The sequence below is a fragment of the Micromonospora citrea genome, assembly GCF_049629545.1.
GTDB lineage: Bacteria > Actinomycetota > Actinomycetes > Mycobacteriales > Micromonosporaceae > Micromonospora > Micromonospora citrea_A.
Window position 1 is genome coordinate 173,014 of record NZ_JBNADX010000006.1, and the last position, 57,671, is coordinate 230,684.

4 protein-coding genes (2 of these 4 only partly in view) are annotated in these 57,671 nt (G+C 76.3%); all 4 read right to left on the reverse strand.

The features are described from left to right. A protein-coding gene (locus tag ACPFP2_RS09845; protein ID WP_424088220.1) for a type I polyketide synthase crosses the window boundary here: on the reverse strand, window positions 1-7,856 show its 5' portion. 3,379 nt of this gene lie to the left of the window's left edge; only the first 7,856 of its 11,235 coding nucleotides appear in the window; its start codon is at window positions 7,854-7,856; its stop codon lies off the left edge, out of view. Between the two features lie 47 nt (window positions 7,857-7,903). Beyond that, a complete protein-coding gene (locus ACPFP2_RS09850) occupies window positions 7,904-22,831 on the reverse strand; it encodes a type I polyketide synthase (protein WP_424088222.1) in 14,928 nt (4,975 codons plus the stop codon). A gap of 43 nt (window positions 22,832-22,874) precedes the next feature. Continuing rightward, on the reverse strand, window positions 22,875-33,020 hold the full coding sequence (locus ACPFP2_RS09855; RefSeq protein WP_424088224.1) for a type I polyketide synthase: 10,146 nt from the start codon (window positions 33,018-33,020) through the stop codon (window positions 22,875-22,877). Between the two features lie 395 nt (window positions 33,021-33,415). Beyond that, window positions 33,416-57,671: the 3' portion of a type I polyketide synthase gene (locus tag ACPFP2_RS09860; protein WP_424088226.1), read on the reverse strand. The gene runs 5,417 nt beyond the window's last position; only the last 24,256 of its 29,673 coding nucleotides appear in the window; the start codon falls outside the window, past its right edge — the gene reads right to left on this strand; the stop codon is at window positions 33,416-33,418.

Sequence of the window (57,671 nt, forward strand, 5' to 3'; positions counted from 1 at the left end):
TCGACCTCGACGGCGTCGGCCGGCGGCCACTCCCCCGGTACGACCAGCGGGGCGGGCAGGTGCGGCAGCAGCAGCCCTTCGGCGTGGCGGGTCCAGGTGTCGCCGTCGGCCTCGGGACGGGAGTGCACGGTGACGGGCCGCTCGCCGGTGTCGCTGGGCGCGCCGACGCGTACCTGCACCTGCACGGCCCCGCCCGGCGGCAGGACGAGCGGGGTGATCAGGGTGAGGTCGCCGAGCTGGCCGGCGTCGACCTCGTCGCCGGCCCGGACCACCATGTCGACCAGGCCGGTCCCGGGGACGATCACCGCCCCGCCGACCGCGTGGTCGGCGAGCCACGGGTGGGTACGCGCCGACAGCCGCCCGGTGAGCACCACCGTCTGGTCGTCGGCGACCGGGATGGCGGCGCTGAGCAGCGGATGCCCGGCGTCCTGGAGGCCGGCGGAGCCGACGTCCCCGCCCCGGTGCGCGGAGGGCCGCAGCCAGTAGCTGCCCCGGTCGAAGGCGTAGGTGGGCAGGTCGACGGTCGGGGTGCGGGTGAGGATCTTGGTGAGGTCGACGGGTAGGCCGATGGTGTGGGCGGTGGCCAGGTTGGTCAGCAGCCGGGTCGCGTCGTCGTCACCTCGGCGCAGGCTGCCCAGGGTGTGCCCGGTGGTGTCGGTGTCGTCCAGGATCGCGGTGACCGGCATGGTCAGCACCGGGTGCGGGCTGATCTCGACGAACGTGGTGTGTCCGGCGGCGATCGCCACCCTCACGGCCGCGTCGAACTGCACGGTGCGGCGCAGGTTGTCGTACCAGTAGTCGGCCGTCATCGTGACCGGGTCCACCCACTCCCCCGTCAGGGTGGAGACCAGGCGGGTGTGCCCGGCCTGCGGGCGCACGTCGGCGAGGTCGGCGCGCAGTTGTTCGGCGACCTCCTGCACGGCCACCGAGTGCGAGGCGTAGTCGACCGGGATCAGGCGGGCGCGGATGCCGTCGGCCTGACAGGCGTCAACCAGATCCGCCACCGGCTGCGGCGGACCCGACACGACCACCGTCGACGGACCGTTGACGGCCGCGATCCCGACGCCGTCGAACGCCGACAGACGCTCGGTGACCGCGTCGGCGGGCAGGTCGATCGAGGCCATCGTGCCGGTACCCCGCAGCACCGCCAGGGCCCGGGACCGCAACGCCACCGTCTTCGCCGCATCCTCCAGGCTCAGGATCCCGGCGACACACGCGGCACCGATCTCCCCCTGCGAGTGCCCGATCACCGCCTGCGCAGTGACGCCCACCTGCTGCCACACCGCAGCCAAGGCGATGCCGACGGCCCACAGCACCGGCTGCACCACCTCGACCCGCTCCAACCACGACTCGTCATCACCGGTCAACACCGAGACGAGATCCACATCCAGGTACGGCGCAAGCGCCTGCTGACACTCGGCCAACCGCGCGTCGAACACCGGCACCCGACCGACCAGACCGGCCGCCATCCGCGCCGACTGCGCGCCCTGACCCGGGAACACGAACACCGGACCGGCGCCGTGGCTCGACGCCACGCCGGTCACCACGTTGCCCGCCGGGGAGCCGGCGGCGAGGGCGTCCAGACCGGCGAGCAGCTCCTCGACGCTCGACCCGAGCACCACCGCCCGCTGGTCGAACGTCGAACGGGTGGTGACCAGGGACCACGCCACCGCAGCCGGATCAAGCTCGTCCTGCTCCCGCACGTGCCGCGCGAGACGGGCGGCCTGACCGGCGAGCGCGGCCCTCGACCGCGCCGACACCGGCCACACCGACACCGCCGCGTCGACCAACCCGGGGGCGGACGCGACGACGATCGGGTCGGCGGACTCGGCGGCCTCCTCGATGATCACGTGGGCGTTGGTGCCGGACATGCCGAACGAGGACACCGCCGCCCGGCGCCGCCGGTCCACCGCCGGCCAGGGTCGCGCCTCGGTGGCCAGCTCCACGGCCCCGGCGGTCCAGTCGATGTGGTGCGACGGCGCGTCGACGTGCAGGGTCGCCGGCACGAGGCCGTGCCGCATCGCCTGCACCATCTTGATGACCCCGGCCACTCCGGCGGCGGCCTGGGTGTGCCCGATGTTCGACTTGACCGACCCGAGCAGCAGCGGCGCGGCGTCGCCCCGGTCCTGCCCGTACGTGGCCAGCAACGCCTGCGCCTCGATCGGATCACCCAACGTCGTGCCGGTGCCGTGCGCCTCGACCACGTCCACGTCCACCGTGGACAACCGGGCCGAGGCCAGGGCCTGCCGGATCACCCGCTGCTGCGACGGACCGTTCGGGGCGGTCAGCCCGTTGGACGCACCGTCGGAGTTGACCGCGCTGCCGCGCACGATCGCGAGGACCGGGTGTCCGTTGCGGCGGGCGTCGGCGAGGCGCTCGACGAGGAGCACGCCGACACCCTCGCCCCAGCCGGTGCCGTCGGCGGCGGCGGCGAAGGGCTTGCAGCGGCCGTCGGCGGCGAGGGCGCGCTGGCGGGAGAACTCGGCGAACGTGCCGGGGGTGGCCATCACCGTGACGCCGCCGGCCAGGGCCAGGTCGCACTCGCCCCGCCGCAGCGCCTGCACCGCCAGGTGCAACGCCACGAGCGACGACGAACACGCCGTGTCCACCGACACCGCCGGCCCCTCCAACCCCAACGCGTACGCCACCCGACCGGACACGACACTCGCGGCGTTCCCCGTACCGGCGAATCCCTCCACCTCGTCGGCGGCGACCATCAACAGGGCCCCATAGTCCTGGCCGTTGGTGCCGACGAACACCCCTGTTCGTGAACCCCGCAACCCCGTCGGGTCAACCCCTGCCCGCTCCACCGCCTCCCACGAGGTCTCCAGCAGCAGCCGCTGCTGCGGGTCCATGGCGGTGGCCTCGCGCGGGGAGATGCCGAAGAACCCGGGGTCGAAGTCGGGGGCCCGGTGCAGGAATCCGCCCTGGTCGGCGTAGCTGGTGCCGGGGTGGTCGGGGTCGGGGTCGAAGAGGCGGTCGAGGTCCCAGCCCCGGTTGGTGGGGAACTCGCCGACGGCGTCGGTCCCGTCGGCGACGAGCCGCCACAGCTGCTCGGGATCGTCGATGCCGCCGGGATAGCGGCAGGACATGGCGACGATGGCGACGGGCTCGTCGTGCTCCACGGTGGACACGACGGCGGCCGGGGTGTCCCCGGTGGCCTCGCCGAACAGTGCGGTGAGCAGGAAGCGGGCCAGCACGACCGGGCTGGGGTGGTCGAAGACGAGGGTGGTGGGCAGGGCCCGCCCGGTGGCGGCGACGAGCCGGTTGCGCAGTTCCACGGCGGTCAGCGAGTCGAAGCCGAGGTCCCGGAACGCGGTGCCGGCTCCGACGGCGGCGGCCCCGCCGTCGTGGCCGAGCACGTCGGCGGCGAGTTCCCGGATCAGCTCGGTGACGTGCTCCTCCCGCCGGGCCGGGGTCAGCCCGGTCAGCCGGCGGCGCAGGGTCGCGGCGGGTCCCTCGTCACCGTCGTCGGCGGGCACGCCGCCGTCGAGGGCGGCCTTCGCCTCGGGTACGCCCTCCAGCAGCGGCCGCCGCCGGGCGGAGGCGTACGCGGGGGCGAACCGGCTCCAGTCGACGTCGGCGACGGTGAGGGTGACGTCGTCGTGGTCGAGGGCCTGCCGCAGCGCGTCCATGGCCACGGTGGGGTCCATCGCGGGCACGCCCCGGCGACGCAGCTGCCGGTCGGAGTCCGCGCCGTGCATGCCGCCGTCGGCCCAGGGGCCCCAGGCGACGGCGGTGCCGGCCCGCCCGTCGGCGCGGCGCTGCTGCACGAGCGCGTCCAGGTACGCGTTGCCGGCGGCGTACCCGACCTGGCCGGCGCTGCCCCAGGTGGCGGCGATGGACGAATAGACGACGAAGGCGTCCAGCTCCCGGTCGGCGAGCAGGTCGTGCAGGTGGGCGGCGCCGGCGGTCTTGCCGGCGGTCACCTCGGCCAGTTCGGCGGGGGTGACCTGCGCCAGCGGGGTGGTCTGCGCGACACCGGCGGTGTGCACGACGACGCGCACGGGCGGGCCGTCGGCCTCGACCCGGTCGAGCAGGGCGGCGAGCGCGGCCCGGTCGGCGATGTCGCAGGCGGCGACGGTGACCCGGGCGCCGAGGCCGGTCAGCTCGGCCTCCAGCTCGGCCGCGCCGGGGGCGTCGGGGCCGCGCCGGCTGACCAGCACGACGTGGGCGGCCCCGGCGGCGGCGAGCCAGCGGGCGGCGCGGGCGCCGAGACCGCCGGTGCCGCCGGTGACCAGGGCGGTCCCGGTGGGCGTGAAGCGGCGTACCGGGGGGCGGTCGCCGAGGCCGGCGCGGACCAGGCGGCGGACGAAGACGCCGGCCCCGCGTACCGCGAACTGGTCCTCGCCGCCGGTGGCGGTGAGGATCGCGGCGAGCCGGCCGGCGGCGCGGGCGTCGGGGTGGGTGGGCAGGTCGACGAGCCCGCCCCAGCGGTGCGGGGCCTCGACGCCGACCACCCGGCCGAGGCCCCAGTGCGCGGCCTGCGCGGGGTCGGCGAGCCGGTCGTAGGTGGCGGCGGCGACCGCGCCCCGGGTGACCAGCCACAGGGGCGCGACGAGGTCCGCGTCGCCGGCGGCCTGGGCGAGGGCGAGGGCGGCGGTGAGGCCGGGCAGCGCGGTGGTGCCGGCGGCGGGCGGCTCCCAGGCGAGCAGGGAGACGATCCCGGCGGTGTCCGTCCCGGTGAGGACGGCGGCGAGGGCGGCCCGGTCGACGTCGGGGGCGACGGGCAGCGCCGTCACGTCGGCGCCCGCGTCGGTGAGGGCGGCGTGCACGGCGCGGACGGCAGGGTCGTCGTCGAGGCCGGCGGGGACGGCGAGCAGCCAGGCGCCGGTGAGGCGGCCGGCGGCGGGTTCCGCCGTGACCTGCCACTCGGCCCGGTACCGCCAGCCGTCGAGGAGGGAGTGCGCCTGCCGCTGCCGGCGCCAGTCGGCGAGGACGGGCAGCAGGGTACGCAGCGACTCGGCGGCGGCCTCGTCGTCGACGGCGAGGGTGTCGCGCAGCGCGTCGAGGTCGGCGCGTTCGACGGCCTCCCAGAACCGCCGGTCGAGCAGGCCCGGGGCGGCGGCGGTGGCGGCCGGGTCGGCGGGGGCCTCGGCGGGCACCCAGTAGTGCTGCCGCTCGAACGGGTAGGTGGGCAGGTCGACGAGGCGGCCGGGCCGCTCGGCGAAGAGGTCCGCCCAGCGTACCGGGGTGCCGGCGACGTGCAGGTGGGCGAGCGCGGCGAGCAGGACGCGGCGTTCGGGGCGGTCACGGCGCAGCACCGGCACCACGACGGCGGGGGCGACGTCGGGGGCGGAGCCGACGGTGGCCAGCGTCTCCTCGGTGGGGGCGGCGAGGACCGCGTCGGGGCCGACCTCGACGAACGTGCCGACGCCGTGGGCGCGCAGGGTGCGTACGCCATCGGCGAAGCGGACGGCCTCGCGGACGTGCCGCACCCAGTAGTCGGGCGTGCGGATCTCGTCGGGATCGGCGAGCGCACCGGTCAGGTTGGACACCAGGGGCAGGGTGGGCGCGCGCAGGTCGAGGCCGGCGGCGACGGCGGCGAACTCGGCGAGCATCGGCTCCATCAGCGGGCTGTGGAAGGCGTGGCTGACCCGCAGCCGGCGGACCTTGACCCCCCGCCCGGTCCAGAGTTCGGCCAGCTCGTCGACACCGGCGGCGGCACCGGAGACGACCACGGAGGTGGGCCCGTTGACGGCGGCGACGGCGACCCGGTCGGTGAGCCCGGCCAGCGACGCGGCCACGTCGGCCTCCGTCGCGGCGACCGCGAGCATCGCCCCGCCGGCGGGCAGCGCCTGCATGAGCCGGCCCCGGGCGGCGACGAGCGCGCAGGCGTCGTCGAGGGTGAGCACGCCGGCCACGTGGGCGGCGGTGATTTCGCCGATGGAGTGCCCGGCGACGAGGTCGGGGGTGATCTGCCAGGAGTCGAGGAGCCGGTGCAGGGCGACCTCGACGGCGAAGAGACCGGCCTGGGTGAACACGGTCTGGTCCAGCAGCGCCGCGTCGTCGGTGCCGGCCTCGGCGAAGAGCACCGTCCGCAGCGGTTTCGGCAGCCGGTGGTCGAGGTGGGCGCAGACCTCGTCGAGGGCCTGCGCGAAGACGGGGTACGCGGCGGACAGCTCGCGCCCCATCCCGGCGCGCTGCGCGCCCTGCCCGGAGTACAGGAACGCGACGGCGCCCCGGTCGGCGGCGACGCCGGTGACCAGACCGGCGGCGGGCCGGTCGTCGGCGAGGGCGGTCAGGGCGGCCAGCGCGCCGTCGCGGTCGTCGGCGAGCACGACGGCGCGGTGCTCCAGCGGCGACCGGGAGATCGCGGAGGTCCACGCGACGTCGGCGGGACGCAGGCCGGGGTCGGCGGCGAGGTGGGCGGACCACCGCTCGGCCTGGCGGCGCAGCGCAGCCCGGGTGCGGCCGGTGAGCAGCACCGGCACGGGCGCGGGCAGGTCCGGCCGGTCGACCTCGGCGGGGACCGGCTCGGGCTGTTCGAGGACGAGGTGGGTGTTGGTGCCGCTCATCCCGAACGAGGAGACGGCGGCGCGGCGCGGGCGGTCCACGGCGGGCCACGGGGTGGGCTCGGTGACCAGGGTGACCGCGCCGGCCGTCCAGTCCACGTGCGGGGTGGGCGCGTCGACGTGCAGGGTGGCGGGCACGGTGCCGTGCCGCATCGCCATGACCATCTTGATGATCCCGGCGATGCCGGCGGCGGCCTGGCTGTGGCCGATGTTGGACTTGATCGACCCGAGCAGCAGCGGCGCGGCGTCCCCCCGGTCCTGCCCGTACGTGGCCAGCAGCGCCTGCGCCTCGATCGGGTCGCCCAGCGTGGTGCCGGTGCCGTGCGCCTCGACCACGTCGACCAGGTCGGGGGTGAGCTTCGCGCCGGCCAGCGCCTGCCGGATCACCCGTTGCTGGGCGGGGCCGTTGGGGGCGGTGAGGCCGTTGGAGGCGCCGTCCTGGTTGACGGCGGAGCTGCGGATGATCCCGAGGACGGGGTGGCCGTTGCGGCGGGCGTCGCTGAGCCGTTCGAGCAGCAGCATGCCGACGCCCTCGGACCAGCCGGTGCCGTCCGCGGCGGCGGCGAACGACTTGCACCGGCCGTCGGCGGCGAGGCCGCGCTGCCGGGAGAACTCGACGAACGGGCCGGGGGTGGCCAGCACGGTGGCCCCGCCGGCCAGGGCGAGGGAGCACTCGCGCTGGCGCAGCGCCTGGCAGGCGAGGTGCACGGCGACCGACGACGACGAGCAGGCGGTGTCCACGGTGACCGTGGGCCCTTCGAGGCCGAAGGTGTAGGCGAGCCGGCCCGAGACCACGCTGGCGGCGGTGCCGGTGAGGACGTAGCCCTCGACGCCGGGAGCGCGGTGCAGCACGGCGGCGTAGTCCTGCCCGGAGGTGCCGACGAAGACGCCGGAGCGGCTGCCGCGCAGCGACAGCGGGGCGATCCCGGCGCGCTCGAACGCCTCCCAGGTGACCTCCAGCAGCAGCCGCTGCTGTGGGTCCATGGCCAGGGCCTCGCGGGGCGAGATGCCGAACAGGGCGGCGTCGAAGTGCCCGGCGTCGTAGAGGAACCCGCCGGCGGCGGTGTACGAGGTGCCGGGGTTGTCGGGGTCGGGGTGGTGCAGCCGGTCGAGGTCCCAGCCCCGGTCGGTGGGGAACTCGCCGACGGCGTCCCCGCCGGCCGACACGAACGACCACAGGTCCTCGGGTGAGGCGATGCCGCCCGGGTAGCGGCAGCTCATCGCGACGATGGCGACCGGCTCGGACTCCTCGGCGGTGACCTCGCGCAGCCGTTGGCGGGTCTGGTGCAGCTCGGCGATGACCCGCGTCAGGTACTCGCGCAGCCTCTCTTCGTCCGCCATGGTTGATCTCGCTCCCTCGTTCTCCACCGGTACGTGACGCGCGTGACTCAGGAAAGCCCGAGGTCCCTGTCCACAAGGTCGAAAAGTTCCTGGTTGCTGGCCACCCGCAGTCGGTCGGCGACCTCGGTAGCCTCCTCGGGCCGCTCGGCGTCACCCCGCTCGGCGGCGCCGAGGCGTTCCAGCAGCCGGTGCAGCCGCATGGTGACCCGCACCCGGCCCAGGTCGTCCTGCTCGCGCCGGACGAGGGCGGCCTCCAACTGGTCCAGTTCCTCGACCGTCGGCAGGGTCTGCACCGACGCCTCGCTGACCAGTTCGGCGCGCAGGTGCTCGGCGAGGGCCTGCGGGGTCGGGTAGTCGAACACCACCGAGCTGGCCGGGTGCAGGCCGGTCGCCGTCGCCAGCCGGCCGCGCAGCTCCACGGCGGTCAGCGAGTCGAAGCCGAGGTCGCGGAACGGCCGGTCGGCCTCCAGGGCGTACGGGCTGTCGTGGCCGATCACCTCCGCGGCGGCGGTGCGGACCAGGTCGACCAGGAGCCGGTTCTGCTCGGCGGCGGTGAGGTCGGCCAACCGCTTGCGCAGGCCGGTGCGGACCTCGTCGCCGCCGTCGGCGGCCGGGTCGGGGCCGGTGCGCAGCGCTGCCACCTCGGGCAGGTCGCTGATCAGCGGGCGCGGCCGGGCGGAGGCGAAGACCGGGGCGAAGCGGGCCCAGTCGACGTCGGCGACGGTGAGCACCGTGCCGTCGCCCGCCACGGCGGCGCGCAGCGCGGCCATCGCGGGCTCCCGGTCCAGCAGGGAGACGCCGCGCCGGCTCATCGCCACCGCGTGCTCGTCGCTGACCATGCCGCCGCCGGCCCACGGTCCCCAGTTGACCGAGACCACCCGGGCCCGGCCGGCGGGCCGGGACTGCGCCCACGCGTCGAGGAAGGCGTTGCCGGCGGCGTACGCGCCGTGGTCGCCGACGCCCCACGCGGCGGCGATGGAGGAGAAGTAGACGACCAGCTCCAGCGCGTCCGGGTCGAGGAACTCGTCGAGGTGGCGGGCCCCGGCGGTCTTGCCGGCGACCACGTCGGCGAGTTCGTCGGTGTCGACCACGCTCACCGGGTTGAGCCGGCCGACGCCGGCGGCGTGCACGACGGCCCGCACGGTCTCGCCGTCGCGGCGCAGCCCGTCGACGAGGGCGGCGACGGCATCCCGATCGGCCAGGTCGCAGGCGACGACACGGGCCTGCGCGCCGAGGTCGGCGAGTTCGGCCAGGGTGGCGGCGACGCCGGGGGCGTCCGCGCCGCGCCGGCTGACCAGGATGAGCCGCCGGGCGCCGTGCCGGGCGAACCAGGCGGCGGCGTACCGGCCGATGGCGCCGGTGCCGCCGGTGACCAGCACCGTGTCGGGCGGCTGCCAGGCCGGGGCGTCGGGCAGCTCGCCCCGCGCGGCGCGGGCGAGACGCCGCAGGTGCACCCCGAGTGGACGGACGGCGAGCTGGTCCTCGGCGTCGGTGTTGGTCAGCGCCCGCAGCAGGTGCGCGTCGGCGGCCGGGTCGAGGTCGGCCGGCAGGTCGAGCAGGCCACCCCAGTGGGCGGGGTGTTCGAGGGCGGTGACCAGACCGAGGCCCCAGGTGGTGGCCTGCGCGGGGTGGGCGAGCTGGTCGCCGGGGCCGGTGCTGACGGCCTGCCGGGTGAGCAGCCAGAGCGGCCCGGCCGGGGCGGCGTCGGTGACGGCCTGGATCAGGGCGAGGTTGCCGGTGAGGCCGGCCGGGACGGCCGGATGGTCGGGGTGCGGCCGCTCGTCGAGGGCGAGCAGCGAGACGATCCGGGTGCCGGGGTCCACGGCGAGCCGCCCGGCCAGTCCGGCCCGGGTGACCGTCGCCGGGTCGACGGCGAGCGTGCGGACGCTGCCACCGTGTGCGCCGAGCAGCCCGGCGAGCCGGTCCCCGACCTCGGTGCCGGTTCCCGCGGTGGTCGGGTCGTCGGTGCGGCCGGTGGCCGGGTCGCCGGGGTTGCCGGTCGCGGTGGCGAGGCCGGCAGCAACGGTGCCGGTGCCTCCGGTGCCGGTGTCGGTGGCGAGGCCGGTGGTGCCGGGGCCGGTGGGGACGACCAGCAGCCAGTCGCCGGTGGCGGGACCGGCCGTGAGCTGCCGCTGCGGCCAGGTGACCCGGTAACGCCAGCCGTCGACCAGCGCGTCGGTCTGCCGCTGCCGGTGCCACTTCGCGAGGGTGGGCAGCTGGGCGCGCAGCGGCCGGTCCGGGTCGACGCCGAAGCGGGCGGCCAGCCCGTCGCCGTCCTCGGCGGCCACGGCCTGCCAGAACGCCTCGTCGGCGGGGCCGGCGACCGGGGCGGCCGGCTCGGCGGTGCGCACCACGTCGCCGTCGCCGACCGGCCAGAACCGCTGGTGCCGGAAGGCGTACGTGGGCAGGGCGGCCGGCTCGGCGGCGGGCAGCAGCGTCGCCCAGTCGACCCGTACGCCGTGGCAGTGCAGCCGGGCCAGCGCGCCGAGCAGGGCCGCCGCCTCACCCCGGCCGGGCCGTTGCACGCCGGTGACCAGGGTGCGTCCGCCGTCGGGCAGCGCGTCGGCGGCCAGGGCGGTGAGCACGGTGTCGGGGCCCACCTCCAGCAGCGCGGACACCCCGAGGGAGTGCAGCTGGGTGACGGTGTCGGCGAACCGGACGGCCTCCCGGACGTGCCGCACCCAGTAGTCGGGGGTGCAGAGCAGTTCGGGGTCGGCGACCCGGCCGGTCAGGTTGGACACCACCGCGACGGTCGGCGGGGCGTAGTCGAGGTCGGCGGCGACGGCGGCGAACTCGGCCAGCATCGGCTCCATCAGCGGGCTGTGGAAGGCGTGGCTGACGTTGAGCCGCTTGGTGCGTACGCCGAGGGCGGTGAAGTGCTCGGCCAGGTCGGTGAGCGCGTCGGCGGCGCCGGAGACGACCACGGCGGCGGGGCCGTTGACGGCGGCGACGGCGACCCGGTCGGCGTACGGGGTGAGGGTGTCGGTGACCTCGGCCTCGCCTGCGGCGACGGCGAGCATCCCGCCGCCGGCCGGCAGCGCCTGCATCAGCCGGCCCCGGTTGCCGACCAGCGTGCACGCGTCGGGCAGGGTGAGCACCCCGGCCACGTGGGCGGCGGCGATCTCCCCGACGGAGTGCCCGGCGACCAGGTCGGGGACGATCCCCCAGCTCTCCAGGAGCCGGTGCAACGCCACCTCGACGGCGAAGAGCCCGGCCTGGGTGAAGACGGTGCGGTCCAGCAGCGCGGCCTCGGCGCTGCCCTCGGCGGCGAAGAGCACCTCCTTCAGCGGCCGGGGCAGGTGGGCGTCGAGGTGCTGGCAGGCCTCGTCGAGCGCCTCGGCGAAGGTGGGGAAGGTCCGGTACAGCTCCCGGCCCATCCCGGCGTGCTGGGCGCCCTGGCCGGAGAAGAGCACGGCGAGGGTGCCGGGTTCGGCGACGCCCCGGGTGAGGGTGGGGTGGCTCTGCCCGGCGGCGAGCGCCCGCAGCCCGGCCACGTACGCCTCCCGGTCGGCGGCCAGCAGCACGGCCCGGTGCCGCAGCGGCGAGCGTGCGGTGGCCAGCGCCCGGGCGACGGCGGTGTCGGTGTCGGGTGCGCCCGACGCCCAGTCGGCGAGCCGGGCGGCCTGGGCGCGCAGCCCGTCCTCGTCGTGGCCGGAGACCGCCCAGGGCAGCAGCGGCGGCGCGGCGACCGGGTCCGGCGCGGTCGTGCCCTGCGGCTCGTCGGTGTCGTCGGGGGCCTGTTCGAGGATGACGTGGGCGTTGGTGCCGCTCACCCCGAACGCGGACACCGCGGCGCGGCGCGGGCGGCCCGCCTCGGGCCACGGGGTCGGCTCGGCGAGCAGCGCCACGGCGCCCTCGGTCCAGTCGACGTGCGGGGTGGGCTCGTCGACGTGCAGGGTGGGTGGCAGCAAATCGTGCTGGAGCGCCATCACCATCTTGATCACGCCGGAGACCCCGGCGGCGGCCTGGGTGTGGCCGATGTTGGACTTGACCGAGCCGAGCAGCAGCGGCCGGTCGGCGGGCCGGTCCTGCCCGTACGTGGCGAGCAGGGCCTGCGCCTCGATCGGGTCGCCGAGCCGGGTGCCGGTGCCGTGCCCGTCGACGGCGTCGACGTCGGCGGGGGTGAGCCGGGCGTTGGCCAGGGCCTGCCGGATCACCCGCTGCTGGGCGGGCCCGTTGGGGGCGGTGAGGCCGTTGGACGCGCCGTCCTGGTTGGTGGCGGAGCCGCGGACCACGGCGAGCACGCGTCGGCCGTCACGACGGGCGTCGGAGAGGCGTTGCAGGAGCACCAGACCGGCGCCCTCGCCCCAGCCGGTGCCGTCGGCGGCCCCGGCGAACGACTTGCACCGGCCGTCGGCGGCGAGGCCGCGCTGGCGGGCGAACTCCAGGAACGGGCCGGGGGTGGCCATCACGGTCACCCCGCCGGCGACGGCCATGTCGCACTCGCCGGCCCGCAGCGACTGCACGGCCAGGTGCAGCGCGACCAGCGACGACGAGCACGCGGTGTCGACGGTGACGGCCGGGCCCTGCAGTCCGAAGGTGTAGGAGAGCCGGCCGGAGACCACCGCCGCCGCGTTGCCGGTCGCCTGGTAGCCCTCGGTCTCGGTCTTCGCGGCCATCAGCAGGGTGGCGTAGTCCTGGCCGTTGGTGCCGACGAAGACGCCGGTGCTGCTCTCCCGCATGTCGGCGGGGGCGATGCCGGCGCGCTCGAACAGCTCCCAGCCGGTCTCCAGCAGCAGCCGCTGCTGCGGGTCCATCACCAGCGCCTCGCGCGGGGAGATGCCGAACAGGCCGGCGTCGAAGCCGCCGACGTCGGCGACGAAGCCGCCCTCGCGCACGTACGAGGTGCCGGGGGTGTCGGGGTCGGGGTCGTAGATGGCGTCGAGGTCCCAGCCCCGGTCGGCCGGGAACCCGGCGATCGCGTCGCGTCCCTCGGCGACCAGCCGCCACAGGTCCTCCGGGGTGCCGACCCCGCCGGGGTAGCGGCAGCTCATCGCGACGATGGCGACGGGTTCGTCGAGGGCGGCGGCGGCCCGGGTCGGTGCGGCGGCCTGCTCGGTGACGCCGAGGATGCGGTCGGCCAGCCAGGCGGCGAGCAGCGCCGGGGTGGGCCGGTCGAAGACGAGGGTGGCGGGCAGCCGCAGCCCGACGGCCTCACCGAGCCGGTTGCGCATCTCGACGGCGCTGAGCGAGTCGAAGCCGATCTCCCGGAACGGGCGGTCGGCGCCGACGGCCTCGGCGGAGGCGTGCCCGAGCACCGCGGCGGCGTGCACCCGGACCAGTTCCAGCAGGGTGCGGCGGCGTTCCGGCTCGGCGAGGCCGGCGAGCCGGCCGCGCAGCGGGGACGCCTCGGCGGGCTCGTCGTCGTCGCGGGTCCGGGTGGTGGCGACGATCCGGGCCACCTCGGGGATGTCCTCGATCAGCGGCCGGGGGCGGGTCAGCGCGAAGGTCTGGTGGAACCGGTCCCAGGCGATGTCGGCGACGGTGAGGGTGGTCTCGTCGTGGGCGAGGGCCTGGGCGAGCACGGAGACGGCCAGGTCGGGGCGCATCGGGCGGACGCCGGAGCGGAACATCTGGTCGGCGGCGCCGTCGGTCTCCAGCATGCCGCCGCCGTCCCACGCGCCCCAGGCCACGGCGGTGGCGGCGAGGCCCCGGCGGCGGCGGTCCTCGGCGAGGGCGTCGAGGAAGGCGTTGCCGGCGGCGTAGCCGCCCTGCAGGCCGCCGCCCCAGACGCCCGCGCCGGAGGAGAAGAGCACGAACGCGGCGGCGTCGCCGAAGACCGCGTCGAGGTTGACCGCGCCGGCGACCTTGGCGTGCAGGCCGTCGGCCAGCTCGGCGAGGTCGGTGTCGGCGAGCGGGCCGGCGTGGGCGACGCCGGCGGCGTGGAACACCGCGTCGACCCGGACGCCGTCGGCGGCGAGCCGGTCGGCGAGGGCCCGCAGCGAGGCGGCGTCGGCCACGTCGCAGGCGGCCATGGTGACGGTCGCGCCGAGCCCGGTCAGCTCGGCCTCCAGCTCGGCGGCGCCGGCCGCGGCGGGGCCCTGCCGGCTGGTCAGCACCAGGTGGGACGCGCCCTCGCGGGCCAGCCAGCGGGCCACGTGCGCGCCGAGCGAGCCGAGGCCGCCGGTGACCAGGGCGGTGCCGGTGGGCCGCCAGCCGGTGTCGTCCGGGGCGCTCTCCACGGCGGCGCGCACCAGCCGGCGGGCGAACAGGCCGGAGGGGCGTACGGCGACCTGGTCCTCGTGGTCGACGCCGGTGAGGGCGGCGGCGAGCCGGCCGCGCGAGCGCCGGTCCAGGGTGGGCGGCAGGTCGACCAGGCCGCCCCAGCGGTCGGCGTGTTCCAGGGCGGCGACCCGGCCGAGCCCCCAGACGAGGGCCTGCCGGGGGTGGTCGAGCGGGTCGGCGCGGCCGGTGGAGACGGCGCCGCGGGTGGCGCACCAGAGCGGGGCGGTGATCCCGGCGTCACCGAGGGCCTGCACCAGGGCGAGGGTGCCGGCGAGGCCGGCGGGGACGACGGGCCGGTCGGGGTGGTCGGCCTCGTCGAGGGCGAGCAGGGACAGCACGCCGGTGACGGCGTCGGTGTCGACGTCGGTGAGCTGCCCGGCCAGCGTCCGGCGGTCGAGGTCGGCGACGGTCACCGGGAGCACGTCGGCCCCGGCCTCGCCGAGGGTCTGCACGACCTGCCCGACCAGCGGGTGGCCGGCGTACGCGGCGGGTGCGACGAGCAGCCACGTCCCGCCGGTCGAGGTGGTGGTGGCGGCGGTGAGCGGCTTCCACCGCACCCGGTAGCGCCAGGCGTCCACCGTGGACTCGTCGCGGCGGCGCTGCCGCCAGGAGGAGAGCACCGGCAGCGCGTCGCCGAGCGTCCGGGCCTCGGTCTCGTCGACACGCATCGCGGCGGCGAGCGCCTCGGCGTCGGCCCGCTCGACGGCGTCCCAGAACTGCCGGTCGACCGGGTCCTCGGCGGCCGTCGCCGGGCCGGTCCGCACCGGCGCCTCCGGCCAGTACCGCTGGCGGTGGAAGGCGTACGTGGGCAGCGGCACGGCCGGGCCGCTGCGTACCCCGCAGACGGCGTTCCAGTCGGCCTCGACGCCGTGCACGTGCAGTTCGGCCAAGGCGGTGAGCAACCGGGGCCAGCCACCCGCGCCCCGGCGCAGCGTGTTGACGACGGCCGCGTCGTGCTCGCCGGCGTCGATCGTCTCCTGCATGCCGAAGCTGAGCACCGGGTGCGGGCCGACCTCCAGGAAGACCTGGTGGCCGTCGTCGAGCAGGCTGCGCACGGCCCGTTCGAAGTTCACCGTCTCGCGCAGGTTTCGGTACCAGTAGCCGGCGTCGAGGGTGGCGGTGTCGGTCGGCTCGCCGGTCAGCGCGGAGTAGAAGGGCAGTTCGGCGGGGCGGGCGGTGATCCCGGCGAGGCTGTCGAGCAGCCGGTCGGCTACGGCCTCGACCTGCGGCGAGTGGGAGGCGTAGTCGACGTCGATCGGGCGGGTCCGCACGTCGTCGGCCGCGCAGGCGGCGAGCAGTTCGGCGAGGGCGTCGTGGTCGCCGGCGACCACCACCGACCCGGGGCCGTTGACCACGGCGACGCAGAGCCGGCCCGGCCAGCGGGTCAGCAGCTCGCGGGCCCGCTCGGCGGGCAGGGCCACGGAGACCATGCCACCGGCGCCGGTGATGTCGACGAGCACCTGGCTGCGCAGGGCGACGATCTTGGCGGCGTCCTCCAGGGAGAGCGCGCCGGCCACGCAGGCGGCGGCGATCTCGCCCTGCGAGTGGCCGACCACCGCGCCGGGGCGTACGCCGAGCGAGCGCCACAGCCGGGCCAGGGAGACCATCACCGCCCAGAGGGCGGGCTGCACCACGCCGGAGGCGACCAGCGGCGGGGCGTCCTCGACGCCGCGCAGCACGTCGGTGAGGGACCAGTCCACCCAGGGCGCGAGGACGGCCTCGCACTCGGCGATGGACGCGGCGAACACCGGGGAGGTGTCCAGCAGTTCCACGGCCATGCCGGGCCACTGGGAGCCGTGACCGGAGAAGACGAAGACGGGGGCGGTGTTGCGCAGCACCGTCCCGGTCACCACGGCGGGGACGGCTTCGCCGTCGGCCAGCGCGGTGAGGCCCTGGGCCAGTTCGAGGTGGTCCTGGCCGAGCACGACGGCCCGGTGCGGGAACGTCGCCCGGGTGGTGGCGAGGGCGTACGACACCTCGGCCGGCTCGATCTCGGGGTGCGCGGCGAGGTGGGCGCGCAACCGGACGGACTGCTCCCGCAGGGCGGCCCGGTCGGTGGCGGAGAGCACCAGCGGCACGACCCCGGCGTCGGCGGCGGCTCCGGGGCGGGACTCGGCGGCCACGGCCGGCTCGGGCGCCTGCTCCAGGACGACGTGGGCGTTGGTGCCGGAGATGCCGAACGACGACACGGCGGCGCGGCGGGGCCGGTCCACGGCCGGCCAGGGGGTCGGCGCGGTGGCGAGGGTGACCGCGCCGGCGGTCCAGTCGATGTGCGGGGACGGCTCGTCGACGTGCAGGGTGGGCGGCACCAGGCCGTGCCGGAGCGCCTGCACCATCTTGATCACCCCGGCGACACCGGCGGCGGCCTGGGTGTGCCCGAGGTTGGACTTGACCGAGCCGAGCAGCAGCGGCCGTTCGGCGGGCCGGTCCTGCCCGTAGGTGGCCAGCAGGGCCTGCGCCTCGATCGGGTCGCCGAGGGTGGTGCCGGTGCCGTGCGCCTCGACGGCGTCCACGTCGGCGGTGGACAGCCGGGCGTTGGCCAGCGCCTGCCGGATGACCCGCTGCTGGGAGGGTCCGTTGGGGGCGGTCAGCCCGTTGGACGCGCCGTCCTGGTTGACGGCGGTGCCGCGCACGATCGCGTACACCCGGCGGCCGTCGCGCTGGGCGTCGGCGAGCCGCTGCACGAGGAGCATGCCGACGCCCTCACCCCAGCCGGTGCCGTCGGCGGCGGCGGCGAACGACTTGCACCGCCCGTCGCGGGACAGCCCGCGCTGCCGGGAGAACTCGATGAAGGTGCCGGGGGTGGCCATCACCGTCACACCGCCGGCGAGGGCGAGGTCGCACTCCCCCGACCGCAGCGCCTGCGCGGCCAGGTGCAACGCCACCAGCGACGACGAACACGCGGTGTCGACGGTGACCGCCGGGCCTTCCAGGCCGAAGGTGTACGCGACCCGTCCGGAGAGCACGCTGCCGGAGGTGCCGGTGCCGATGTAGCCCTCCACCTCGGCGGGCATGTCCATCAGCCGGGAGGCGTAGTCGTGGTACATGACTCCGGCGAAGACGCCGGTGCGGCTGCCGCGCAGCCGGTGCGGGTCGAGACCGGCGGACTCGAACGTCTCCCAGGAGGTCTCCAGCAGCAGCCGCTGCTGCGGGTCCATCGCCAGGGCCTCACGTGGGCTGATGCCGAAGAATCCCGGGTCGAACTCGGCCGCGCCGTACAGGAAGCCGCCGTGGCGGGCGTACGAGGTGCCGCTGTGGTTGGGGTCCGGGTCGAAGAGGGATTCCAGGTCCCAGCCCCGGTCGGCGGGGAACTCGCTGATGCCGTCCCCGCCGGTGGCGAGCAGTTCCCAGAGCTGGTCGGGGTTGTCCGCCCCGCCGGGGAACCGGCAGGCCATGCCGACGATGGCGATCGGCTCGTCGAGGCCGGTGGCGCTCGCCATGTCGGTGGGGGTGACCGTGGCGGACCGGGCGCCGGTCAGCTCGGCGTACACCTGGCCGGCGAGGATCTGCGGGGTCGGGTAGTCGAAGACCAGCGTGGAGGCCAGCCGCAGCCCGGTCGCCGCGTTGACCCGGTTGCGCAGGTCCACCGCGGTCAGCGAGTCGAAGCCCAACTCCCGGAACGCCCGGTCGGCGGGCACCGCGTCGGCGCCGCCGTGCCCGAGCACCTGCGCGACGAGAACGCGGACCAGGGCGTCGACCTGGTCGCGGGCGTCCTGCGGGTCCAGCCCGGCGAGCCGGTCGGCCCAGTTGCCCGTGCCGGCCTGCCGGCGGGTGGAGATCGGCCCGAGCAGCACCCGCAGCATCGACGGCACCCGGCCGGCGACCACCTGCGCCCGCATGGCCGGCACGTCGATCGCGGCCGGCACCGGGGCCGGACGGCCGGTGGCGAGGGCGGCGTCGAAGAGCGCCAGGCCGGTGGCGACGCTCATCGGGGTGATACCGGCCCGGGTGGACCGGGCCCGGTCGGTGTCGCCGACCGTGGCGGCCATGCCGGTGGTGTCCCACATCCCCCAGGCCAGGCTGACCGCCGGAAGGCCGGCCTGCCGGCGGTGCGCGGCGAGCGCGTCGAGGAACGTGTTCGCGGCCGCGTACGCGGCCTGCCCGGGCGAGCCGAGCACACCGGCGACCGACGAGTAGACGACGAACAGGTCGAGGTCGCGATCCCGGGTGGCCTGGTGCAGCCACCAGGCGGCGGTCGCCTTCGGGGCGAGCACCCCGGCCAGCCGTTCCGCGCTGAGCGCCGTGACCACTCCGTCGTCGAGCACACCGGCGGTGTGCACCACGCCGGCCAGCCGGCCGGAGACACCCGCGAGCAGCGCGGCGACCCGCTCCGGGTCGGTGACGTCGGCGGCGACGACCTCGACCCGGGCGCCCAGGTTGGTCAGCCGCCCGGTCAGCTCGGCCGCGCCGGGGGCGTCGAGTCCCTGCCGGGACACCAGCAGCAGCGACCGCGCCCCGTACCCGGTGACCAGGTGCTCGGCCACGAGCGCGCCGAGCGCGCCGGTGCCGCCGGTGACCAGGACGGTGCCGTCGCCGAGGACCGGCGGGCGCACGCCGTCCACCGGGGCGGGGACCCGGACCAGGCGTGGGGTGAGCACCTCGCCGTCGCGCAGCGCCACCTGCCCGCCGGTGCCGGCGGGCTCGTCGGCGACGCCGGCCAGCACGGCGAGCGTGGCGGCGTCGGGGTCCCGGTCGAGGTCGGCCAGGACGAGGCGGTCCGGATGTTCGGACTGCGCGGAGCGCAGCAGCCCCCACACGGCGGCGCCGGCCAGGTCGGTGACCGGGTCGGTGTCGCGGGCCGGCACCGCGCCCCGGGTGAGCACCACCAGCCGGGAGTCGGCCAGCGCGTCGGCGGCCAGCCACGCCTGGACCACGCCGAGCACGTCGGCGGTGACGGTGGGCACGGCCTCGGGCAGGTGCGTCCCGGCCGGGCCGGTCACCGGCAGCACCAGGGCGCGCGGCGGCTCCTCCCCCGCGTCGACGGCGGCGAGCACCGCCGCCACGTCCGGGTGGGTGGGCAGCCCGGCCGGGTTCGGCCGGTCCGCTGCGGCGAGCAACGCCCAACCGGTCAGGTCCTCGACGGGCGGGACGTCCGCCGGCTGCCAGGTGACCTCGAACAGCGAGCGGGTCGCGACCCCGGGGGCGGTCACGCCGGTCAGCTCCCGCAGCACGAGGGAGTCCACCGACACCACCGGCGCGCCCGCCGTGTCGGTGGCGACCAGCCGCACCGTCGCGCCGTCGCGGGTCAGCCGCACCCGCAGCGCCGCCGCCCCTCCGGCGTGCACCTGTACGCCGGAGAACGCGAACGGCACCCGGGGGCCGCCGTCCTCGCCGGCCAGCAGCAGCCCGACCGGGTGCAGGGCGGCGTCCAGCAGCGCGGGATGCACCCCGAACGCGCCGGCCTGCCCGGCGGTCTCCTCGTCCAGGGCGACCTCGGCGTACACCTCGCCGTCGCCGGTCCACAGCCGGCGCAGGCCCTGGAACGCCGGACCGTAACCGAGGCCGCGCCCGGCGAGGGCGTCGTACCACTCGGTGAGGTCCACCTCGGCGGCCGCGACGGGCGGCCACGCCCCGAGACCGGGCTCGTCGCCGTCGGCGGGCGCCAGCACACCCTCGGCGTGCCGGACCCAGCCGGCGTCGGGATCGTCCTCGGACTGGGCGTGCACGGTCACCGCGCGCACGCCCGCGCCGTCGGCCGCGCCGACGCGCACCTGCACCCGGACGCCGCCGCTGTCGGGCAGGGTCAGCGGCGCGACGACGGTCAGCTCCCGTACCCGGGACGCGCCGATCTCGTCGCCGGCCCGCACGACCAGTTCGACCAGCGCGGTGCCGGGCAGCACCACCACCCCGGCGACCGCGTGGTCGGCGAGCCACGGATGGGTGGCCAGGGAAAGCCGGCCGGTGAGCAGCACCATGTCCTCGCCGGCCACGGAGACCGCCGCGCCGAGCAGCGGGTGCCCGGCCGCGCCGAGCCCGACGCCGGTGACGTCGGCGATCCGGCCCGCCGGCTCCAGCCAGTACCGCTCGTGCTGGAACGCGTACGTGGGCAGGTCGACCCGGCGGGCGCCGACGCCGTGGAGCACAGCGTCCCAGTCGACGGGCAGGCCGTCGGCGTGCAGCCGGGCCAGCGCCTCCAGCAGGGCGCGGGACTCGGGCCGGTCCTTGCGTGACAGCGGCACCAGCACGGTGGACGGGTCGGTGAGGCAGCTCTGGGCCATGGCGGTGAGCACGCCGGTGGGGCCCAGCTCGACGTACGTGCCGACGCCGGCCTCGGCGAGCCGGTCGACGGCGTCGGCGAAGCGGACGGCCTCCCGGACGTGCCGCACCCAGTAGTCGGGGGTGCACAGCTGCTCCGGCTCGGCGATCCGGCCGGTCAGGTTCGACACGATCGGCACGGTGGGCGGCCGGAAGTCGAGTCCGGCGGCGACGGCGGCGAACTCGGCGAGCATCGGGTCCATCAGCGCGCTGTGGAAGGCGTGGCTGACCCGCAGCCGGTGGGTGGGGACGCCCCGGTCCCGCCAGGTCCGCTCCACCTCGTCGACCGCCTCGGCGTCGCCGGAGACGACGACGGCGTTCGGGCCGTTGACGGCGGCGACGCCGATCCGGCCGGGGACGCCGGCCAGCGACTCGACCACGGACGCCTCGTCGGCGGCGACGGCGAGCATCGCGCCACCGGTGGGCAGCGCCTGCATGAGCCGGCCCCGCGCGGCGACCAGCGTGGCCGCGTCGGCGAGGGAGAGCACCCCGGCGACGTGCGCGGCGGCCAGCTCACCGATGGAGTGCCCGACCAGGAAGTCGGGGCGCAGGCCGAACGAGCCGGCGAGGCGGAACAGGGCGACCTCGACGGCGAACAGGCCGGCCTGGGTGAAGACGGTCTGGTGCAGCAGGTCGGCCTCGGGCGTGCCGGCCTCGGCGTGCATCACCTCGCGCAGCGGCCGCGGCAGGTGCGCATCGAGCGCGGCGCAGACCTCGTCGAGGGCGGCGGCGAAGACGGGGTACGCCTCGGCGAGTTCGCGGCCCATGCCGGCGCGCTGGGCGCCCTGGCCGGAGAAGAGGAACGCGACCCGGCCCCGGGACGTGGCGTGACCGGTGAGCACCGACGCGGCCGGCTCGCCGTCGGCCAGGGACCGCAGCCCGGCGAGCAGGTCGGCGCGGTCGGCGGCGAGCACCACGGCACGCCGGTCCAGCCCGGCGCGGCTGCGCGAGGACACGGCGACGTCGACCGGGCGGGCGGATTCGTGGGCGGCGAGGTGCTCGGCCCAACGGCCGGCCTGCGCGGCGAGGGACTGCGGGCTGCGGGCCGAGAGCAGCACCGGCACCAGCGGCGGCTCGGCGGCGGGCGCCGGCGGCTCGGGTTCCTCGACGGCGGGGGCCTGTTCGAGGATGACGTGGGCGTTGGTGCCGGAGATGCCGAACGACGACACGGCGGCCCGGCGGGCCCGGTCGGCAGCCGGCCAGGGCCGGGCCTCGGTGAGCAGTTCGACCGCGCCGGTGGACCAGTCGATGTGCGGCGACGGCGCGTCGACGTGCAGGGTGGCCGGCAGCACGCCGTGCCGGATCGCCATCACCATCTTGATCAGACCGGCGACACCGGCGGCGGCCTGGGTGTGGCCGAGGTTGGACTTGACCGAGCCGAGCCAGAGCGGCTGCGCGTCGTCGCGGTCCTGCCCGTACGTCGCCAGCAGGGCCTGCGCCTCGATCGGGTCGCCGAGGGTGGTGCCGGTGCCGTGCGCCTCGACGGCGTCCACGTCGGCGGGGGCGAGCCGGGCGTTGGCCAGCGCCTGCCGGATCACCCGCTCCTGGCTGGGGCCGTTGGGGGTGGTCAGGCCGCTGCTCGCGCCGTCCTGGTTGACGGCGCTGCCCCGGATCACCGCGTGGATGCGCCGGCCGTCGCGTTGGGCGTCGGAGAGCCGTTGCAGCAGCAGCACGCCGACGCCCTCGGCCCAGCCGGTGCCGTCGGCGGCGGCGGCGAACGACTTGCACCGCCCGTCGGGGGCGAGGCCGCGCTGGCGGGAGAACTCGGCGAAGACGCCGGGGGTGGACAGCACGGTGACGCCGCCGGCCAGGGCGAAGTCGCAGTCGCGCTGGCGCAGGGCCTGCACGGCCAGGTGCACGGCGACCAGGGAGGACGAGCAGGCGGTGTCGACGGTGACCGCCGGCCCTTCGAGCCCGTACGTGTAGGCGACCCGGCCGGAGACGAGGCTGCCGGAGTTGCCGGTGCCGAGGTATCCCTCGACGCCCTCGGGCAGGTCCAGCACCCGGGAGGCGTAGTCGTGGTACATGACGCCGGCGAAGACGCCGGTGCGGCTGCCGCGCAGCCGTTGCGGGTCCAGGTCGGCGGACTCGAACGCCTCCCAGGCGCTCTCCAGCAGCAGCCGCTGCTGCGGGTCCATCGCCAGCGCCTCGCGGGGGCTGATGCCGAAGAAGCCGGGGTCGAACCCGGTGGCGTCGTAGAGGAAGCCACCCTGGTCGGTGTACGAGGTGCCCGGGTTGTCGGGGTCGACGTGGAACAGCCGTTCCAGGTCCCAGCCCCGGTCGGTCGGGAAGTCGCCCCGTCCTTCGCGGCCGGCGGCGACGAGGTCCCACAGGTCGTCGGGGCCGCGTACCCCGCCGGGGAACCGGCAGGCCATGCCGACGACGGCCATCGGCTCGCGGTCCTTCGCCTCCACCTCGCGCACCCGCCGCCGTGCCTCGCGCAGGTCGGCCGTGGCGCGCCGGAGGTAGTCGAGGAACTCTTCCTCAGTGGGCATCGGGCCACTCCGTATCGGGATCAGAGGTCCGGGGCATCCGCGGTCAGGCCGTTCCGAGCTCGTCGTCGAGCAGGTGGAAGATCTCCTCGGCGGTGGCGGAGGCGAGGGTGCCGTCGGCGGTGGCGGCCTCGTCCGCGCCGGGCTCGGCGTACGTCCACAGGGTCAGCAGCTCCCGCAGCCGGGCGGCGACGGCGGTGCGGTCGGTGTCGTCGTCGGCGACCGCCCGCATCGCGGTCTCCAGCTTGTTCAGCTCGCCGAGCACCGACAGCGCGGAGGTGGTCCGTTCGGCCAGCAGCGCGCCGCGGAGGTGGCCGACCAGCGCGGTGGTGGTGGGCCGGTCGTAGATCAGGGTGGACGGCAGGCGCAGCCCGGTGGCGGCGGTGAGCCGGTTGCGGAACTCCACCGCGGTCAGCGAGTCGAAGCCGAGTTCGACGAAGCCCTTGTCCTCGGCGACGTCGCGCATCGAGGCGTACCCGAGGACCGCCGCCGCGTGGGTGCGGACCAGGTCGGACAGCACCCGGTCCCGCTCCGCCTCGGGGGTGCCTGCGAGGGTGTCGCGCAGCGTCGCCGCGGCGTCGGCCGCCGGGGCCGCCGCGACGGCGGCGGCCGGGCGGACGAGGCCGTGCAGCAGGCGGGGCAGCGCGGGCCCGAGCCGGCCGAGCACCCCGAGGTCCAGGCTGACCGGGACGACCACCGGGTCGGGGTGGCGCAGCGCGGCGTCGAACAGGGCCATGCCCTCGTCGGCGTCGAGCGGGTGGAAGCCGCCACGGCCCATTCGGCGCTCGTCGACGTGGCCGGGCTGCCCGCCGGGCAGGTCGGCGTTGGCCCAGGGCCCCCACGCCATGGAGGTGACGGTGAGCCCGCGCGCACGCCGGTGCTGCGCGAGCGCGTCGAGGAAGGCGTTCGCGGCGGCGTGGTTGGCCTGCCCGGGCCCGCCGAACAGCCCGGACGCGGAGGAGAAGAGCACGAACGCGGCGAGGTCCAGCTTCTCGGTCAGCTCGTGCAGGTGCCACCCGGCGTCGACCTTCGGCGCGAGGACGGCGTCGAAGCGGGCGGGGGTGAGCGCCGGCAGCACCCCGTCGTCGAGGACCCCGGCGGCGTGCACGACGCCGACGAGCGGCCGGTCGGCGGGGATCTCGTCGAGGAGCACGGCGAGGGCGTCGCGGTCGGTGACGTCGGCGGCCACCACCTGGGCGGTGGCGCCGAGGTCGGCCAGTTCGGCGGCGAGGGTGTCCGCGCCGGGGGCCTCGGGGCCGCTGCGGCTGACCAGCAGCAGCCGGCGTACCGCGTGCCGGGTGACCAGGTGCCGGGCGACGAGCCGGCCCAGCGCGCCGGTGGCGCCGGTGACCAGGACGGTGCCGGCGGAGAGGTCGGGTGCGTCCGAGGGGGGCGGGCCGAGCCGGGCCAGCCGGGGTGCCCGCAGCCGGCCGGCGCGGACGGCGAGCTGGGGCTCACCGCCGGCCAGGGCGGCGGGCAGCGCGGCGGCGGAGCGGGGGTCGTCGTCGACGTCGAGCAGCACGATCCGGTCGGGGTTCTCCGACTGGGCGGAGCGCACGAGGCCCCACACGGTGGCGGCGGGCAGGTCGGTGAGCCGGTCGTCGGCGTCGACGGCGACCGCGCCCCGGGTGACCACGACGAGCCGGGCCGTCTCCAGTTCCGGCCGGGCGAGCCAGTCCTGCACCAGGGCGAGGGTCTCGTGGCTGACCAGGTGCGCCGCCCGTGCCGGGTTCGGCTCGTCGGCGCGCTGCCCGACGGACGCGGCGAGCACCGCGTCGGGCACGACCGCGCCGCCGGTCACGGCCGCGACCAGGGCGTCCAGGTCCGGGTACGTCTCGACGCCCGGCCACGCGCCGCCGAGCGCGACCGGTCGCGGCGGCGTCCCGGCGGGCGCGGCGGTCGGCTCGGTCCAGTCGAGCCGGTGCAGCGACCGGTGGGCGGTACGCCGGGCGGCGCTGAGCTGGTCGGCGGTGACCGGTCGCAGCACCAGGGCGTCGAGCGAGGCGACGGGCACACCGCCGGTGTCGGTGACGGTGGCGGCGACCGCGCCGTCGCCGGCGGTGAGCCGGACCCGCAGTTCCCGGGCCCGGGTCGGCTGGATCGCCATCCCGGTCCAGGAGAACGGCAGTCCGGGCTGCGCGTCCCCATCCGACGGCCCGGCGTCGGCGCGGTCGAGGGCGCTGGCCCCGATGGCGTGCAGGGCGGCGTCGAGCAGCGCGGGGTGTACGGAGAATCCGGCGGTGTCGGTGGTCGCGTCGGCGTCGAGGGACACCTCGGCGAGGATGTCGTCGCCGTGCCGCCAGGCGGCGCGCAGCGCCTGGAAGACCGGGCCGTAGTGGTAGCCGCCGGTAGCCAGGTGCGGGTAGAGCGCGTCGAGGGCGATCGGCTCGGCGTCGGCCGGGGGCCAGGCGCCGGCCGGGCCGGCGGCGACCGGTCGGGTGGGGGCGAGCAGGCCGTGGGCGTGCCGCCGCCACTGCCGGGCCGTCCCGGGCCGGTCGCCGTCGTCGTCGGCGTACGAGTGGACGGAGACCGGCCGGTGGCCGTCGTCGTCGGCCGCGCCGACCCGGACCCGCAGGTCCACCGCACCGGAGTCGGGTACGGCGAGCGGGGCTTCCAGGACGAGTTCGGTGACGTGGGCGGCGTCGACGTGCCGGCCGCTGGCGGAGGCCAGCTCGACCAGGGCGGTGCCGGGCAGCAGGACGGTGCCGAGGACGGCGTGGTCGGCGAGCCACGGGTGGGTGGCGAGGCTGATCCTGCCCGTGAGCAGCAGCCCTTCGTCGCCGGGCAGGTCGGCCACGGCGCTGAGCAGCGGGTGGTCGACGGCGTCCAGGCCGACCGCGGGCAGCCCGGCCCGGCTCACGCCGGTGTCCTGCAACCAGTACCGGTCGCGGGCGAACGGGTAGGTGGGCAGTTCGACGGTCGGTGTGCGGGTGAGGATCTTGGTGAGGTCGACGGGTAGGCCGATGGTGTGGGCGGTGGCCAGGTTGGTCAGCAGCCGGGTCGGGTCGTCGTCGCCCCGGCGCAGACTGCCCAGGGTGTGGCCGGTGGTGTCGGTGTCGTCCAGGATCGCCGTCACCGGCATCGTCAGCACCGGATGCGGGCTGACCTCCACGAACGTGCGATGCCCCGCCGCGATCGCCACCCGCACGGCCGCGTCGAACTGCACGGTGCGACGCAGGTTGTCGTACCAGTAGTCGGCCGTCATCGTGGCCGGGTCGACCCACTCACCGGTCAGCGTGGAGACGAGACGGACGTGGCCGGGCTGCGGGGTGATGTCCGCGAGGTCGGCGCGGAGCTGTTCGGCGACCTCCTGCACAGCAGCGGAGTGAGAGGCGTAGTCGACCGGGATCAGCCGGGCGCGGATACCGTCGGCCTGACACGCGTCGACCAGATCGGCCACCGGCTGCGGCGGACCAGAGACGACCACCGTCGACGGACCGTTCACCGCCGCCACACCGACACCCTCGAACGCCGGCAACCGCTCCGCCACGGCGTCAGCGGGCAGGTCGATCGACGCCATCGTGCCCGTGCCCCGCAACACCGCCAGGGCCCGCGACCGCAGGGCAACGGTCCTCGCCGCATCCTCAAGGGACAGAATGCCCGCGACACACGCCGCGCCGATCTCACCCTGCGAATGCCCGATCACCGCCTGCGGCACCACACCCACGTCCTGCCAGACGGCCGCCAGAGCGATGCCGACGGCCCACAGCACCGGCTGCACCACCTCGACCCGCTCCAACCACGACTCGTCATCACCGGTCAACACCGAGACGAGATCCACATCCAGGTACAGGGCGAGAGCCTGCTGACACTCGGCCAACCGCGCGTCGAACACCGGCACCCGACCGACCAGACCGGCCGCCATCCGCGCCGACTGCGCGCCCTGACCCGGGAACACGAACACCGGACCCGCACCGTGGCCCGACACCGTCCCCGACACCACATGGGACGCCGGCAGACCGGCGGCCACGGCGTCCAGACCGGACAGCAGGTCCTCGACGGTCGACCCGATGACGGCCGCCCGGTGGTCGAGGGTGGCGCGGGTGGTCGCCAGGGTCCAGCCGACGGCAGCGGGATCCACCTCGGTCTGCTCGCGCAGGTGCGCGGCCAGCCGGGCGGCCTGGGCGGCGAGGCTCGCGGTCGACCGGGCCGACACCGGCCAGGCGACGGCGGCGGAGGCGACCAGAGCAGGGTCGACGGCCGGCTCCGGGCTCCCGGCGTCGTCGGCCTCGTCGGGCTGCTCGATGATCAGGTGGGCGTTGGTGCCGGACATGCCGAACGACGACACCGCCGCCCGGCGCGGCCGATCCACCTGCGGCCACGCCCGCGCCTCGGTCACCAACTCCACGGCCCCGACCGACCAGTCGATGTGCGGCGACGGCTCGTCCACGTGCAACGTCGCCGGCACCAGACCGTGCCGCATCGCCTGCACCATCTTGATCACACCGGCCACACCCGCCGCCGCCTGCGCGTGCCCGATGTTCGACTTCACCGACCCGAGCAGCAGCGGCTCATGCCCGTCGCGGCCCTGCCCGTACGTGGCCAGCAACGCCTGCGCCTCGATCGGGTCACCCAACGTCGTGCCGGTGCCGTGCGCCTCGACCACGTCCACGTCCACCGTGGACAACCGGGCCGAGGCCAGGGCCTGCCGGATCACCCGCTGCTGCGACGGACCGTTCGGAGCGGTCAGACCGTTAGACGCGCCGTCGGAGTTGATCGCCGAGCCGCGTACCACCGCGAGGATCCGGTGGCCGTGGCGGCGGGCGTCGGAGAGCCGCTCGACGAGGAGCATGCCGACGCCCTCGGACCAGCCGGTGCCGTCCGCCGAGGCGGCGAACGACTTGCACCGGCCGTCGGCGGCCAGGCCCTGCTGGCGGGAGAACTCGGCGAAGGTGCCGGGGGTGGCCATCACCGTGACCCCGCCGGCCAGGGCCAGGTCGCACTCGCCGCGGCGCAGCGCCTCGCCGGCCAGGTGCAGCGCCACCAGCGACGACGAGCAGGCGGTGTCGACGGTGACCGCCGGCCCCTCCAACCCGAGGGTGTACGACACCCGGCCGGAGATGATGCTGTGCGCGGCGCCGGTCATCAGGTACCCCTCGGTGCCCTCCGGCACCTCGGTCAGTCCGGTGCCGTAGCCGGAGGTCGACGCGCCGACGAACACGCCGGTACGGCTGCCCTTCAGCGAGGTGGGGTCGAGCCCGGCCCGTTCCAGGACCTCCCAGGACGCCTCCAGGGTGAGCCGCTGCTGCGGGTCCATGGCCAGGGCTTCGCGGGGTGAGATGCCGAAGAAGGCCGGGTCGAAGGCGGTGACGTCGTACAGGAAGCCGCCGGCCGGGGCGTAGCCGCTGTCCGGGGTGGGGGTGTCCCAGCCCCGGTCGGTCGGGAAGTCGCCGATCGCGTCGACGCCCTCGACGACGAGCCGCCACAGCGCCTCCGGGGCGCGGGCGTCACCGGGGTACCGGCAGGCCATGCCGACGATGACGATCGGCTCGTCGGCGTCCGCCGCCACGACCGGCTCGGCGGGGGCGGCGGCATCGGCGCCGAACACCCTCTCGCGCAGGTGCCGGGCCAGGTCGGCCGGGGTGGGGTGGTCGAAGACCACGGTGGACGGCAGCCGCAGCCCGGTCGCCTCGTTGAGCCGGGTACGGAAGTCCACGGCGGTGAGCGAGTCGAAGCCGAGGTCCTTGAACGGCCGGCCGCGCAGGTCGTCGGGGGTGGCGTGGCCGAGCACCCGGGCGGTCTGCGCGTTGACGATGCGCAGCAGTTCCCGCTCCTGCTCCGCCTCGGGCAGGTCGGTCAGGTGGCGCAGCGCGTCGGCGACGCCGGCCGGCGTGGCGGCGTTGTCGGCCTCCGCCTCGACCAGCGCCCGCACCTGCGGCAGCTCCGACAGGAACGGGCTGGGCCGGGTGAGGGTGAACGCCGGGTGGAACCGGCTCCAGTCGACGTCGGCGACGGTGACGCAGGGGGTGGGTCGTCGTACCGCCCGGTCGAGGGCGACCAGGGCCCGCTGCGGGTCGATGGTGGGCAGGCCCATCCGGTGCAGCTGCTCGGTGGCGGCGTTCTTGGCGGCCATGCCGTCGACGCCGCCCCACGCGGTCCAGGAGACGGCGGTCGCGGCCAGGCCCCGGTCCCGGCGCTGCACGGCGAGCGCGTCGAGCAGCGAGTTGCCGGCCCCGTACGCGCACTGCCCGGCGCTGCCCCACACCCCGGAGATGGAGGAGAAGAGCAGGAACGCGGCGAGCGGACGGTCGGCGAGGCACTCGTCGAGGTGCAGCGCGCCGAGCACCTTGCCGGCGACGACGTGGGAGAACTCGTCGAGGGTGGTGCCGGTGAGCGGGGTGAGCTGGTCGGTGCCGGCGGCGTGCACCACCGCGGTCAGCTCGGGCAGCGAGTCCAGCAGCGCCGCGACGGCCTGCCGGTCGGTCATGTCGCAGGCGGCGGCGGTGACCCGCCCGTCGTCGGCGTACGCGTCGAGCAGGCCGGGGGTGGCGGCGCCGCGCCGGCCGACGAGGACGACGCGGCGGGCGCCCCGGTCGAGCAGCCAGCGGGTGACGTGGCCGCCGAGCGCGCCGGTGCCGCCGGTGACCAGGACGGTGCCGTCGGCCCACCAGTCCCCCCGGTCCGGGCCGGGGGCGGGGGCCGGGGCGAGCCGGCGGCCCCAGACGCCGCCGGAGCGGACCGCGACCTGGTCCTCCCCGCTGCCGCCGGCGAGGACGGCGGCGAGCCGGCGCAGCACGCCGTCGTCGACGGCGGCCGGCAGGTCCACCAGGCCGCCCCAGCGGTGCGGCTGCTCGACGGCGGTGGCCCGGCCGAGGCCCCAGACCAGGGTCTGGAGGGGGTGGTCGACCGTGTCGGCGGGGCCGGCCTTCACCGCGCCGCTGGTGACGCACCAGACCGGCGCGTCGAGGTCGAGGTCGGTCAGCGCCTGCAGCAGCACGAGGGTGGTCGCGGCGGCCACGCTCATCCCGGGATGCGCGGGCAGCAGCCGGTCCTGGCCGGCGACGAGGTGCAGCACCCCGGCGACCGGCCCGTCGCCGACGGCGGCGCGCACCCGGACGGCGAGCGCGGCACGGTCCAGGTCGTCCGCGCCGACGCGCAGCGTCACCGGCTCGTCGCCGCCGGCGCGGAGCAGGCCGGCCAGCTCGTCCGCCCAGTGCGGCGCGGCGTCGGCGGGCAGCGCCAGCAGCCAGCGGCCCGCCGGCCGGTCGCCCTCCGCGACCGGCACGGGCTTCCACACCACCTGGTACGACCAGCCGTCGGCCACGGACCGCTCGTGCCGGTTGCGCCGCCACGAGGCGAGCACGGGCAGCGCCGGCAGCAGGGTGTCCACCGGGTCGGCGGCGCCGGCCGGGTCACCGCCGAGCTGGTCGCGCAGCGCGTCGACGTCGGCCTGTTCGACGGCCGCCCAGAACTCGGCGTCCACGCCGGACTCGGTGCCCGCCGGGGCGGGCGGGGGCGGCTCGGGCCAGAACCGTTCGCGGTGGAACGCGTACCCGGGCAGCCGGACCCGGCGGGGCTCGGCGCCGGCGAAGAGGTCCCGCCAGCCGACCGGCACCCCGGCGACGTGCAGCTCGGCGAGGGCGGTGAGCAGGGACGCCGGTTCGGGGCGGTCCCGGCGCAGCAGCGCCACGGCGGCCGTCGGGTCGGCGTCCGGGCCGAGGATCTCCCGGGTCAGCGCGGTGAGCACGCCGCTCGGGCCGACCTCCAGGTACGTGCCGACGCCGAGGGCGCGCAGCCGCTGGACACCGTCGGCGAAGCGCACGGTGTCCCGGACGTGCCGAACCCAGTGCGCGGTGCTGCGGATCTCCCGCTCCTCGACGGGTTCGCCGGTCAGGTTGGAGACGATGGGCAGAATGGGGGCGCGCAGCTCCAGCCGGTCCACCACGGCGGCGAACTCGGCGAGCATCGGCTCCATCAGCGGGCTGTGGAAGGCGTGGCTGACCCGCAGCCGCCGGGTGCGCGTACCCCGGTCGGTGAAGACGCGCTGCACCTCGGCGACCGCGTCGTCGGCGCCGGAGACGACCACGGCGGTGGGGCCGTTGACGGCGGCGACGCCGAGCGGGCCGTCGATCGCGGCGAGGACGCCGTCGACCTCGTCCACCCCGGCCTCGACGGAGAGCATGGCCCCACCGGCGGGCAGCGCCTGCATGAGCCGGCCCCGGGCGGCGACCAGCGCGGCGGCGTCGGGCAGGGAGAGCACCCCGGCGACGTGGGCGGCGACCACCTCACCGATGGAGTGGCCCATCAGCATGTCGGGGGTGACCTGCCAGGACTCCAGCAGCCGGTACAGCGCCACCTCGACGGCGAAGAGGCCGGCCTGGGTGAACAGGGTCTGGTCGAGCAGGTCGGCGTCGGCGGTGCCCGGCTCGGCGGCCAGCACCGGGGCCAGCGGCCGGGGCAGGTGCGCGTCGAGCGCGGCGCAGGTCTCGGCGAGCGCCCGGGCGAAGGCGGGGAACGCGGCGGCCAGTTCCCGGCCCATGCCGGGGCGCTGGGCGCCCTGGCCGGAGAAGAGGAAGGCGAGCTGCCCGCCGCGCGGCCCGGCCCCGGCGACGAGTCCGGACGCGGTCCGGCCGTCGGCGAGGGTACGCAGGCCGCGCAGCAGGTCGGTGCGGTCGGCGGCGAGGACGACGGCCCGGTGCTCCAGTGCGCCGCGGGTGGTGACCGACGACCAGCCGACGTCGACCGGCCCGGCCCCGGCGGCGTCGGTGTCGAGCCAGTCGGCCCAGCGAGCGGCCTGGGCGGTGAGCCCGGCGGCGTCGCGGGCGGAGAGCAGCACGGGCGCCAGCCCGGCGGCCGTCACCGGGGAGCCGGACGCCACCGGGGCGGTGGTGGCGTCCGGGGTCTCCGCCGGGGCCTCTTCGATGATCACGTGGGCGTTGGTGCCGCTCATGCCGAACGAGGAGACGCCCGCGCGGCGGGGCTGCTCCCCCGCCGGCCAGGGCTGCGCCTCGGTGAGCAGCGACACCGCGCCGGCCGTCCAGTCGACGTGCGGGGTGGGCTCGTCGACGTGCAGGGTGGCCGGCAGCGTCTGGTGCCGCAGCGCCATCACCATCTTGATCACGCCGGCGACGCCGGCCGCCGCCTGGGTGTGGCCGATGTTCGACTTGACCGAGCCGAGCCGCAGCGGCCGGTCCGCCGGCCGGCCCTGCCCGTACGTGGCGAGCAGGGCGGTCGCCTCGATCGGGTCGCCGAGGCTGGTGCCGGTGCCGTGCGCCTCGACCGCGTCGACCTGCTCCGGGGAGAGCCGGGCGCCGGCGAGGGCCTGGAGCACGACCCGCTGCTGGGAGGGGCCGTTGGGGGCGGTGAGCCCGTTCGACGCGCCGTCCTGGTTGACCGCGCTGCCGCGTACCACGGCGAGGACGGGGTGGCCGTTGCGGCGGGCGTCCGACAGCCGCTCGACGAGCAGGACGCCGACGCCCTCGCCCCAGGCGGTGCCGTCGGCCGCCCCGGCGAACGCCTTGACCCGGCCGTCGGCGGCGAGGCCGCGCTGCCGGGAGAAGCCGATGAACGCGGCCGGGGTGGACATGACGGTGGCGCCACCGGCCAGCGCCAGGGTGCACTCCCCCTGCCGCAGGGCGTGGCAGGCCAGGTGCAGGGCGACCAGCGACGACGAGCAGGCGGTGTCGACGGAGACGGCGGGGCCCTCGACGCCGAGCACGTACGAGATGCGGCCGGAGACGACGCTCGCGGCGGTGCCGGTGAGCACGTACCCCTCGACGCCGGGCGGCGGCGACTGGAGTAGCGCCGCGTAGTCCTGGCCGGTGGTGCTGGCGAAGACGCCGACCTGGTGGCCGCGGAGCGTCGCGGGGTCGATGCCGGCGTGCTCGAACGCCTCCCAGGAGGTCTCCAGCAGCAGCCGCTGCTGCGGGTCCATGCCCAGCGCCTCGCGCGGCGAGATGCCGAAGAAGCCGGCGTCGAACTCGGTGGCGGAGTCCAGGAAGCCGCCCTGCCCGACGTACGAGGTGCCGGGGTGGTCGGGGTCCGGGTGGACCAGCCGTTCCAGGTCCCAGCCCCGGTCGGCGGGGAAGTCGGCGATGGCGTCGCCGCCGGTGGCGACCAGCCGCCACAGGTCCTCGGGGGACCGCACGCCGCCCGGGAACCGGCAGCCGATGCCGACGATGGCGATGGGCTCCCGGTGCGCCGCCTCCAGTTCCCCGAGTTTCCTCTTCGTCTGGTGGAGGTCCGCGGTCACCCATTTCAGGTATTCCCGGAGAGTGTCTTCAGTCGCCATTAGCGCCACCTTTTCGGGCCGGAAGAACCAGGCGACCCAATACCGTCCACAGCAGCCTCGGGCCGCGACATCACAACCCGTCGAGCCCGACCATGAATTGCAATTGACAACAGCTCTGCAGCGCCCACCGCGTCTTGGTTACCGGAGGAAGGTAATTGTCGGCCGACGGCGGTCACAACCCCTACGGTGCCCCTACGGCCGCCCCTACCTGGGCGTTGACGCAACTGGCCGCAGGCTGGGCCGGGGCCGCCCCGGCCCGGTCCGGTACGGCGACCCGGCGGGGCCGGTGACCCAGGGTTGCCACCCCCGTCGCCACCGGCCCCGCCGGCCCGTCCGACAATGGTCGGACGACCGATTCAGTAAACGCCGTCGACGTCCCCGCCGGGACCGCCGAGTTCCCGGTGGATGAATTCGAATATCTCGGCGTCGCTGGCCCCGTCGAGGGTGGGTGCCACCGGCGCTTCGGCGGGCCGGTCGTCGCCCCAGCGGGCGAGGAACGCCTGCATCTGCACCAGCAGTTTCTGCCGGGTCAGCGGGTCCGGCGCGCTGGCGGCGAAGAGGCCGTCGAGCTTCTCCAGTTCCGACAGCAGGCCGGCGGTGGCGACACCGTCGGACACCACGAGGGTGCGCAGGTGGCGGGCGAGCGCCAGCGGGGTCGGGTAGTCGAAGACCACGCTGGCCGGCAGGGTGGCTCCGGTGGCCGCCCGCAGCCGGTTGCGTAGCTGGACGGCGGTCATCGAGTCGAAGCCGACCTCCCGGAACGCACGCGCCGGGCCGAGGTCGCCGGTGCCGGGGTGACCGAGCACCGCTGCGGCGTGGGTGGTGACGAGGTCGACCAGGGCGGCGTCGCGCTCCGCGTCCGACAGGGGCCGCAGCCGTTCGCGCAGCGCGTCCGCCGCCCCGTCGTCGGCCGGCTCGGCGTCGTGCAGGGTGCGCAGCGCCTCGGCCGCCTCGGGGATCTCGGCGAACAGCGGTCGGGCCCGTACGGCGGCGACCGCCGGCACGAACCGGTCCCACCGCACGTCGGCCACCACGACCTGGGTGCCGTCGGCGACGGCCTGCCGCAGCGCGGCGGTGGCCAGGTCGGGCGCCATGCCGGGCAGCCCGCGCCGGCTGAGCTGGTCCAGGTCGGCGTCGGCGAGGCCGTCGGCCCAGGGGCCGAACGCCACCGACGCGGCCGGCAGGCCGGCCTGCCGCCGGTTCGCGGCGAGGACCTGGAGCAGGGCGTCGCCGGCCGCCTGGCCGGACCGCCCGCCGGAGCCCCACACCCCCGAGGTGGAGGAGCAGAGCACCAGCGCCGGAACCGACCGGGTCTCCAGTTCGTCGGCGTAGCGGGGGATGTCGCCGACGGTGGCGAGCAGGTCGGCGGCGAGGCCGGCGAGGGTCAGTTCCGCCAGCGGTACGGTGCCGGTGTCCGCCGGCACGTGCAGCAGCGCGGTGACCGGCCGGCCGTCGGCGGCGAGCTGCTCCATCCGGTCGGTGAGCTTCCGGCCGGCCGGCTGGTCCAGTGGCACCACGGATGCGCCCTCCCGGTCCAGCCAGGCGGTGGCGTGTCCGGTGAGCGCGCCCGTCCCGCCGGTGACCAGGACGGCGCCCTGCGGGGTCCAGCCGGTGCCGTCCGCTGCTGCGGCGCCCCGGACCAGCCGCCGCGCGTACGCCCCGGTGGCGCGGACCACGAGCTGGTCCTCGCCCTCGGTGTTGGTCAGCGCGGTGACCAGCGCGACGCCGAGGTCCCCGGTCACGGTGCCGGGCAGGTCGACGAGACCGCCGACGTGCCGGGGGTGTTCCAGTGCGGCGGCCAGGCCGAGGCCCCAGCTGGTGGCCTGCCAGGGCCGGGTGGCCGGTTCGTCGTCGGTGGCGACGGCGCCGGTGGTGGCCAGCCAGAGCGGCAGCGGTGTGCCGCTCTCCCGGCCGGTGTGTGCCTGCAGGAGCAGCAGGTTCGCCGCGAGTCCGGACGGCAGGGCGTCCTGGCCCGGGTGCGGCGCCTCGTCCAGGGCGAGCAGGGAGAGCAGTCCGGTGGGCTGGTGCGTGGCGCAGGCCCGGTCGAGGTCGGCGGCGAGGCCGTCCCGGTCGGCGGTCGCCGGGTCCACGGTCAGCAGGTGCACCGTGGCTCCGCCGGCGCGCAGCGCGTCGGCGACCGTGGTGGCGGCTGCCCGCTGCGGGACGACGAGCAGCCAGCTGCCCGGGTCGCCGATGGTGAGCCGCTGGGGCCGCCAGGTGATCCGGTACCGCCAGCCGCTGAGGGTGCCGTCCTGGTGCTGCCGGCGTCGCCACGACTCCAGTTCGGGCAGCAGGTCCTTCAGTGGCTGGCTGGTGTCGATGCCGAGCCGGTCGAGGTCGCCGTCGCTGACCGCGCGCCAGAACTCGGTGTCGGCCCGGTCCGCGCCGCCGGTGAGCGGGGCGGTCAGGGTGGGCCAGTACCGCTGTGGCTGGAACGCGTACGTGGGCAGTTCCGGCAGGTCGCGCGGGGCGGGCCGGGGTCCGGCGAGCGGGCTGAGCAGGGCCGCCCAGTCGAGGTCGCGTCCGGCCGCGTACCGGGTGGCCAGGGCGGTGAGCAGGGCGGTCACCTCGGGCACGCCGGCCTGCTGGGTGGCCGTGGCGACGACGTCGTCGCCGAGCAGGTCGGCGTTCATCGCGGTGAGCACGGCGGCGGGGCCGATCTCCAGGTAGGTGTCGACGCCGGCGGCGTGCAGGGCGGTGATCCCGTCGGCGTACCGGACGGCGTCGCGCACGTGCCGCACCCAGTAGTCGGGTCGGGTCAGCTCCTGCGGGTCGGCGAGCGCGCCGGTCAGGTTCGACACGACCGGCAGCAGCGGCGCGGCGAAGCTCAACTGCTCCAGGACCGACCGGAACTCGGCCAGCATCGGCGCCATCAACGGGCTGTGGAACGCATGGCTCACCATCAGCCGGCGGGTACGCACACCCCGCTCCTGCCAGATCCGCTCCACGTCGTCGAGCGCGTCGACGGGGCCGGCCACCACCACGGAGGTCGGGCCGTTGACGGCGGCGATCCCCACGTCGGTGCGCCCGTCCAGCGTCGGCAGCACGTCCACCTCGGACGCGTTGACCGCCAGCATCCCACCACCGGCGGGCAGCGCCTGCATCAGCCGGCCCCGCGCCGCGACGAGGACGCACGCGTCGGCGAGGGACAGCACCCCGGCCACGTGCGCGGCGGTGATCTCCCCGACCGAGTGGCCGGCGACGAAGTCCGGCACCACACCGAACGACTCGACGAGCCGGAACAGCGCCACCTCCACGGCGAACAGGCCGGCCTGGGTGAACACCGTCTGGTCCAGCAGGCCGGACTCGTCCGAGAACAGCACCGTCTTCAGCGGCTGCGGCAGCAGCGGGTCCAGGTGGGCGCAGACCTCGTCCAACGCGGCGGCGAACACCGGGAACGTCCCGTACAACTCCCGACCCATGCCGGCGCGCTGCGCGCCCTGCCCGGAGAAGAGGACGGCGGTGCCGCCCGTCACGGCCGGCCCGGCCGGCACGAGCGCCGGGTGGGCGTCGCCGGTGGCGAGGGCGCGCAGCGCCGCGAGCCGGGTCTGCGGGTCGGCGGCGACGACCGCCGCCCGGTGGGCCAGGTGCGCCCGCCCTTCGGCCAGCGCCCAGGCCACCGTCCCGGCGTCCGGCCGGTCGCCCGGGTCGGCGAGCCGACGGGCCAGCCGGTCGGCCTGGGCGCGCAGCCCGGCGGCCGTGGCGGCGGAGACCGGCCACGGCAGCGCCGTGTCGGTGGGTACGGGCGGCTCGGCGGGGTCGGCGGCCGGCGCCTGTTCGAGGATCACGTGGGCGTTGGTGCCGCTGATGCCGAACGAGGAGACACCGGCCCGGCGGGGCCGGTCGTCGGCGTCCCACGGCCGCGCCCGGGTGAGCAGCGCCAGCGGCCCGGACGCCCAGTCGACGTGCGGGGACGGCTCGTCGGCGTGCAGGGTCGCCGGGAGCGTCCGGTGCCGCAGCGCCAGGATCATCTTGATCAGGCTGGCCACACCGGCCGCGGCCTGGGTGTGACCGATGTTCGACTTGACCGAGCCGAGCCAGAGCGGCCGGTCGGCGGGCCGGTCCGGCCCGTACGCGGCGATCAGCGCCTGCGCCTCGATCGGGTCGCCGAGGGTGGTGCCGGTGCCGTGCGCCTCGATCGCGTCGATGTCGGCCGGGGTCAGGCCGGCGTTGGCCAGGGCGTGCCGGATGACCCGCTGCTGCGCCGGTCCGTTGGGGGCGGTCAGCCCGTTGGACGCGCCGTCCTGGTTGACCGCGCTGCCGGCGACGACGGCGAGGATCCGCCGGCCGTCGCGTCGGGCGTCGGAGAGGCGTTGCAGCAGCAGGACGCCGACGCCCTCACCCCAGCCGGTGCCGTCCGCGTCCGCGCCGAACGCCTTGACCCGCCCGTCGGCGGCGAGGCCGCGCTGCCGGGAGAACTCCAGGAACGCCCCGGGCGTGGACATCACGGTCACGCCGCCGGCCAGCGCCAGGTCGCACTCCCCGGAGCGCAGGGCCTGGGCGGCCAGGTGCAGCGCGACCAGCGACGAGGAGCACGCCGTGTCGACGGTGACCGCCGGCCCGTGCAGTCCGAACGAGTACGCCAGCCGGCCGGAGACCACCGACGCGCTGTTGCCGGTCGCCTGGTAGCCCTCGACCTCGGAGCGGGCGCCCAGCAGCAGGGTGGCGTAGTCCTGCCCGTTGGTGCCCATGAACACGCCGGTGGCGGAGCCGCGTACCCGCTGCGGGTCGAGGCCGGCCCGTTCGAACGCCTCCCAGGTGGTGTGCAGCAGCAGCCGCTGCTGCGGGTCCATGGCCAGCGCCTCGCGGGGGTTGATGCCGAAGAACGCGGCGTCGAAGTCGGCCACCGCGTCGAGGAAGCCGCCGCTGCGGGTGTAGCTGGTGCCGACCCGCTCCGGGTCGGTGTCGAACAGGGCGTCGAGGTCCCAGCCCCGGTCGGTGGGCATCGGGGTCACCGCGTCCACGCCGTCGACCAGCAGCTGCCACAGCTCCTGCGGGGAGGACACCCCGCCGGGGAAGCGGCAGGCCATCGAGACGATGGCGATCGGCTCGTCGACCGGCGGCCGGACCACCGTCGTACCGGCCGCCGGGCCGCCGTCGACCGCGCCGGCCACCAGTCCGGTACGCAGGAAGCGGGCCAGTTCCGCCGCCGACGGGTGGTCGAAGACCACGGTGGACGGCAGGGTCAGCCCGGTACTGCGGCCCAGCCGGTCGCGCAGCTGCACGGCGGCGAGGGAGTCGAAGCCGAGTTCCCGGAACGCCCGGCCGGCCGGCACCTGGTCGGTGGAGCTGTGGCCGAGCACCGCCGCCGCCTCCGCGCGTACCAGGTCGACCAGGAGGGTCTCCTGGGCGGTCGCCGGCAGCGTGCCGAGTCGGGCGCGCAGGCCTTCGGTGGCGGGGTCGGTCTGCGGCTGCGCTTCGGCGACGGCCGGGGCGACCCGGTCGAAGAGGTGGCTGGGCCGGGCCGCGGTGAACGCCGCGACGAACCGGGTCCAGTCCACGTCGGTGACGACCGGGGCCGCCTCGGCGGCGTTGACCCAGCGGCCCAGCGCCGCGACGGCGGCGTCGGGCGCGAGCGGGGTGAAGCCGCGGCGGCGCAGGCCCTCGGCGGTCTCCCCGGCGGCCATGCCGTCGTCGGCCCACGGGCCGTACGCCAGGGCGGTGGCGGGCAGGCCGGCGGCCCGGCGGGCGGCGACGAGGGCGTCGAGCAGGGCGTTGCCGGCCGCGTAGCCGGCCTGCCCGCCGCCGCCCCAGACGCCGGCCACGGAGGAGAAGACGACGAACGCGTCGAGGTCGCGGTCCTGGCAGGCGGCGTCCAGGTGGACGGCGCCGAGCACCTTGCCGGCCATCGTCTCCGACAGGTCGGTGTCGGTCGTCCGGTACGCCGGGGTGGTTCCGCCGGACGTGCCGGCGGTGTGCACGACGGCGGTGAGCGCGGGCAGACCGGCGACCAACGCGGCGACCGCGTCGGCGTCGGTGACGTCACAGGCGACGATCCGGGCGGAGGCGCCCAACTCCCCGGCCAACTCCGCCGCACCGGGAGCGTCCGGGCCACGCCGGGAGACCAGCACCACCTCAGCGGCCCCGTTCGCCGACAACCACCGGGCCACGTGCCCACCCAACGCGCCGGTACCCCCGGTGACCAGCACCGTGCCCGACGGCCGCCAACCCGACCCGGCAGGCGGGACGGCGGCCACGAGACGGCGACCGAAGACGCCGCTGCGGCGGACGGCCACCTGGTCCAGGGTGCCGTCGGCGAGGACGGCGACGAGCGCGGCGCGGGTGGTCCGGTCGGCGCGGGCCGGCAGGTCGACCAGGCCGCCCCAGCGGTCCGGCTGTTCCAGGGCGACGGTGCGGCCCAGGCCCCAGGCCGGTGCGGCCCAGACGTCGCCGGTGCGCTCGTCGGCGGTGACCGGCAGGGCGGCCCGGCTGAGCGCCCACACCCGGCCCGGCAGACCGGTGTCGGTCAGCGCCTGGGTGAGGGTGAGCAGCACCGCCGTGCCGGCGGGGACGCCCGGCGCGTGCGGCAGCGGCCGGTCCTGTCGGGGCAGGACGCAGAGCACGCCCGCCCAGCCCTCGGCGCCGGTACGACGCAGCCGCTCGCCCAGTTCCGTCCGGCCGACGGTGGGGTTGACGCCGAGGGTGTCGACGGTGGCGCCGGCCTCGGTGAGGGTCTTCGCGACGCCCGCGTCGGCGCCGCCGCCCACGGTGACCACCAGCCACCGGCCGGTCAGCCCAGAAGCCGGGGCGGGCCGGACCGGCTCCCAGCCGATCCGGTACGACCAGCCGTCGAGGGTGGTGTCGCGGGTGCGGGCGCGGCGCCAGGTGGTCAGGGCGGGCAGGGCGGGGGTGAGGGCGTGTACGGCGTCGTCGCCGAGTTGCCCGGCGAGGACGCTCAGGTCGCCGCTCTCCACCGCGGCCCAGAACTCACCATCCCCAGCGTCCACCGTGGTGTCCGGGGTGCGCGGAGCCGACTCGGGCCAGAACCGCTGATGCTGGAACGCATACGTCGGCAAGTCCACCCGGGTCGCGCCGCTGTCGGCGAACCACTGCCGCCAGGTGACGGGCACCCCGGCGACGTGCAGCTCGGCCAGGGCCGCGAGCAACGCCTGCGCCTCGGTACGGTCCCGGCGTTGAGCGGCGACGGCGAGCACACCCTCGTCGCCGGGCAGCACGTCGGCGGTCATCGCCGTCAGCACGCTCTGCGGGCCGACCTCCACGAACGTGTCCACCCCGGCCGCCCGCAGGGCGGTGACACCGTCGGCGTAGCGGACGGCCTCGCGCACGTGCCGCACCCAGTAGTCGGCGGTGCGGATCTCGTCGGCGTCGGCGAGCGCCCCGGTCAGGTTCGACACGATCGGCAGCAGCGGCGCGGCGAAGGTCAGCCCGTCGAGGACGGTGCGGAACTCGTCGAGCATCGGTTCCATCAGCGGGCTGTGGAACGCGTGGCTGACCGTCAGCCGCCGGGTGCGGGCCCCCTTCTCCCGCCAGACCCGCTCCACCTCGTCGAGGGCGTCGAGCGCACCGGAGACGACGACGGAGGTGGGCCCGTTGACGGCCGCGATCCCCACGTCGGTCAGCCCGTCGAGACCGGCCGCCACCTCCGCCTCGGACGCGTTGACCGCCAGCATCCCGCCACCGGCCGGCAGCGCCTGCATCAACCGGCCACGCGCCGCGACCAGCGCGCACGCGTCCGCGAGAGACAGCACCCCGGCCACATGCGCGGCGGTGATCTCCCCGACCGAGTGACCGCCGACGTAGTCCGGCACCACACCGAACGACTCCACCAGACGGAACAACGCCACCTCGACCGCGAACAGGCCGGCCTGGGTGAACACGGTCTGGTCCAGCAGCCCCGCCTCGTCCGCGAAGAGCACCGTCTTCAGCGGCTGCGGCAGCAGCGGGTCCAGATGGGCGCACACCTCGTCCAAGGCAGCCGCGAACACCGGGAAGGCGTCGTACAGCTCCTGGCCCATGCCGGCGCGCTGCGCGCCCTGGCCGGAGAAGAGGACGGCGAGCCGGCCGCGTTCGGTGGCGCTGCCGGTGACCACGGCGCCGGAGGGGTCGCCGGTGTCGAGGGCGCGCAGCGCGGCGAGCAGGTCGTCCCGGTCGGCGACCAGGGCGACGGCCCGCTGTTCCAGCGCGGGTCGGGTGGTCACCGACGACCAGGCCACGTCCACCGGACGCAGCGTGTCGTCACCGGCCAGCCAACGCGCCCACCGGCCCGCCTGCCCGGCGAGGGCGGCGTCGGTACGCGCGGAGAGCAGCACCGGCACGACCGGCGTCTGCCGCTCGACCACCTCGCCGTCGACCACGAACGGCGACGGCGGCTGCTCGATGATCACGTGCGCGTTGGTGCCAGAGATGCCGAACGACGACACGGCTGCCCGACGGGGCCGGTCCACCGCCGGCCACGGGGTCGGCGCGGTGGCCAGGGCGACCGCGCCGGCCGTCCAGTCGATGTGCGGGGACGGCTCGTCGACGTGCAGGGTGCGCGGCACCAGGCCGTGCCGCATGGCGAGGACCATCTTGATGACCCCGGCGACACCGGCGGCGGCCTGGGTGTGGCCGATGTTGGACTTGATCGACCCGAGCAGCAGCGGCCGGTCGGCGGGCCGGTCCTGCCCGTAGGTGGCCAGCAGCGCCTGCGCCTCGATGGGGTCACCGAGCGTGGTGCCGGTGCCGTGGGCTTCCACGACGTCGACCTGTGCCGGGTTGAGCCGGGCGTTGGCGAGGGCCTGCCGGATCACCCGCTGCTGCGACGGACCGTTCGGGGCGGTCAGCCCGTTGGACGCGCCGTCCTGGTTGACCGCGGTGCCGCGCACCACGGCCAGGATTCGCCGGCCGTCCCGCCGCGCGTCGGAGAGCCGCTGCACGAGCAGGACGCCCACGCCCTCGGACCAGCCGGTGCCGTCGGCCGACGCGGCGAACGACTTGCACCGCCCGTCCGGTGACAACCCCCGCTGCCGGGAGAACTCGATGAACGTGCCGGGGGTGGCCATCACCGTCACACCGCCGGCGAGGGCGAGGTCGCACTCCCCGCTGCGCAGCGCCTGCGCAGCCAGGTGCAACGCCACCAGCGACGACGAACACGCCGTGTCCACGGTGACCGCCGGGCCCTCCAGGCCGAACGTGTACGCGACCCGCCCGGACAGCACGCTGCCCGAGGTGCCGGTGCCGACGTACCCCTCCACCTCGGCGGGCAGGTCCATCAACCGGGTCGCCCAGTCGTGGTACATGACTCCGGCGAACACCCCGGTCCGGCTGCCGCGCAGCCGGTGCGGGTCGAGACCGGCGGACTCGAACGTCTCCCAGGACGCCTCCAGCAGCAGCCGCTGCTGCGGGTCCATCGCCAGGGCCTCACGCGGGCTGATGCCGAAGAACCCGGGGTCGAACTCGGCCGCGCCGTACAGGAAGCCGCCGTGGCGGGCGTACGAGGTGCCGCTGTGGTTGGGGTCCGGGTCGAAGAGGGATTCCAGGTCCCAGCCCCGGTCGGCGGGGAACTCGCCGACGCCGTCCCCGCCGCCCGCCAGCAACTCCCAGAGCTGGTCGGGGCTCTCCACGCCGCCGGGGTAGCGGCAGGCCATGCCGACGATCGCGATCGGCTCGTCGGTGCCGGTGGTGGCGGTGACGGCCGGTTCCGCCGCCGATCCGGGTACGCCGGCCAACTCGGACCACAGGTGGTCGGCGAGCACGGCCGGGGTCGGGTAGTCGAAGACCAGCGTGGAGGCCAGCCGCAGCCCGGTCGCCGCGTTGATCCGGTTGCGCAGGTCCACCGCGGTCAACGAGTCGAAGCCCAACTCCCGGAACGCCCGGTCGGCGGGCACCGCCTCCGCGCCGCCGTGCCCGAGGACCTGGGCGACGAGGCCACGGACCAGGAGCGCGAGCTGTGCCCGGCCCTCGTCCTCGGTGAGCCCGGCGAGCCGGTCGGCCCACCCGCCCCCGCCCTGTCCCGCCTGACGCCGGCCGGTCGCGCCGACCAGGGTCCGCAGCATCGGCGGTACGACGCCGCCGGAGGCGGCGGCCCGCAGCGCGGGCACGTCGATGGTCGCCGGCACCAGGACGGGCCGGCCTGTCGTGAGGGCGGCGTCGAACAGCGCCAGCCCGGTCTCGGCGCTCATCGGGGTCAGACCCGCGCGGGCCGATCGGGCACGATCGCCGTCGGAGACCGAGGCCGCCATCCCGTCGGTGTCCCACATCCCCCACGCCATCGACACCGCCGGCAACCCCACCTGCCGCCGATACGACGCCAACGCGTCCAGGAACGTGTTCCCCGCCGCGTACGCCCCCTGACCCGGCGAACCCAACACACCCGCCACCGACGAGAACACCACGAACAGATCCAGATCCAGACCCACCGTCGCCTCGTGCAGATGCCACGCCGCATCCACCTTCGGCGCGAGCACCGCCGCCAACCGATCGGCGGTCAACCCCTCGACCACACCGTCATCGAGCACACCCGCCGTGTGCACCACACCCGCGAGCCGGCCTGCGGCGGTGACCCCATCGACCAGGGACCGCACCGCATCCCCATTGGTCACATCACACGCCACCACCTGCACCGACGCGCCCAGCGCCGACAACCGATCCACCAGCGCACCCGCACCAGACGCCTCAGCCCCCCGCCGGGACGCGAGCACCAACGACCGCACCTCGTGGCGCGACACCAGATGCTCCGCAACCAACGCGCCCAGCGCACCCGTGCCACCGGTCACCACCACCGTGCCCGCACCCACCACGACCTCCGCCGAAGCCGAGGCCGACGCCCGCACCAGACGCGGCACCCACACCCCACCGGAACGGACGGCCACCTGGCCGCCGAGGGTGGTGTCGTCGAGGGTGCCGGCGAGCACGCTCAGCAGGTCGGGCGTCAGGTCGCCGGTCTGCGCGTCGGCGTCCAGGTCCACCAGGACGATGCGGCCGGGGTGTTCCGACTGGGCCGACCGGAGCAGGCCCCACACGGCGGCGCCGGCGAGGTCGGCCAGCCGGTCGCCGTCGCGGGCGACGACCGCGCCCCGGGTAACCGCGACGAGGGTCGTGCCGGCGAGCGCGTCGGCGGCGAGCCAGGCCCGCACCACGCCGAGGACGTCCGTGGTCACCGACCGGGCGTACCCGGGCAGGTCGTCGACCTGCTCGGGCGTGGCGGGGACCGGCAGCACGAGGGCACGCGGGGCGTCGGCTCCGGCGGCGACCGCGGTCAGCACCGCCGCCACGTCCGGGTACGCCGTCAGCCCGGCCGGACGCTCGGTGTCCCGGGCGAGCAGCGCCCAGCCGGTCCCCGGCGTGGTGGGGGTGAGCGGGGCCGCCTGCCAGGACACCTCGAACAGCGACCGGGTGGCGGCGCTCGGCGCGGCCATCCCGGTCAGCTCGCGCAGCACCAGGGAGTCCACCGAGACGACCGGGGCATTCGACTCGTCGACCGCCACCAGGCGGACCGACGTGCCGGAACGGGTCAGCCGCACCCGCAGCGTCCGCGCACCCGAGGCGTGCACCTGCACACCCTCGAACGCGAACGGCACCCGTGGGGCGGACGACTCGTCGGCCGACAGCAACCCGATCGGGTGCAGGGCGGCGTCCAGCAACGCCGGATGCACCCCGAACCGGCCGGCGCTCTCCGCGACCTCGTCGGGCAGCGCCACCTCGGCGTACACCTCGCTGTCGGCCGTCCAGGCCCGACGCAACCCCTGGAACACCGGCCCGTACGACAGGCCGTGCCCGGCGAGCACGTCGTACCAGCCGGTCAGGTCCACCTCGGACACCCCGGCCGGCGGCCACGCGCCCACGGTCGGATCGTCGGCCGATACCGCGTCGAGCACACCGTCGGCGTGCCGGGTCCAGGCCGCCTCGGGGTCGTCCTCGGGTCGGGAGTGGATGGTCACGGCACGTTGCGGGGCGTCGGCGGGCCCGTCGACCCGTACCTGGATGCGTACGCCCCCGGTGTCGGGGAGGACCAGCGGCGCGGCGACGGTCAGCTCCCGCAGCCGGGAGAGGCCGGCCTCGTCGCCGGCCCGGACGGCCAGTTCGACGAGCGCGGCGCCCGGGACCAGGGTCAGGCCGGCGACCGTGTGGTCGGCGAGCCAGGGGTGCGTGGCCAGGGAGAGGCGGCCGGTCAGCACCACCTCGTCGTCGCCGGCCAGGTCGACCGCCGCGCCGAGCAGCGGGTGGCCGGCGTCGCCGAGCCCTGCCCCCGACATGTCGCCGATGCGGGGGCGGGGGGACGCGGGCCAGTACCGCTGGTGCGCGAAGGCGTACGTGGGCAGGTCGACCCGTCGTGCGCCGGTGTCGGTGAACCACTGCCGCCAGGTGACGGGCACACCGGTGACGTGCAGTTCGGCCAGGGCGGCGAGCAGCGCGGCGACCTCGGTGCGGTCCCGGCGTTGGGCGGCGACGGCGAGCACGCCGTCGGCGTCGGGCAGGACGTCGGCGGTCATCGCCGTCAGGACGCTCTGCGGGCCGATCTCCAGGAACGTGTCCACCCCGGCCGCCCGCAGGGCGGTGATCCCGTCTGCGTAGCGGACCGGCTCCCGCACGTGCCGCACCCAGTAGTCGGGACTGCGGATCTCGTCCGGGTCGGCGAGCGCGCCGGTCAGGTTCGACACGACCGGCAGCAGCGGCGCGGCGAAGGACAGCCCGTCGAGGACGGTACGGAACTCGTCGAGCATCGGTGCCATCAGCGGGCTGTGGAACGCGTGACTCACCGTCAGCCGGCGGGTCCGGGCCCCCTTCTCCCGCCAGGTCCGCTCCACCTCGTCGAGGGCGTCGACCGCGCCGGAGACGACGACAGAGGCCGGGCCGTTGACGGCGGCGATGTCCACGTCGGCCACCCCGTCCAGCGTCGGCAGGACGTCGGCTTCGGGCGCGGCCACGGCGAGCATCCCGCCACTGGCCGGCAGCGCCTGCATCAACCGACCCCGCGCCGCCACCAGGACACACGCATCCGCCAGGGACAACACCCCCGCCACGTGCGCGGCGGTGATCTCCCCCACCGAATGCCCGGCGACGAAGTCCGGCACCACACCGAACGACTCCACCAGACGGAACAACGCCACCTCGACCGCGAACAGACCGGCCTGGGTGAACACGGTCTGGTCCAGCAGCCCCGCCTCGGGCGTGCCCTCGTCGGCGAAGAGCACCGACTGCAACGGCTGCGGCAGCAGCGGGTCCAGGTGGGCGCAGACCTCGTCCAGCGCGGCGGCGAACACCGGGAACGTCCCGTACAGCTCCCGACCCATGCCGGCGCGCTGCGCGCCCTGCCCGGAGAAGAGCAGGGCCAGGTGCCCGCGCGGTGCCACGGCGCCGGTGACGGCCGCCCGGGTGGGCTCCCCGGCGGCGAGGGCGGTCAGCGCGGCGAGCAGGTCGTCGCGGTCGGCGGTGGTCAGCACGGCCCGCTGCTCCAGCGCCGGGCGAGTGGTCACCGACGACCACGCCACGTCCACCGGACGCAGCGACTCGTCACCGGCCAGCCACCGCGCCCACCGGCCCGCCTGCCCGGCCAGGGCCACCTCCGACTTCGCGGAGAGCAGCACCGGCACGGTGACGGCCGGCGTCGACTCGACGTCGGGCCGGGCGGGCGGCACGATCTCGCCGTCGATCACGTCGGCGGGCGGCTGCTCGATGATCACGTGGGCGTTGGTGCCGGAGATGCCGAACGACGACACCGCTGCCCGACGCGGCCGGTCCACCGCCGGCCACGGGGTCGCCTCGGTGGCCAGCGCCACCGCCCCCGCCGTCCAGTCGACGTGCGGGGACTGCTCGTCCACGTGCAGGGTGGGCGGGACGACGCCGTGCCGCATGGCGAGCACCATCTTGATCACCCCGGCGACACCGGCGGCGGCCTGGGTGTGCCCGATGTTCGACTTGACCGACCCGAGCAGCAGCGGCCGGCCGGACGGACGGTCCTGCCCGTACGTGGCCAGCAGCGCCTGCGCCTCGATCGGGTCACCCAGGATCGTGCCGGTGCCGTGCGCCTCCACGGCGTCCACGTCCGCTGTGGACAGCCGGGCGTTGGCGAGGGCCTGCCGGATGACCCGCTGCTGCGACGGCCCGTTCGGGGCGGTCAGCCCGTTGGACGCGCCGTCCTGGTTGACGGCCGTGCCGCGCACGATCGCGTACACCCGGCGGCCCTCACGTCGGGCGTCGGAGAGCCGCTGCACGAGCAGCACGCCCACGCCCTCGGACCAGCCGGTGCCATCCGCCGACGCGGCGAACGACTTGCACCGCCCGTCCGGCGACAGCCCGCGCTGCCGGGAGAACTCCACGAACGTCCCCGGCGTCGCCATCACCGTCACACCACCGGCCAGCGCCAGGTCGCACTCGCCACTGCGCAGCGCCTGGGCGGCGAGGTGCAACGCCACCAGCGACGACGAGCAGGCGGTGTCCACGGTGACCGCCGGCCCTTCCAGACCGAACGTGTACGCGACCCGCCCGGAGAGCACGCTGCCCGAGGTGCCGGTGCCGACGTAGCCCTCGGCGTCCGGCGGCAGGTCGGCCAGCCGGGAGGCGTAGTCGTGGTACATGACCCCGGCGAAGACGCCGGTGCGGCTGCCGCGCAGCCGCTGCGGGTCGAGGCCGGCGGACTCGAACGTCTCCCACGAGGTCTCCAGCAGCAACCGCTGCTGCGGGTCCATGGCGATCGCCTCGCGGGGCGAGATGCCGAAGAACGCCGGGTCGAAGTCCGCCGCGCCGCGCAGGAAGCCGCCGTGCCGGGTGTACGAGGTGCCGCTGCGGTCCGGGTCCGGGTCGAAGAGGGACTCCAGGTCCCAGCCGCGGTCGGTGGGGAACTGCGAGATGCCGTCGCCGCCGCCGGCCAGCAGCGTCCAGAGCTGGTCGGGGCTCTCGACGCCACCGGGGTAGCGGCAGGCCATGCCGACGATCGCGATCGGCTCGTCGGTGCTGACGGCACGCGCCGTCGACCGGCGGGCGGTGAGCTGGCCGGAGACCTGCGCGTAGAGGTGCTCGGCGAGCACGGCCGGGGTCGGGTAGTCGAAGACCAGCGTGGAGGCCAGCCGCAGCCCGGTCGCCGCGTTGATCCGGTTGCGCAGGTCCACCGCGGTCAACGAGTCGAAACCCAACTCCCGGAACGCCCGGTCCGCCGGCACCGCGTCGGCGCCGCCGTGCCCCAGCACCTGCGCCACCAGGCCACGGACCAGCAGGTCGATCTGGGCGCGGGCCTCGTCGGGGGCCAGGCCGGCGAGCTGGTCGGCCCAGTCGCCGCCCTGCCCGGCCTGTCGGCGGGCGACGGTGGCGCCGACCAGGGCGCGCAGCACGGTCGGCACCGGGCCGGCGCCGAGGGCGGCCCGCATGGCCGGTACGTCGAGCACGGCCGGCACCGGCGCCGGGAGCCCCGCCGCGAGGGCGGCGTCGAACAGCGCCAATCCGGTCTCGGCGCTCATCGCCGTGATGCCGGCCCGGGCCGAGCGGGCCCGGTCGCCGTCGGAGATCGAGGCCGCCATCCCGTCGGTGTCCCACATCCCCCACGCCATCGACACCGCCGGCAGACCCACCTGCCGCCGATACGACGCCAACGCGTCCAGGAACGTGTTCCCCGCCGCGTACGCCCCCTGACCCGGCGAACCCAACACACCCGCCACCGACGAGAACACCACGAACAGATCCAGATCCACACCCGCCGTCGCCTCGTGCAGATGCCACGCCGCATCCACCTTCGGCGCGAGCACCCGGGCCAGCCCTTCGGCGGTGATACCGGTGACGACACCGTCGTCCAGCACACCCGCCGTGTGCACCACACCTGCGAGCCGGCCTGCGGCGGTGACCCCATCGACCAGGGACCGCACCGCATCCCCATCCGTCACATCACACGCCACCACCCGCACCGACGCGCCCAGCGCCGACAACCGCTCCACCAACGCCTCCGCGCCGGTGGCAGCCATCCCCCGCCGGGACGCGAGCACCAACGACCGCACCCCGTAGGCCGACACCAGATGCTCGGCCACCAACGCGCCCAGCGCACCCGTACCACCGGTCACCACCACCGCACCCGCGCCCACCACGACCTCCGCCGAAGCCGAGGCCGACGCCCGCACCAGACGCGGCACCCACACCCCACCGGAACGGACGGCCACCTGACCGCCGGTCGGGTCGTCGGCGGCGCGGGCGAGCAGGCCCAGCACGTCCGGGTCCAGGTCGCCGTCGACGTCGGCCAGGACGATCCGGCCCGGGTGCTCGGACTGCGCCGCGCGCAGCAGGCCCCACACGGCCGCCGCCGCCAGGTCGTCGACCCGGTCGGTGGGGTGCGCCGCCACGGCGCCCCGGCTGACCACGACCAGTCGCGTGTCGGCGAGCGCGTCGGCGGCCAGCCATGCCTGGGTGACCGCGAGGACGTCGGCGGTGACGGCCCGCGCGGTGTCGGGCACGGCGGCGTCGCGGCCGGCGGGCAGCGGCAGGAGCAGCGCCCGGGGCGCGGTGGCCCGGCCGGCCTCGACCGCCTCGGTCAGTGCCGCGACGTCCGGGTACGCCGGCAGGTCCGGCAGGCCGGCCGGCACGTCGGACAGCAGCGCCCAGCCGGACGTGTCGGCGGGGGTGAGGTCCTCGGGCTGCCAGGCGAGGGTGAACAGCGAACGGGCCGCCGTGCCGGGGGCGACGACGCCGGTCAGCTCGCGCAGCACGAGGGAGTCTACCGACACCACCGGCGCGCCCGAGGCGTCCACCGCCACCAGGCGGACCGACGTGCCGGAGCGGCTCAGCCGCACCCGCAGCGTCCGCGCACCCGAGGCGTGCACCTGCACACCCTCGAACGCGAACGGCACCTGCGGGGCGGACGACTCGTCGGCCAGCAGCAGCGCGATCGGGTGCAGGGCGGCGTCCAGCAACGCGGGGTGCACCCCGAAGCGCACCGCCTCACCGGAGATCTCCTCCGGCAGCGCCACCTCGGCGTACACGTCGTCGTCGCTGGTCCACGCCCGACGCAACCCCTGGAACACCGGCCCGTACGACAGGCCGTGCCCGGCGAGCGCGTCGTACCAGCCGGACAGGTCCACCTCGGACACCCCGACGGGCGGCCACTCGCCCATCGTCGGCTCGTCGGCCGATTCCGCATCGAGCAGACCGTCGGCGTGCCGGACCCAGTCGGGGTCGCCGTCGGACTGGGAGTGCACCGCGACCGGCCGGACCCCGGTCCCGTCGGGCGGGCCGACGCGGACCTGGACGCGGACCGCGCCGGTGTCGGGCAGCACGAGCGGGGCGGCGACGGTCAGCTCCCGCAGGCGGGGTACGCCCGCCTCGTCGCCGGCCCGGACGGCCAGTTCGACCAGGGCGGTGCCGGGGACGACCACGACGCCGGCGACCGTGTGGTCGGCGAGCCACGGGTGAGTGGCGACCGACAGCCGGCCGGTGAGCACCACCATGTCCTCGCCGGCGACCGTGACCGCGGCCCCGAGCAGCGGGTGCCCGGCCGCGCCGAGCCCGGCGCCGGTCACGTCGCCCGCCCTCGCCCGGCCGATGCCGAGCCAGTAGCGCTCGTGCTGGAACGCGTACGTGGGCAGGTCGACGCGCTGCGGGTCCGCCCCGGCGTACCACTGCGCCCAGGTGACTGCGACGCCGTGCGCGTGCAGGTCGGCCAGGGCGGCGAGCAGCGCGCGCGGCTCCGGCCGGTCCCGGCGCTGCACGGCCACGGTGAGGGTGGACCCGTCGGCGGGCAGCACGTCGGCGGTCAGCGCGGTCAGCACGCTCTGCGGACCGATCTCCAGGAAGGTGTCCGCCCCGGCGGCGCGCAGCGCGGTGATCCCGTCGGCGTAGCGGACGGCCTCGCGCACGTGCCGTACCCAGTAGTCGACCCGGGTCAGCTCCTGCGGGTCGGCGAGGGCACCGGTCAGGTTCGACACGACGGGCACGAGCGGCGCCCGGAACACCAGCCCGTCGAGGACGGCGCGGAACTCGTCGAGCATCGGCTCCATCAGCGGGCTGTGGAACGCGTGGCTGACCGTCAGCCGCCGGGTGCGCACTCCCCGGCCCTGCCAGGTCCGCTCGATGTCGTCCAAGGCGTCGACCGCGCCGGAGACCACGACGGCGGACGGTCCGTTGACGGCGGCGATGCCCACGTCGGTGCGCCCGTCCAGCGTCGGCAGGACGTCGGCTTCGGGCCCGGCCACGGCGAGCATCCCGCCACCGGCCGGCAGCGCCTGCATCAACCGTCCACGCGCCGCGACCAGCGCGCACGCGTCCGCGAGAGACAGCACCCCGGCCACATGCGCGGCGGTGATCTCCCCGACCGAGTGGCCACCGACGTAGTCCGGCACCACACCGAACGACTCCACCAGACGGAACAACGCCACCTCGACCGCGAACAGGCCGGCCTGGGTGAAGACGGTCTGATCCAGCAGCCCGGACTCGTCCGCGAACAGCACCGACTGCAACGGCTGCGGCAGCAGCGGGTCCAGGTGGGCGCAGACCTCGTCCAGCGCGGCGGCGAACACCGGGAACGTCCCGTACAGCTCCCGGCCCATGCCAACGCGCTGCGCGCCCTGACCGGAGAAGAGCAGCGCGAGCTGGCCCCGGGCCGTGCCGGCGCCGGTGACGACGGTGCCGGCCGGGGTGCCGGTGGCGAGGGCGCGCAGGCCGGCCAGCAGCTCGTCCCGGTCCGCCGCCGTGACGACCGCGCGGTGTTCCAGGACGGCCCGGCCGATGACGGACGACCAGCCCACGTCGACCGGGCGCGGTTGCGCGTCGGCGGCGAGCCAGTCGGCCCAGCGCTGCGCCTGGGCGGCGAGGGCGGCCTCGGTGCGCGCCGACAGCAGCACCGCCGCCGGGGCGGCCGGCGTGGGCGCGTCCGCCGACGGCGGGCGGGTCCCGGCGGGCGGCTGCTCGATGATCACGTGCGCGTTGGTGCCGCTGACGCCGAACGAGGAGACCGCCGCCCGGCGCGGCCGGCCCGTCTGCGGCCAGGGCCGCGCCTCGGTGAGCAGTTCCACCGCGCCGGCCGTCCAGTCGATGTGCGGGGACGGCTCGTCGACGTGCAGGGTGCGCGGCATGGTCCCGTGCCGCATCGCCATGATCATCTTGATGATGCCGGCCACCCCGGCGGCGGCCTGGGTGTGCCCGATGTTCGACTTGACCGACCCGAGCCACAGCGGACGGTCGGCGGGCCGGTCCTGCCCGTAGGTGGCCAGCAGCGCCTGCGCCTCGATGGGGTCACCGAGCGTGGTGCCGGTGCCGTGCGCCTCGACGGCGTCCACGTCGACGGTGGACAGCCGGGCGTTGGCCAGCGCCTGCCGGATGACCCGCTGCTGCGACGGACCGTTCGGGGCGGTCAGCCCGTTGGACGCGCCGTCCTGGTTGACCGCGGTGCCGCGCACCACGGCCAGGATTCGCCGGCCGTCCCGCCGCGCGTCGGAGAGCCGCTGCACGAGCAGGACGCCCACGCCCTCGGACCAGCCGGTGCCATCCGCCGACGCGGCGAACGACTTGCACCGCCCGTCCGGCGACAGGCCCCGCTGCCGGGAGAACTCCACGAACGTCCCCGGCGTCGCCATCACCGTCACACCGCCGGCCAGCGCCAGGTCGCACTCCCCCGACCGCAGCGCCTGCACGGCCAGGTGCAGCGCCACCAGCGACGACGAACACGCGGTGTCCACGGTGACCGCCGGGCCCTCCAGGCCGAAGGTGTACGCCACCCGCCCGGAGACCACGCTGCCGGAGTTGCCGGTGCCGATGTAGCCCTCCAACCCGTCCGGCAGCTCCTGCACCTGCGAGGCGTAGTCGTGGTACATCAGCCCGGCGAAGACGCCGGTGCGGCTGCCGCGTACCCGCGCCGGGTCGAGGCTGGCGGACTCGAACGTCTCCCAGGACGCCTCCAGCAGCAGCCGTTGCTGCGGGTCCATCGCGACGGCCTCGCGGGGCGAGATGCCGAAGAAGGCGGGGTCGAACGCGGCCGCCCCGGTGAGGAAGCCGCCGTGCCGGGCGTACGAGGTGCCGGGGTGGTCGGGGTCCGGGTGAAACAGCGAGTCGAGGTCCCAGCCCCGGTCGACGGGGAACTCGCCGATGCCGTCGCCCCCGGCGACCAGCAACTGCCACAGCTGCTCGGGGTTGTCCACCCCGCCCGGGTAGCGGCAGGCCATGCCGACGATCGCGATCGGCTCGTCGACGCCGGTGGCGGCGACCACGTCGGGCCGGGCGGCGACCGCGCCGGTGAGCTGCTCGTGCACGTGGGCGGCGAGGGCGCCCGGGGTCGGGTAGTCGAAGACCAGCGTGGCGGCCAGCCGCAGCCCGGTCGCCGCGTTGACCCGGTTGCGCAGGTCCACCGCGGTCAGCGAGTCGAAGCCCAACTCCCGGAACGCCCGGTCCGCCGGCACCGCCTCCGCGCCGCCGTGCCCGAGCACCTGCGCCACCAGGCCCCGGATCAGGACGTCGACCTGGGCGCGGGCCTCGTCGGGGGCGAGCGTGGCGAGGCGCTGCGCCCAGCCGCCGGCCGCGCCACCGCCGGCCTGCCGCCGGGTGGTCACGGTCCCGACCAGGGCGCGCCACATCGGCGGTACGCCGGTGGAGGTGGCCGCCGCGCGCAGGGCCGGCACGTCGACGACGGCGGGAACGAGGGCGGGCGTGTCGGTGGCGACGGCCGCGTCGAGCAGCGCGACGCCGACGGGTTCGGTGATCAGGCCGAGGCCGGAGCGGGTGACCCGGGAGCGGTCGGCGGCGCTGAGGGTGGCCGCCATGCCGTCGGTGTCCCACATGCCCCAGGCCAGGGAGTGCGCGGGCAGGCCGCGTCCCCGGCGGTGGGCGGCGAGGGCGTCGAGGAAGCTGTTGGCCGCCGCGTACGCGCCCTGACCCGGGGAGCCGAGCACCCCGGCGATGGAGGAGAAGACGACGAACAGGTCGAGGTCGAGGTCGGCGGTGGCCTCGTGCAGCCACCAGGCGGCGTCGACCTTCGGGGCGAGCACCCGGGCCAGCCGGTCCGGGTCGATGCCGGTGACGACGGCGTCGTCGAGGACGCCCGCGGTGTGCACCACGCCGGCGAGCCGGTCGCCGTCGGTGAGCTGCCCGACGAGGGCGCGTACGGCGGCGGGGTCGGTGACGTCGCAGGCGAGCACCCGGACCCGGGCGCCGTGGGCGGCCAGTTCGGCGGCCAGTTCGGCCGCGCCGGGGGCGTCGGGGCCACGCCGGCTGACCAGGGCGAGGGAGTCCACGCCCCACTCGGTGACGAGGTGCCGGGCGAGCAGGGCGCCGAGGGCGCCGGTGCCGCCGGTGACCAGCACGGTGCCGCCGCGCAGCCGCGGGGTGGCCGCGGGCGGGGCGTCGGCGCGTACCAGACGGGGGGTCAACGCCGTGTCGCCGCGGACCGCGAGCTGCGCCGCGGCCGGGTCGTCGGCGGCGGCCGCGAGCAGCGCGACGGCGGGCGCGTCGAGGTCCCGGTCGAGGTCGGCCAGGACGATCCGGCCGGGGTGCTCGGACTGGGCGGAGCGGACCAGGCCCCAGACGGCCGCGCCGGCCAGGTCCTCGGCCGGGTCGGTGTCGGTGGCCCGCACCGCGTGGCGGGTGACCACGGCGAGGCGGGTGTCGGTGAGGTCGTCGGCGGCCAGCCACGCCTGCACGGCGGTGAGCACGTCGGTGGTGACCGCCCGGACCGCCGCCGGCAGCTCCCCCGCCGGCGTCACGGGCACGGGCAGCAGGACCAGCCGGGGTACGTCGCCGGCCGCGACCAGTTCGGCGGCCCCCGGGTACGCGGGGATGTCGGGCAGCGCCGGGCCGGGCGCGCCCAGCAGGGCGGCCGCGGGCGGCTCGGCGGGGGTGAGCGGCTCGGCGTGCCAGGCGATGCGGAACAGCGACCGGGCGGCGAGGGTGGCCGCAGACGGGTCGACGCCGGTCATCTCGCGCAGCACGAGAGAGTCGACGGACACCACCGGGCGGTCGGTGTCGTCCACGGCGAGCAGCCGCACGCCCGACCCGACGCGGGTGAGCCGCACACGGAGGGTGTCGGCCCCGACGGCGTGCACCTGGACGCCCTCGAACGCGAACGGCGCCTTGGGTCCGCTGGTGCCGTCGCCGGGCAGCAGGGCGGTGGGGTGCAGGGCGGCGTCGAGCAGCGCGGGGTGGACGCCGAAGCCGGCGCCGCCGTCCACGGTGGCGGCGGGCAGGGTCACCTCGGCGTAGACGGTGTCGTCGCCGGCCGTCCAGGCCCGGCGCAGGCCCTGGAACACCGGCCCGTACGTCATGCCGTGCCCGGCGAGGGCCGGGTACCAGCCGGCGAGGTCGACCTCGTCGGCGTGCGCCGGGGGCCACGCGCCGAGACCGGTGTCGTCGGTCGGGTCGACGGCGGTGAGCACACCCTCGGCGTGCCGCACCCAGTCACCGTCCGGGTCGTGGTCGGGCTGCGAGTGGACGGTGACGGCCCGCCAGCCGGCGTGGTCGCGGGGGCCGACGCGGACCTGGACCCGCACCGCGCCCCGCTCGGGCAGCACGAGCGGGGCGGCGATGGTCAGCTCCCGCACCCGGCAGGGGCCGAACTCGTCGCCGGCGCGCAGCACCAACTCGACCAGCGCGGTGCCGGGGACGACCACCGCGCCGGCCACCACGTGCTCGGCCAGCCACGGCTGGGCGGCCACGGAGAGCCGGCCGGTGAGCACGGCGGCGTCCTCGCCGGCCAGCCGGACGGCGGCGGCGAGCAGCGGGTGCCCGGCCGCGCCGAGGCCGGCGCCGGAGACGTCGGAGGCGCGACCGGCGGGGCGCAGCCAGAACCGCTCCTGCGCGAAGGCGTACGTGGGCAGGTCGACCCGGGTCGGGGCGGCGTCGGCGAACAGCGGGGCCCAGTCGACGGCCCCACCGGCGGCGTACAGCTCGGCCAGGCCGGTGAGCAGGGCGCGCGGCTCGGCGCGGTCGCGGCGCTGGGTGGGCACGGCGAGGACGGCGTCCCCGGTCAGGGTCTCGCGGACCAGGGCGGTGAGCACCGCGCCGGGTCCGATCTCGACGAACGTGTCGACGCCGGCGGCGCGCAGGGCGCTGACACCGTCGGCGAAGCGGACCGCTTCGCGGACGTGCCGCACCCAGTAGTCGGGGCGGGTCAGCTCCTGCGGGTCCGCGAGGGCCCCGGTCAGGTTGGACACCACCGGGACCAGCGGCGCGGCGAAGCTCAGCCCGTCGAGGACGGTGCGGAACTCGTCGAGCATCGGCGCCATCAGCGGGCTGTGGAACGCGTGGCTGACGGTCAGCCGGCGGGTGCGCACCCCCCGGTCCTGCCAGGTCCGCTCCACCTCGTCCAAGGTGTCGAGCGCACCGGAGACGACGACGGAGGTCGGCCCGTTGACGGCCGCGATCGCCACGCGATCGGTGAGCCCGTCGATCGACTCGGCCACCTCCGCCTCGGACGCGTTGACCGCCACCATCCCACCACCGGCCGGCAGGGCCTGCATCAGCCGACCCCGGGCGGCGACGAGGGCGCACGCGTCGGCCAGGGACAGCACCCCGGCCACGTGCGCGGCGGTGATCTCCCCGACCGAGTGCCCACCGACGAAGTCGGGCACCACGCCGAACGACTCGACGAGCCGGAACAGCGCCACCTCCACGGCGAACAGGCCGGCCTGGGTGAACACGGTCTGGTCCAGCAGCCCGGACTGGTCCGCGAAGAGCACCGACTTCATCGGCTGCGGCAGCATCGGGTCCAGGTGGGCGCAGACCTCGTCCAGCGCGGCGGCGAACACCGGGAACGTCGCGGACAACTCCCGACCCATGCCGGCGCGCTGCGCACCCTGCCCGGAGAAGAGCAGGGCGACCGGACCCCGGTCGGTGGCGCGGCCGGTGAGCACGGCGTCGCTGGGCTCGTCGGCGGCGAGGGCGGCCAGCGCGGCGGTCAGCTCGGCGTGGTCGGCGGCGAGCAGCACCGCGCGGTGCTCGAGGGCGGTACGGGCGGTCAGCGAGGTCCAGGCGACGTCGACCAGGCGGGGCAGCCCGTCCGCGCCGAACCGGTCGGACCAGTGCCGGGCCTGCCGGGCCAGCCCGCCCTCGCCCCGCGCGGAGAGCAGCACCGGCGCCAGCGGCGGCGCGGCGGACTCGACCACCTCGCCGGGGACGATGTCGGCGGGCGGCTGCTCGATGACGACGTGGGCGTTGGTGCCGCTGACGCCGAACGACGACACGGCGGCCCGGCGGGGCCGGTCCGTCTCCGGCCACGGCCGCGCCTCGGTGAGCAGTTCCACCGCGCCGGCCGACCAGTCGACGTGCGGGGTGGGCTCGTCGACGTGCAGGGTGCGGGGCAGGACGCCGTGCCGCAGCGCCTGCACCATCTTGATCACCCCGGCGACACCGGCGGCGGCCTGGGTGTGCCCGATGTTCGACTTGACCGAGCCGAGCCACAGCGGCCGGTCGGCGGGCCGGTCCTGCCCGTACGTCGCCAGCAGGGCCTGCGCCTCGATCGGGTCGCCGAGCGTGGTGGCGGTGCCGTGCGCCTCGACCACGTCGACGTCGACGGTGGTGAGCCCGGCGTTGGTCAGCGCCTGCCGGATCACCCGCTGCTGCGACGGCCCGTTCGGCGCGGTCAGCCCGTTGGACGCGCCGTCGGAGTTGACCGCGCTGCCGCGTACCACGGCGAGGATCCGGTGGCCGTTGCGGCGGGCGTCGGAGAGCCGCTCGACGAGCAGCACGCCGACGCCCTCACCCCAGCCGGTGCCG

Bases quoted from the DNA above. Each gene is read 5' to 3' on its own strand.
- ACPFP2_RS09850 (WP_424088222.1), bottom strand. From the start codon at position 22,831: ATGCCCACTGAGGAAGAGTTCCTCGACTACCTCCGGCGCGCCACGGCC.